The sequence below is a fragment of the Ruegeria sp. CG1 genome (genome assembly GCF_056537265.1).
Genome location: NZ_JBQFRF010000006.1, coordinates 112,274 through 169,338 on the forward strand (window position 1 = coordinate 112,274; position 57,065 = coordinate 169,338).

Annotated in this window: 53 protein-coding genes and 1 tRNA gene (2 of these 54 running past the window's edge); 29 read left to right on the forward strand and 25 right to left on the reverse strand. The window is 58.8% G+C overall.

Annotated elements, in window-relative coordinates:
* Positions 1 to 464: the 5' portion of a Crp/Fnr family transcriptional regulator gene (locus tag ACR0AU_RS17580; protein ID WP_170566658.1), read on the reverse strand. The gene continues 238 nt to the left of window position 1, outside the view; the window shows 464 of its 702 coding nt (coding positions 1–464); it begins with the start codon at positions 462 to 464; its stop codon lies beyond the left edge, outside the window.
* A 185-nt stretch (positions 465 to 649) separates the two neighbouring features.
* On the opposite strand from ACR0AU_RS17580, the gene hemA reads away from it, so the two are divergent.
* Entirely contained in the window at positions 650 to 1,873 is a 1,224-nt protein-coding gene (gene hemA / locus ACR0AU_RS17585; protein ID WP_480796020.1) for a 5-aminolevulinate synthase, read from the forward strand.
* Between the two features lie 59 nt (positions 1,874 to 1,932).
* On the opposite strand, the gene ACR0AU_RS17590 is transcribed toward hemA, so the two are convergent.
* From ACR0AU_RS17590 to ACR0AU_RS17615, 6 genes are read right to left on the reverse strand one after another with little or no spacing between them, the layout of a single operon-like run.
* Complete coding sequence (locus ACR0AU_RS17590; protein WP_480761970.1) at positions 1,933 to 2,220, reverse strand: cytochrome C oxidase subunit IV family protein; 288 nt, start codon at positions 2,218 to 2,220, stop codon at positions 1,933 to 1,935.
* Positions 2,221 to 2,225: 5 nt separating this feature from the next.
* Complete coding sequence (locus tag ACR0AU_RS17595) at positions 2,226 to 2,774, reverse strand: cytochrome c oxidase subunit 3 (RefSeq protein WP_480761972.1); 549 nt, start codon at positions 2,772 to 2,774, stop codon at positions 2,226 to 2,228.
* Entirely contained in the window at positions 2,771 to 4,693 is a 1,923-nt protein-coding gene (locus ACR0AU_RS17600) for a nitric oxide reductase activation protein NorD (RefSeq protein WP_480796021.1), read from the reverse strand. The genes ACR0AU_RS17595 and ACR0AU_RS17600 overlap by 4 nt, the downstream gene beginning before the upstream one ends.
* A 9-nt stretch (positions 4,694 to 4,702) precedes the next feature.
* Positions 4,703 to 5,512 carry a CbbQ/NirQ/NorQ/GpvN family protein gene (locus ACR0AU_RS17605; protein WP_170398158.1) on the reverse strand — a complete coding sequence of 270 codons (810 nt, stop codon included), beginning with the start codon at positions 5,510 to 5,512 and terminating at the stop codon, positions 4,703 to 4,705.
* 5 nt (positions 5,513 to 5,517) lie between these two features.
* Positions 5,518 to 6,885 (reverse strand): cbb3-type cytochrome c oxidase subunit I, encoded by a 1,368-nt coding sequence (locus ACR0AU_RS17610; protein WP_170398155.1) that lies wholly within the window; start codon positions 6,883 to 6,885, stop codon positions 5,518 to 5,520.
* Positions 6,886 to 6,901: 16 nt separating this feature from the next.
* Positions 6,902 to 7,351, reverse strand: a complete 450-nt coding sequence (locus ACR0AU_RS17615) for a c-type cytochrome (protein WP_480796022.1) — start codon at positions 7,349 to 7,351, stop codon at positions 6,902 to 6,904.
* 272 nt (positions 7,352 to 7,623) lie between these two features.
* Here ACR0AU_RS17615 and ACR0AU_RS17620 point away from each other — a divergent pair, with 272 nt between their 5' ends.
* On the forward strand, positions 7,624 to 8,736 hold the full coding sequence (locus tag ACR0AU_RS17620) for a Hint domain-containing protein (RefSeq protein ID WP_480707446.1): 1,113 nt from the start codon (positions 7,624 to 7,626) through the stop codon (positions 8,734 to 8,736).
* A 15-nt stretch (positions 8,737 to 8,751) separates the two neighbouring features.
* On the opposite strand, the gene ACR0AU_RS17625 is transcribed toward ACR0AU_RS17620, so the two are convergent.
* Complete coding sequence (locus ACR0AU_RS17625; RefSeq protein WP_480796023.1) at positions 8,752 to 9,942, reverse strand: NnrS family protein; 1,191 nt, start codon at positions 9,940 to 9,942, stop codon at positions 8,752 to 8,754.
* A gap of 242 nt (positions 9,943 to 10,184) precedes the next feature.
* On the opposite strand from ACR0AU_RS17625, the gene ACR0AU_RS17630 reads away from it, so the two are divergent.
* The 20 genes from ACR0AU_RS17630 (at position 10,185) to ACR0AU_RS17725 (ending at position 30,589) form a co-directional block, all read left to right on the forward strand.
* On the forward strand, positions 10,185 to 11,861 hold the full coding sequence (locus tag ACR0AU_RS17630; protein WP_170398146.1) for a cytochrome D1 domain-containing protein: 1,677 nt from the start codon (positions 10,185 to 10,187) through the stop codon (positions 11,859 to 11,861).
* Positions 11,862 to 11,986: 125 nt separating this feature from the next.
* Positions 11,987 to 13,771 (forward strand): NapC/NirT family cytochrome c, encoded by a 1,785-nt coding sequence (locus ACR0AU_RS17635; protein ID WP_170398143.1) that lies wholly within the window; start codon positions 11,987 to 11,989, stop codon positions 13,769 to 13,771.
* Positions 13,772 to 13,825: 54 nt separating this feature from the next.
* Positions 13,826 to 14,227 carry a plastocyanin/azurin family copper-binding protein gene (locus tag ACR0AU_RS17640; protein ID WP_170733819.1) on the forward strand — a complete coding sequence of 134 codons (402 nt, stop codon included), beginning with the start codon at positions 13,826 to 13,828 and terminating at the stop codon, positions 14,225 to 14,227.
* A 189-nt stretch (positions 14,228 to 14,416) separates the two neighbouring features.
* Complete coding sequence (gene cobA / locus ACR0AU_RS17645) at positions 14,417 to 15,178, forward strand: uroporphyrinogen-III C-methyltransferase (RefSeq protein WP_170408092.1); 762 nt, start codon at positions 14,417 to 14,419, stop codon at positions 15,176 to 15,178.
* Positions 15,171 to 15,542 carry a c-type cytochrome gene (locus tag ACR0AU_RS17650; protein ID WP_480796024.1) on the forward strand — a complete coding sequence of 124 codons (372 nt, stop codon included), beginning with the start codon at positions 15,171 to 15,173 and terminating at the stop codon, positions 15,540 to 15,542. Before cobA ends, ACR0AU_RS17650 begins: the two co-directional genes overlap by 8 nt.
* Positions 15,539 to 16,684 (forward strand): cytochrome D1 domain-containing protein, encoded by a 1,146-nt coding sequence (locus ACR0AU_RS17655; RefSeq protein ID WP_170625394.1) that lies wholly within the window; start codon positions 15,539 to 15,541, stop codon positions 16,682 to 16,684. The genes ACR0AU_RS17650 and ACR0AU_RS17655 overlap by 4 nt, the downstream gene beginning before the upstream one ends.
* Position 16,685: 1 nt before the next feature.
* The gene (gene ahbB, locus ACR0AU_RS17660; RefSeq protein ID WP_480707451.1) at positions 16,686 to 17,675 is read left to right on the forward strand and encodes a siroheme decarboxylase subunit beta; all 990 of its coding nucleotides are present in this window, start codon (positions 16,686 to 16,688) and stop codon (positions 17,673 to 17,675) included.
* Positions 17,672 to 18,121, forward strand: coding sequence for an AsnC family transcriptional regulator (locus ACR0AU_RS17665; RefSeq protein WP_170625392.1), 450 nt, complete (start codon positions 17,672 to 17,674; stop codon positions 18,119 to 18,121). Before ahbB (ACR0AU_RS17660) ends, ACR0AU_RS17665 begins: the two co-directional genes overlap by 4 nt.
* Positions 18,118 to 18,600 (forward strand): siroheme decarboxylase subunit beta, encoded by a 483-nt coding sequence (gene ahbB, locus ACR0AU_RS17670; protein ID WP_170613120.1) that lies wholly within the window; start codon positions 18,118 to 18,120, stop codon positions 18,598 to 18,600. Before ACR0AU_RS17665 ends, ahbB (ACR0AU_RS17670) begins: the two co-directional genes overlap by 4 nt.
* Positions 18,601 to 18,603: 3 nt before the next feature.
* On the forward strand, positions 18,604 to 19,818 hold the full coding sequence (nirJ, locus tag ACR0AU_RS17675; protein WP_223117358.1) for a heme d1 biosynthesis radical SAM protein NirJ: 1,215 nt from the start codon (positions 18,604 to 18,606) through the stop codon (positions 19,816 to 19,818).
* The gene (locus ACR0AU_RS17680; RefSeq protein WP_480796025.1) at positions 19,793 to 21,346 is read left to right on the forward strand and encodes a cytochrome D1 domain-containing protein; all 1,554 of its coding nucleotides are present in this window, start codon (positions 19,793 to 19,795) and stop codon (positions 21,344 to 21,346) included. The genes nirJ and ACR0AU_RS17680 overlap by 26 nt, the downstream gene beginning before the upstream one ends.
* Positions 21,303 to 21,566 (forward strand): hypothetical protein, encoded by a 264-nt coding sequence (locus tag ACR0AU_RS17685; protein WP_170398115.1) that lies wholly within the window; start codon positions 21,303 to 21,305, stop codon positions 21,564 to 21,566. Before ACR0AU_RS17680 ends, ACR0AU_RS17685 begins: the two co-directional genes overlap by 44 nt.
* 102 nt (positions 21,567 to 21,668) lie before the next feature.
* Complete coding sequence (locus ACR0AU_RS17690) at positions 21,669 to 22,133, forward strand: DUF2946 family protein (RefSeq protein WP_170566636.1); 465 nt, start codon at positions 21,669 to 21,671, stop codon at positions 22,131 to 22,133.
* 44 nt (positions 22,134 to 22,177) lie between these two features.
* Entirely contained in the window at positions 22,178 to 24,301 is a 2,124-nt protein-coding gene (locus ACR0AU_RS17695) for a 4Fe-4S binding protein (protein ID WP_480796037.1), read from the forward strand.
* Positions 24,302 to 24,316: 15 nt separating this feature from the next.
* Positions 24,317 to 26,224, forward strand: coding sequence for a TAT-dependent nitrous-oxide reductase (gene nosZ, locus ACR0AU_RS17700; protein ID WP_170466506.1), 1,908 nt, complete (start codon positions 24,317 to 24,319; stop codon positions 26,222 to 26,224).
* Positions 26,225 to 26,226: 2 nt separating this feature from the next.
* On the forward strand, positions 26,227 to 27,483 hold the full coding sequence (locus ACR0AU_RS17705) for a nitrous oxide reductase family maturation protein NosD (RefSeq protein WP_170733812.1): 1,257 nt from the start codon (positions 26,227 to 26,229) through the stop codon (positions 27,481 to 27,483).
* Positions 27,473 to 28,366: an ABC transporter ATP-binding protein gene (locus ACR0AU_RS17710; RefSeq protein ID WP_170408068.1), complete on the forward strand. Its 894-nt coding sequence runs from the start codon at positions 27,473 to 27,475 to the stop codon at positions 28,364 to 28,366. The genes ACR0AU_RS17705 and ACR0AU_RS17710 overlap by 11 nt, the downstream gene beginning before the upstream one ends.
* Entirely contained in the window at positions 28,363 to 29,184 is an 822-nt protein-coding gene (locus tag ACR0AU_RS17715) for an ABC transporter permease (RefSeq protein WP_480796026.1), read from the forward strand. Before ACR0AU_RS17710 ends, ACR0AU_RS17715 begins: the two co-directional genes overlap by 4 nt.
* Positions 29,181 to 29,696 (forward strand): nitrous oxide reductase accessory protein NosL, encoded by a 516-nt coding sequence (locus ACR0AU_RS17720; protein WP_170733810.1) that lies wholly within the window; start codon positions 29,181 to 29,183, stop codon positions 29,694 to 29,696. The genes ACR0AU_RS17715 and ACR0AU_RS17720 overlap by 4 nt, the downstream gene beginning before the upstream one ends.
* On the forward strand, positions 29,693 to 30,589 hold the full coding sequence (locus ACR0AU_RS17725) for an FAD:protein FMN transferase (RefSeq protein ID WP_480796027.1): 897 nt from the start codon (positions 29,693 to 29,695) through the stop codon (positions 30,587 to 30,589). The genes ACR0AU_RS17720 and ACR0AU_RS17725 overlap by 4 nt, the downstream gene beginning before the upstream one ends.
* Positions 30,590 to 30,616: 27 nt before the next feature.
* On the opposite strand, the gene ACR0AU_RS17730 is transcribed toward ACR0AU_RS17725, so the two are convergent.
* A tRNA-Thr gene (locus tag ACR0AU_RS17730) sits at positions 30,617 to 30,692 on the reverse strand.
* A gap of 127 nt (positions 30,693 to 30,819) precedes the next feature.
* Here ACR0AU_RS17730 and ACR0AU_RS17735 point away from each other — a divergent pair.
* The 4 genes from ACR0AU_RS17735 (at position 30,820) to ACR0AU_RS17750 (ending at position 35,761) form a co-directional block, all read left to right on the forward strand.
* Positions 30,820 to 32,046, forward strand: coding sequence for a YcaO-like family protein (locus ACR0AU_RS17735; RefSeq protein ID WP_480796028.1), 1,227 nt, complete (start codon positions 30,820 to 30,822; stop codon positions 32,044 to 32,046).
* On the forward strand, positions 32,043 to 33,380 hold the full coding sequence (locus ACR0AU_RS17740; RefSeq protein ID WP_480796029.1) for a TfuA-like protein: 1,338 nt from the start codon (positions 32,043 to 32,045) through the stop codon (positions 33,378 to 33,380). The genes ACR0AU_RS17735 and ACR0AU_RS17740 overlap by 4 nt, the downstream gene beginning before the upstream one ends.
* 12 nt (positions 33,381 to 33,392) lie before the next feature.
* Positions 33,393 to 34,703 carry a gluzincin family metallopeptidase gene (locus tag ACR0AU_RS17745; protein WP_170397993.1) on the forward strand — a complete coding sequence of 437 codons (1,311 nt, stop codon included), beginning with the start codon at positions 33,393 to 33,395 and terminating at the stop codon, positions 34,701 to 34,703.
* A gap of 137 nt (positions 34,704 to 34,840) precedes the next feature.
* Entirely contained in the window at positions 34,841 to 35,761 is a 921-nt protein-coding gene (locus ACR0AU_RS17750) for a pentapeptide repeat-containing protein (RefSeq protein WP_170397991.1), read from the forward strand.
* A 101-nt stretch (positions 35,762 to 35,862) separates the two neighbouring features.
* On the opposite strand, the gene ACR0AU_RS17755 is transcribed toward ACR0AU_RS17750, so the two are convergent.
* Positions 35,863 to 36,627: a nuclear transport factor 2 family protein gene (locus ACR0AU_RS17755; RefSeq protein ID WP_480796030.1), complete on the reverse strand. Its 765-nt coding sequence runs from the start codon at positions 36,625 to 36,627 to the stop codon at positions 35,863 to 35,865.
* 181 nt (positions 36,628 to 36,808) lie between these two features.
* Between ACR0AU_RS17755 and ACR0AU_RS17760 the strand changes: the two genes are divergently transcribed.
* A complete protein-coding gene (locus ACR0AU_RS17760; protein ID WP_170397987.1) occupies positions 36,809 to 37,186 on the forward strand; it encodes a winged helix-turn-helix transcriptional regulator in 378 nt (125 codons plus the stop codon).
* A gap of 27 nt (positions 37,187 to 37,213) precedes the next feature.
* On the opposite strand, the gene ACR0AU_RS17765 is transcribed toward ACR0AU_RS17760, so the two are convergent.
* The 12 genes from ACR0AU_RS17765 to ACR0AU_RS17820 form a co-directional block, all read right to left on the reverse strand.
* The gene (locus tag ACR0AU_RS17765) at positions 37,214 to 38,983 is read right to left on the reverse strand and encodes an adenylate/guanylate cyclase domain-containing protein (RefSeq protein ID WP_170407986.1); all 1,770 of its coding nucleotides are present in this window, start codon (positions 38,981 to 38,983) and stop codon (positions 37,214 to 37,216) included.
* Between the two features lie 78 nt (positions 38,984 to 39,061).
* A complete protein-coding gene (locus ACR0AU_RS17770; RefSeq protein ID WP_170648222.1) occupies positions 39,062 to 39,697 on the reverse strand; it encodes a GNAT family N-acetyltransferase in 636 nt (211 codons plus the stop codon).
* Positions 39,698 to 39,872: 175 nt separating this feature from the next.
* Positions 39,873 to 40,172 carry a lipid-A-disaccharide synthase N-terminal domain-containing protein gene (locus tag ACR0AU_RS17775; RefSeq protein WP_039542759.1) on the reverse strand — a complete coding sequence of 100 codons (300 nt, stop codon included), beginning with the start codon at positions 40,170 to 40,172 and terminating at the stop codon, positions 39,873 to 39,875.
* Complete coding sequence (locus ACR0AU_RS17780) at positions 40,169 to 40,930, reverse strand: glycosyltransferase family 2 protein (protein ID WP_170733792.1); 762 nt, start codon at positions 40,928 to 40,930, stop codon at positions 40,169 to 40,171. The genes ACR0AU_RS17775 and ACR0AU_RS17780 overlap by 4 nt, the downstream gene beginning before the upstream one ends.
* Before the next feature lie 141 nt (positions 40,931 to 41,071).
* On the reverse strand, positions 41,072 to 42,556 hold the full coding sequence (locus tag ACR0AU_RS17785) for a glycosyltransferase family 39 protein (protein WP_170733791.1): 1,485 nt from the start codon (positions 42,554 to 42,556) through the stop codon (positions 41,072 to 41,074).
* 138 nt (positions 42,557 to 42,694) lie between these two features.
* Complete coding sequence (locus tag ACR0AU_RS17790; RefSeq protein WP_170733790.1) at positions 42,695 to 43,684, reverse strand: C45 family autoproteolytic acyltransferase/hydrolase; 990 nt, start codon at positions 43,682 to 43,684, stop codon at positions 42,695 to 42,697.
* Between the two features lie 8 nt (positions 43,685 to 43,692).
* A complete protein-coding gene (locus ACR0AU_RS17795; protein WP_170407976.1) occupies positions 43,693 to 45,141 on the reverse strand; it encodes a biotin carboxylase in 1,449 nt (482 codons plus the stop codon).
* Between the two features lie 22 nt (positions 45,142 to 45,163).
* Complete coding sequence (locus ACR0AU_RS17800; RefSeq protein WP_480796031.1) at positions 45,164 to 47,896, reverse strand: aminotransferase class I/II-fold pyridoxal phosphate-dependent enzyme; 2,733 nt, start codon at positions 47,894 to 47,896, stop codon at positions 45,164 to 45,166.
* Positions 47,897 to 47,938: 42 nt separating this feature from the next.
* Complete coding sequence (locus ACR0AU_RS17805; protein ID WP_480796032.1) at positions 47,939 to 48,907, reverse strand: carbon-nitrogen hydrolase family protein; 969 nt, start codon at positions 48,905 to 48,907, stop codon at positions 47,939 to 47,941.
* Between the two features lie 130 nt (positions 48,908 to 49,037).
* Complete coding sequence (locus ACR0AU_RS17810) at positions 49,038 to 49,388, reverse strand: hypothetical protein (protein ID WP_170733788.1); 351 nt, start codon at positions 49,386 to 49,388, stop codon at positions 49,038 to 49,040.
* Positions 49,385 to 49,858 (reverse strand): VOC family protein, encoded by a 474-nt coding sequence (locus tag ACR0AU_RS17815; RefSeq protein ID WP_170733787.1) that lies wholly within the window; start codon positions 49,856 to 49,858, stop codon positions 49,385 to 49,387. The genes ACR0AU_RS17810 and ACR0AU_RS17815 overlap by 4 nt, the downstream gene beginning before the upstream one ends.
* 137 nt (positions 49,859 to 49,995) lie before the next feature.
* Positions 49,996 to 50,562 (reverse strand): cupin domain-containing protein, encoded by a 567-nt coding sequence (locus ACR0AU_RS17820; protein ID WP_170425413.1) that lies wholly within the window; start codon positions 50,560 to 50,562, stop codon positions 49,996 to 49,998.
* 149 nt (positions 50,563 to 50,711) lie between these two features.
* Here ACR0AU_RS17820 and ACR0AU_RS17825 point away from each other — a divergent pair, with 149 nt between their 5' ends.
* On the forward strand, positions 50,712 to 51,989 hold the full coding sequence (locus ACR0AU_RS17825; protein WP_170397954.1) for a 4-aminobutyrate--2-oxoglutarate transaminase: 1,278 nt from the start codon (positions 50,712 to 50,714) through the stop codon (positions 51,987 to 51,989).
* 2 nt (positions 51,990 to 51,991) lie between these two features.
* Entirely contained in the window at positions 51,992 to 53,467 is a 1,476-nt protein-coding gene (locus tag ACR0AU_RS17830; RefSeq protein WP_170609187.1) for an NAD-dependent succinate-semialdehyde dehydrogenase, read from the forward strand.
* A 59-nt stretch (positions 53,468 to 53,526) separates the two neighbouring features.
* Here ACR0AU_RS17830 and ACR0AU_RS17835 read toward each other — a convergent pair whose 3' ends face one another.
* The 3 genes from ACR0AU_RS17835 to ACR0AU_RS17845 all read right to left on the reverse strand — a co-directional run.
* Positions 53,527 to 54,732: an MFS transporter gene (locus ACR0AU_RS17835; protein WP_170819076.1), complete on the reverse strand. Its 1,206-nt coding sequence runs from the start codon at positions 54,730 to 54,732 to the stop codon at positions 53,527 to 53,529.
* 86 nt (positions 54,733 to 54,818) lie between these two features.
* Positions 54,819 to 56,570 (reverse strand): gamma-glutamyltransferase, encoded by a 1,752-nt coding sequence (ggt, locus tag ACR0AU_RS17840; protein WP_480796033.1) that lies wholly within the window; start codon positions 56,568 to 56,570, stop codon positions 54,819 to 54,821.
* 84 nt (positions 56,571 to 56,654) lie between these two features.
* On the reverse strand, positions 56,655 to 57,065 hold the 3' portion of the coding sequence (locus tag ACR0AU_RS17845) for a universal stress protein (protein ID WP_170733783.1). The gene runs 21 nt beyond the window's last position; only the last 411 of its 432 coding nucleotides appear in the window; the start codon falls outside the window, past its right edge; its stop codon occupies positions 56,655 to 56,657.

Genomic DNA, 57,065 nt, shown 5'->3' on the forward strand with positions numbered 1-57,065 from the left:
ACCCGCTGCGCACCGGTCTGCGCCTTGAGCTGTTCCAGCTGCGCCACCAGCGAGTGCAGATGCGTAAAGGTCGCGGCCAGAATTGAAATCCCGATCTCCGGATTTTCCTTCATCAACGAGATAAGGATCGGGCTGGGGATGTGCATCACTTCGCAGGCCGATACGGCCTCAGCTGAAACGGGGTAAGGCACGTTACGCAGCGCCACGGCCTCGCCAAAACTGTCACCACGTTTGAAGACGCTCACGACGGCTTCGGCCCCGGTGGGGGTCATGCGGAACAGCTTGACCCAACCCTCAAGCACGACGTGGATGGCCTGCGCTTTTTCCTCCTGCAGGAATATTGTCTCACCACGGTCATACTGACGCCAGATCGCGTGGCTCAGCAGTGTTTCCACATGCTGTTCCGGTAAACTGCGCAGCAGCAGCGACTGACGTGCGATCGCTTTTTGTGCTTCGTGAGACAAGAGAATACCCCTGTTATTTCCTGCCGGCGCATGGGCGCGGTCGGTCCATCCCTGTTCCACGCTATGCCAGAGCCGGCAGTTGTGCACCATAGTTTTATGTTGTCTAAACTTGACTATTGTCATGTTGCGGCTTGGTTCGCTGCCCTATTCTCGGCTCAAAGCCAGTATTCCGGGGAGCACGTAACATGGACTACGAGCGTTATTTCAGTCAAAGCCTCAGTGACCTTCGGGATGAAGGGAACTATCGTGTTTTCATAGACTTGCAACGTCGCTGTGGTTCTTTCCCGAACGCACGTCAGACGGATGGATCTGTCCAGCGAAATGTGCGGATCTGGTGTTCGAATGACTATCTTGGCATGGGTCAGCACCCATCAGTTATCGATGCAATGCATGACGCATTGGATCGCTGTGGCGCGGGGGCCGGGGGCACGCGAAACATATCAGGCACCACTCACGACCACGTGCTGCTTGAGGCCGAACTGGCCGATCTGCATGGAAAGGAAGCCGCGCTTCTGTTTACTTCCGGGTATGTTTCGAATTGGGCAGCCCTTGGCACTCTCGCCGCGAAAATCCCCGGCCTGCTCGTATTCTCTGATGCACTGAACCATGCCTCGATGATCGAAGGCATCCGCCACTCGCGGGCGCAGAAGGTGATCTGGAAACACAACGATTTGGATGACCTTGAAGCCAAACTGGCCGCAGCTGATCCCGATGCGCCGAAGATGATCGCGTTCGAGTCGGTCTATTCGATGGATGGTGACATCGCCCCCATCAAAGAGATTTGCGATCTCGCCGACAAATACGGCGCGATGACCTATCTGGATGAGGTTCATGCCGTTGGCCTCTATGGGCCACGCGGCGGTGGTATCGCTGAACGAGAAGGCCTCATGGATCGCCTGACGGTGATTGAAGGCACGCTTGGTAAAGCGTTCGGTGTGGTGGGCGGGTATATTGCTGCCTCGGCTGCGCTGTGCGATTTCGTGCGCAGCTTCGCCAGCGGGTTTATTTTTACCACCGCCCTGCCACCATCGATCGCGGCCGGGGCCGCGGCCTCGATCCGGCATTTGAAACAATCGAATGCTGAACGCGACCTGCAGAAAGCCCGTGTATCGCAGGTTCGGGCTCGTTTGGATGCGGAAGGTATTCCTCATATTCCTAACCCCAGCCACATCATCCCGGTGATGGTTGGCGATCCGGTGAAGTGCAAGTTTATCTCGGACACGCTGCTGGAAGAGTTCGGCATCTACATTCAGCCGATCAATTATCCCACCGTACCAAAAGGGACCGAGCGTCTGCGGATCACGCCGTCTCCGGTACATACGGATGAGGATATCGAGCATCTGGTTGGCGCGCTGTCCACCCTCTGGCAACGCTGTCAGATTGCGCGCATGCCGATGGCAGCCCAGTAACCAAGAAGCGCCCCCTAGCGTAATACTTCGCCGTCTCCCCGGAGGCGGCGTTTTTTGAGTCAGATCAGGTAGAGGGCGAAGACAATGATGGCAAAGCCCGTCAGCACCATGGTGAAACCTCGCAGCCAGGCCGGGCTGTTTACGAGATCAAGATAACAAGCCAGGATAACGCGACATTTCGCCAGTGCGAGGACCAGAATACACCCCGCCAGAACGGCTGGCGGGATGGGCAGCACAGTCAGCAGTGCTGATGCGACGCTGAGCACCAAAAGGGTCAGCCATGCAAGTGTGAGCGAATTATGGAGCGCCCTTCGCCAGTATTTGGGAAAAGATGGTGCTGCAGGCATCGGAATTATCCCAGCAGGTAGATCACGGGGAAAAGCAGGATCCAGACCAGATCGACCATGTGCCAGAATTGCGCACCTGCCTCAATGTTGCGTGGATCGTCACGCCAGGCGACCAGCAGCAGGATACCGACCCCTGCCAACACATGTGCGGCGTGAAACCCGGTCAGCAGATAATAGAACAGGAAAAACGGGTGGGTCTCATAGGTGATCCCCTGTGCAGCTTTGCCCGCGTATTCCGCACCTTTGATGATCAGGAACACGACACCCAGCGCGGCGGCAGTGATCAAGGCCATTCGAGCCACGCCCCGGCGCGCGATTTTTCGCCACTGCAGCGCCTGCGCCGCCAGATAGCCCGAGGTGACCAGCACCACCGTATTGAGCGCCGCCCCTGTCCGGTAAAGGTGCGATTGAGCCTCGGCAAATCCTGTCGGGTCGGTCAGGCGCACGCCCATAAAGGCAATCAGGCCCGCACCGAAAACCAGCAATTCCGAGATGATCAGAACCCACATCAGCAGCTCGCCCGGAAGCTCATCGATCAAAGAGGCGTCGCTCATGCTCCAACCAGTTGGCGGTAGATCTGAGGCAGGGCCATGATCAGCCGGTGCGGGTCGGGGATGACGGCGAAGCCGCCTTGACCGAACATGCGCGGGAACCAGCTTTTGCCGGTTTTGTCGATGGTAACGCCATAGACCGATTGCCCTGCCCTACGCGCCTCGCGCACGGCCATGCAGGTGTCTTCGATACCGTGGCGACCCTCGTAATGGTCCAGGTCGTTGGGTTTGCCGTCAGTGATGATCAATAGCAACCGGCGTTTGCGCGATTGGCTGGCCAGATCGGCGGAACAATGGCGGATTGCGGCGCCGAGGCGGGTATAGTGGCCGGGGCGCAGCGAGGCGATGCGCTGTTCCACCAAACCACCCATCGGCTCATCGAAGCGTTTACAGCGCTGCACATAAACCCGCTGGCGTTTCAGCGAGCTGAAGGCGTGGATGGCGAAATCGTCGCCGCAGGCGTTCAGACCCCAGGCGAGTGCCGCAAGAGCCTCGCGTTCAATGTCGATTACGGCGCGGCCTGTGACAGCGCTTTCGGTCGAGCGGCTGACATCCAGCAGGATAGACACCGCCAAATCGCGCGCCTCGGGGCGCGATTGCATCCAAATACGTTCGGTGCCTTCGCCATTGGCACAACGGTCTACCTGCGCCCGAACGGCTGCCTCGATATCCAATTGATCACCATCCAGATGACCGCGCGTCATCACGCGGCCCGGGCGCAGCGCCTCGAACTGGCGTTTCACGGCGCGGATGCGGCGGGCAGTGGCGGGGTCTTTGCCGAACTCGGCGGCATCTTCGCGAATCTCGGCATCCGAGGTCAGAACGTTGACATGATCGGGCAAGTATTGGCCGATGCGCACGTCCCATTCGGGATACAAAACCCGTCCCGACAGGCGTTCGCGGTTCACGTCCTCCGGAGCGAGGTCCAGATGAAGTTTCAGTTTGGTCGGCGGCGCCTTCGAGATCTGACCCAAGCCAATCTCTTCCTGATCATCGGCGGCTTTCTTGGCGTTATCAGGATCGTCATCGTCGATGCGCCGGTTGATGTTCAGGAACTCAGCCCAACTGAGGATCGCTTCGAACTTGTGCAGGATGAAACTGTCGCTGCGGTTGGCCTGATCCGATTTGCGGCGGCGGGCACGGTGGGTTTTTTCGCCGGATTCCTCGGGCGGTCCTTCGGTTTCGGGGTTCTCCACTTCGTTATGTTCGGAGAACCCGACCGGGCGCAACTCGGGCCACAGCGGGACAGGCCGGAAATGTTGATAGCCGCGCGGGGCGGTGAGGTCGTCATCCAACGCTAGAAGATGTTCAGCCTTTGGCGACAAAGGCGCGGGGTCGCCCAGCATGTGGCGGACCAGTTCTTCAACCGCTGCCTCGACGGGTGGCAGCCCGGAAATGTCGCGTTGATACAGCACGCCCTTGCACAGCTCGGTATAAAGCGGGCGCAGGCCGGGGGCGTTGTGCAACGCCGCCTCGACCATCTGTCGGGCGGCGACAAGCGCATGCAGGTCGGCGCGCAACGGGTCGTCTTCGTCGATACGAGTTCCGGCATGTGCAGCGGCGGCGGCCAGCCAGACATAAAGCGCACCGTTGGCTTCACGCGCGGGAAACACCGCCAGCCGATCCGGCAAACGCAGAACTTCGCCATCGAACGACGCACGCGGCATCATCTCGGCCTCGGTTGCCAGACGACGACGCCACCCCAGACGGTGGCGCGAAATCTCGGGCGAGACCGGGCGCAATTCTACGCCCGGACTACCCCCAAGTCCTCGAAAGAGGACTGCCAGCCGCCCTGCGACCTCTGAGAGGTCAACCGCGGCTCCATCATGCACTTCAGGTGCATCAAGGCGACTGGCAAGGGTGTGCCACAGTTTCCCGATCGTTTCTTCGGGTTCCCATGGCTCAAAATCGATCCTGACCATCGGCCGGCCTCACCCAAAGACAGCCGTGACAAGATCGAGGAGCCCGCGTTTGATATCCTCATCATCAGTCAGAGGTTCGATCATTGCGGCGAGGATGGCGCGGTCGGTGGACATGCCCTGTGCGATCAGCGTCGCGGCATAAACGACTAGCCGGGTGGACACGCCTTCCTCAAGGTCCTGACCCTTAAGCCCGCGCAACTTTCCTGCAAGGCGTACCAGCGGTTTACAGCGTTCAAGCGGCAGACCGCTTTCTTGCGCGACGACTTCGGCCTCCATCTCGGGCGAAGGAAAGTCGAATTCCAGCGAGATGAACCGCTGCCTGGTCGAGGGTTTCAGGGTTTTCAGGATATTCTGGTATCCGGGGTTGTACGAGGCCACCAGCATGAAGCCGGGCGCGGCCTCAAGCTCTTCGCCGGTGCGGTCGATCGGCAGGATGCGCCGGTCATCGGTCAGCGGGTGCAGCACAACGGTGACGTCCTTGCGGGCTTCGACCACCTCATCAAGGTAGCAGATCGCGCCTTCGCGCACCGCACGAGTCAGAGGGCCATCAACCCAGACGGTTTCGCCGCCCTTCAACAGGTAGCGACCGATCAGGTCGGCGGCGGCGAGGTCATCGTGGCAGGCCACGGTGTAAAGCGGGCGGCCAAGCTTGGCAGCCATATGGGCCACAAAGCGGGTCTTGCCGCAACCTGTTGGGCCTTTCAGCAAGACCGGCAGGTCGTTGTTGTAGGCGGCGGTGAACACATCGCATTCATCGCTTTGGGCGAGGTAGAAGGGGGCGTTCGCCGCCCCCTCATTCAGTTTCATGGAGCCATCCATATCCATTACTCCGCAGGGGTTTCAGAGGCACCGGGTTCAATCACCTCTTTCCGGGGCACCCAGATCGAGTAGATGAACAGCAGCGCACCAAGGACCACGACCACACCAGAGCCAAGACGCATCCAGTAGAAGATCGCAATCTGGTCCTGCACGTCCATAAAGTAGTCTCCGACCACCCGCTGCATGTGCGTCTGCACGGTGCCGCCGAAGGTCAGCACGAAGGTCATGAAGACCATGCCGCTGGTCATCAGCCAGAACGACCCCATGTTCAGCACCTGATTGTAGGGATCACGGTTCTTCAGGATCGGCATCGCATAGCTGAATATCGCCAGGTTGAGGCAGACATAAGCACCGTAGAAAGCCAGGTGACCGTGGGCTGCGGTGATCTGCGTGCCATGGGTATAGTAGTTCACCCCGTGCAGCGTGTGCAGGAAGCCCCAGACACCGGCACCGAAGAAGGCAAGCGTTGCACAGCCCAGTGACCACAGCAGAGCGGCCTTGTTAGGGTGGTCACGACGGCCCTTCCAGACCATGACGAAGGCAAAGGCCATCATCGCGAAGAACGGGATCACCTCGAGGCTTGAGAAGATCGAACCGATCCACTGCCAATAGCCGGGTGTACCGATCCAATAGTAGTGGTGACCTGTCCCAAGGATGCCCGAGAACAGCGCGGCGGCGACGATGACATAGAGCCATTTCTCGACCACCTCACGGTCAACGCCCGTAAGCTTCAGCATCAGGTAGGCCAGGATCGAGGCCATGATCAGCTCCCATACGCCTTCGACCCATAGGTGGACGACATACCACCAGTATTGCTTGTCCAAGGACAGGTTGCCCGGGTTGTAGAAAGCAAACAGGAACAGCAGCGCCAGACCCCAGAGGCCCAGAACAAGGATGCTCGAAATCGCCGTCTTCTTGCCCTTCAGAACGGTCAGTGACACGTTGTAAAGGAACATCAGCGCGGCCACGACGATGCCCGCCTTGACCCATTTGGGTTGTTCAAGGAACTCGCGCCCCTCTTTGCCCAGCAGCCAGTTGCCTTCGAACAGGTTGAAGACATAGGTCACGACCACGCCCAGCGTGCCAACCACAAGAATAATCAACTGCAGATAGGCCAGCTTGGTCGAATGGATCTCGCGCTCGGTCTCTTCGGGGATCAGGAAGTAGGCTGCACCGAAGAAGCCCAGCAGCAGCCAGACGATCAGAGAGTTGGTGTGCAGCATCCGTACGATATTGAACGGCAGAAGCTCACTCAGGAAGTTCGGGAATACATAGATGAAACCGGCCAGCAGGCCGCCGATTACCTGTACCGCGAACAGGGCCATCGCTACTGCGAAGTAGGCGTAGGCGATTTTTTGGGATTCGTATTTCATTGCTCCGTTCCCTTTCTCAGCCTGCCTCATTGGGCGGCCAGCCCTGCGCATCGATGTTGTCCGTCCAGATCAAGAAGTTGGTCAGATCGCGGATCTCTTCGTCGCTGAGGTTGAAATTGGGCATCTGCCGACGACCGGGAATGCCGGTCGGCTGCGCCTCCATCCAGCCCTTGAGCGCTTCAAAGGCCGAATCCGGGTCGTCCAGCACACCCCAGCGGGTCATCACATTCCCGACTTCCGGCGCGTAGTAGGCGCCCTCGCCCAGGATCGTGTGACAGTTGATGCAGGCATGTTTTTCCCAGACATGTTTGCCCCGAACCACACTGTCATCAAGCTTCGCCGAATTCTCGGAGTTGACGATGTACCAGTGCGAGTGGGCCGACAGGGCCAGGAAGATGAGGATGAAGAACAGTGACCCGCCATAGAATATGTTGCGAGCCATGCTCTTTGTCATGACTTCTCGCATTGCGCTCTCCTTTGCGCAGATTAGCTAGTCTGATGACAATGGCGGGTGGGTCGCAGGGCTGCCTTAACGAAAGTCAAGCATGCCAAAGTAAGCGCGGAATTGGACACCTGTGGTCATAATTGCGTCAGTATCACTAAAATGCCCTCAGATTGCCTTGAAAAATAGTACTTAGAACAGCATGTTTCCGGACGTTCGAAAAGTTGAAGCGAGCGTTCTCGATTTATTGGTGAATAGAGGTGCTTAGATGGCACCTGAAGCGTGGTGGTTAAAGAATGGCGAACTACTCATACATCGGATACGCACCCGGCGTCATTACGGTGAATACAATTGGGCCTGATACGATCACCCTGGACGCAAGCTATGACCCCGCGACGGACCGAAGGGTATTCAATGTTGAGGACGAGGCCGGTGGTTTCATTCGAAATGGGTTTGGCCCGCCAGTTCCCGATACCGGGGATGTTTTCAACGGCGACAGATTCAACAACGAAAATGGCGACGACGATACACAGACCGGAACAGTAACAAACCTTGATGGTTCGACAACGTTTCTGAGCGGCGACATCTATCTGGAAGAATCCTACATTCTGACGAATCCCAGTGGTGGTACGATCACTGTGTACCTTGTCGAGGTTGAAGGAACCAACGCTGGCTACATAACCTCTGAGCCCCTAGATCCCGGGGTGACGTATTCGATGAGCGTCGTCAACGTTACACCGAGCAACGCACCGGACACGACTGACCCCGATTCCATCGTTGATGTTCCTTGTTTCTCAGCCGGAACGCTTATTGCGACACCTGATGGTGATGTCGCGATAGAAACGCTTTCCGCTGGTGACAAGGTTGTCACCTTGGATCATGGACCACAACCAATTCGCTGGATCGGCGCGCGCGCTCTGGATAGGTCTGAATTTGCGCTCAATCCCAAGCTGCGCCCGATCCGAATCGCAGCGGGCAGCCTGGGAAGCAACCTGCCGCGACGTGATCTGTTGGTCTCGCCGCAGCATCGCATGTTGATCCGTTCGAGTATCGCCGTTCGCATGTTCGACAGCGAGGAGGTTCTGGTCCCAGCCCATAAGCTGGTCGGCATACCCGGCATAACCGTCGACGAGACAGCTCAGGGCGTGGTGTATTTCCATATTCTGTTCGACCGGCATGAGATCGTGCTGGCGGAAGGCGCGCCGTCAGAAAGCCTATTCACAGGCAAACAAGCCTTGAAAGGAATACAGCCCGAGGCGCTGGCCGAAATTGTTGCGCTCTTCCCAGAGTTAGCTTTGCCAGACCATCAACCAATCGCAGCCCGCCAGATTCCAAAACGCGGAAGACAAATCCATACTTTGCTGCAACGACATATTAAGAATGACAGGGCGTTGCTCCGACCTTCTTGATCTAAAAACCGTTGCTCAGGCCGCTAGACGTGGCCCGGTCAACGCGGACCACATCGCAACCAGATACAAGACGATGGCGCAGATCCACAGCCCATCTGAGGCCAGCATCGCAACCAGATATCCCTGGTCAAACGCCGACCCGATCCAGCGCAAAACTGCGGCTGCCGCCATCAAACCGTAAGCGATCGCCATGGGTGGCGGGGCCACGAGGGCACGGCCACTATGGCCAAGGGCGGCCCGACTCATCACGGCAAGGGTCATGCCGCCGACGCAACCAATGCCCAGAACATGCAGCGCCCCGATCTCGCTGCCGAACCCCTGCACTGCCAGCCCCCACAGGATCAGGCCCAGCGCCAGCATGCCCAGCCCGAGATGCAACGCGATCAGAATCGGCTGCCGCAGTGCCCAGCGTGCGCGCCAACGTGCCATGCGCAGGATCTGAGCAACGCCAAGCATCAGCGCGGTAGCGCCTGATACAGGTCCGATTCCAAAGACGAGCACGCTCAGCGGCAGTGACAGTGCAAGCCCCATGGCGGCTTTATCAAACGCTCCTACCGAAATAGGCCAGTTGGATTCGGGCTCTCCCGCGCGTTTCATCGCATTTCGGGTGAAAGCCGGCGTAATGCGCCCGCCAAGTATCGCGATTAGGCTGCAAAGCGTCAGCAACCCCGCCCGCAATCCGATGTTCAGCGTATCGTTGGTCACACCGATCCACTCTAAATGGGTTAACAAGTTGGCAATCCAGATCGCACTGAGCAGCAAAAGGAATACCATGTTCTGCGGTTTGGGGCGTCGGATCAGCTGAGTAGCAATCTTTGCCGCCAGAATTGGAACAAAGACCAGATCGAACACAGCGACCAGAACCGGCGGCAGCGCACCGGAGAACCACATCGCTACCCGACCGGCAAGCCAGAGACCTGCAGCCAGCATGATGAACCGGGCGCGCGCCTCTGGGGTCCCGGTCCAGTTGGGAACAGCCGTCAGAAAGAACCCGCCCAGAGCTGCTGTGGCATAGCCAAAGATCATCTCATGCGCGTGCCACATTGGGGGACTCATGGAATAGGTTGGGTCTTCGTATCCGACCAACCCGGTCTGCGTCATCAACCAAAAACCCCACGCGCCTCCCGCGAACAGACCAAAAAGTCCGGCGGACAGGAAAAAGATGCGAAACCCCTCGCCCAATACGCGCGCGATCACTGCCGACATGCCTGTTCTCCTCGGCCTCAATGGCTGTTGGAACAGGTTTAGCAAGGCCGACCAGTGATGGACTTAACCGAAATCAAGCATCCGAAAAACATGTCCCTGAAACTCAGGTTTTCCCTTTGTTTTATGGCTCATTATAGCCCGTCAATTTCCAATTTGCGCGCGTTCCGTTGACTTTCGTCAAGGATGACAAACGCGTGATGTTTCACCCTAGGACCTGCCTCACCAGCAAATGGAGAGTGATCATGTCACTTGGAATCAGCTACAACAGAACTGGCCGCGCCTTAGGGGTCGGTTTGGCAATGTTGCTGGGCAGCGTCGCTGCGCCAGTCTTTGCCGAAGAGCCAACCCTGAGCAAGGAAGCCTTTGAATCATCAAAACAACTTTACTTTGAGCGCTGCGCCGGTTGTCACGGTGTGTTGCGCAAAGGGGCAACCGGCAAAAGCCTTGAGCCTCTGGTTGAAACGAAGAATGACGATGGTACCGTAACCGAGTCTGGCACCCTGAAACTGGGGCAGGAGCGACTGGAAAAAATCATCGCATGGGGCACCGAAGGCGGGATGAACAACTTCTCGGACGTGATGTCCGAAGAAGAAATCCGCGATATGGCGACCTACATCCAGATGGAGCCGCCCCAACCGCCGGAAATGTCGCTTGAACAGATGATGGCGACCCGCAAGGTCTATGTCGAACCCGAAGATTACCCGACCGAGCCGCTGCATGGCCGCAACTGGGAAAACTTCTTTGTCGTCATCGAACGTGACGTGGGCAAAGTGGCCGTGATCGACGGCGACACCAAAGAGGTGCTGGCGCATATCCCGACCGGTTACGCCGTGCACGTCCTGAAAGCGTCCGAGCACCATAAACTGGAAGAACCCGAAAATCCGGGCCGCTTCTGGTACACCATGGGCCGCGACGGGAAGATGACCAAGATCGACCTGTGGCAGAACCCCGAGAACATGCTGGTTGCCGAGGTTACCATTGGTTATGACGCGCGCGACGTGGCGGTATCGGGTGACGGTAAATACGTCATCGGTGGCGCCTACTGGCCCCCTCATTTCGCCATCGTCGACGCCGAAACCATGGAGCCGAAAAAGGTTGTCTCGACCCGGGGTTACAACGTGGACGGGGATTATGTGGAAGAGGCCCGCGTGGCCGCCATCTACACCACCCCGAACGAGCCCACATGGATCGTGGCCGTCAAGGAGCTCGGTCAGCTTTGGCAGGTGGACTACTCCGATCTGGACAACCTGCGTATCGACAAGATCGACAGCGCAAAGTTCCTGCATGACGGGTTCTTTGATCCGACCGGCCGTTATTTCCAGATCGCCGCAAACGCGTCGAACAAGATGGTCGTGGTCGATACCGAGACTCATAAGCTGGAAGCTATGATCGATACCGCGCCGCTGCCGCACCCCGGCCCGGGCGCCAACTGGGATGACCCGAATTGCGGTCCTGTTGCCGGTACGACCCACCTGGGCGAAGGCACGGTTACCGTTTGGGGCAACGACCCCGAAGGCCGCCCGGACGATGCCTGGAAAGTCTGCTACGAGGTGGAAACCGACGGACCCGGTCTGTTCATCCGGACCCATCCGAACTCGGACTACATCTGGGCCGACCAGACCAAGCACCCCGAGCCTGAGATCCAGCAATCGGTGCAGGTCATCGACAAGGCAACCGGTGAGATCGTGAAAACGATCCAGATCACAGAAGAAGAAGGCAACGTCGCCGTCCACTTCGAGTTCAACCAAGACGGATCCGAGGTCTGGGTGTCCAAGTGGAACCGCTCGACCTCGAAAGAGCCAAATGGTGAGATCGTGATCTTCGACGCCAAGACGCTGGAAGAGATCGGCCGCGTGAAAGGACTGTTTGCACCCACCGGCAAGTTCAACGTCTACAACCGTTCGAACCACGTCACCTGACGGGTTTTGTACTCAGCACCGGAAAGGGCGGGCCCCTCGCCCGCCCTTTCCTCGTTTGACTCATCAGCCAAATCCACAGGCCTGACATCCAGGGCCAGAAAAAGAAGCCAAAACGGAGACCGGATATGACCTCCGAACCGGAAAAGAAAAAACCAATCTGGCGCCGGTATTTCCTGTGGGGAATGCCCGTGGCCGGGATCGCTGCGGCCTTTGCCGCCGGCATCATCTTCTGGGGCGGGTTCAACACCGCTATGGAAGCTACCAACACCAAGGAATTCTGCGTCTCGTGCCACGAGATGCGAGATTTCGTTTACGAAGAATACACCGGCACAATCCACGACGTGAACCGTTCGGGCGTAGGCGCGGTCTGTTCCGACTGTCACGTGCCCAAGGATTGGACTCACAAGATCATCCGCAAGATCAAGGCGTCCAAAGAGCTGTATGGCAAGGTGGTCGGCACCATAAACACGCGCGAGAAATTCGAAGCCAAGCGCGTGCATCTGGCTATGAATGAATGGGAGCGGATGAAATCCACGGACTCGCGCGAGTGCCGCAACTGCCATGACTTCGAGTCGATGATGCCCGAGTTCCAGAAACCCCGCGCCCGTCAGCAGCACCTAAACGCGATGACCGTCGGTCAGACCTGTATTGACTGCCACAAGGGGATTGCGCACTCGGACGCCCGCGACCGGGCCGACGAAGAGTATCTGGAAAAGCTTGAAGCGCCGAACCCAGATTTCATTCGCGAAATCCCGGCCGAATACCTGGCAAGTCTCGAACGCATCGAAGCCAAGGAAGCTGCCGATGCCGAGGCTGAGAAAGCCGCGCGTGTAGCCCAGCAAGAGGCCGTACAGGCCCAGATCGCAGCAGCGGTTGACGCAGCCGTCGCGGAAGAGCGTGCCAAAGCTTCTGGCGAAGATGCCGCAGCCCCGGCAGGTGGCGGCAGCGATGTTGGCACAAATATCGATTGGGCCGCTGTCCCCGGTGCAGATATGAAACTGTTCTATCCTGGTCAGGCCTCGTTTGAATGGGTTCAGAACGGCAGATCCCACGGCGGAGCACGTCCTTTGACCAAGGGCGGAGACAAGTGCACCACCTGTCACGCTGCCGAACTGGACGCGATCGGCAACAAGATCGTGGCCGGTGGGGATCTGGAACCAACCCCGATCCCGGGCAAACGCGGCGTGATAGACGCCACCGTTCAAGCCGCGCATGATGATGAGACCCTCTATATCCGTCTGCAATGGCCGGATGCGGGCCACAACCCCGCCCCCTTTGTCGATGGCGGCAAGATGGACCCGGACAACCAGATCAAGGTGGCCATGATGATCACCGGCACTGGGATTGAGCTGGGCGATCAGGTCGGCTGCTGGGCCTCGTGCCATGCAGACAACAGCTACATGCCCTTTGACCCGGGTGCCGAGGCGATTGCCGCAAATGGCGATGTCTCGGGTCGGCTGAGCACGCAGGACACTGTGACCAAATACATCAGCGAAAGCCGCACCGAGGTCGAGATCAAAGGCCGCCGCGGTAAGGCGCTGGGTGGCTGGGACAAGCTGCAGGCCGCCGATCAGATCGAGCAGTATTTGGCCGATGGCACCTATCTGGATCTGATGCGCGTCTACGCGGACGGCAGCGCCACCAACGGCTATCTGCTGGAACAGCGCGTGGTCAATGACGGTGAGATCGCCGCCTCGGCCAGCCTTGATGCAGGTATGTGGACCGTGGTCTTCACGCGCCCATTGAACTCGGGCGCAGCTGGTGACGTGCCGCTGGAGGCCGGTCAGACCTATACGGTGGGCTTTGCCATCCACGATGACTTTGCCGCCGCACGGTTCCACCACGTGACGCTGGATACCAGCCTAGCATTGGACGACGACAACGCCTTTATCAACGTCGTCAAACAATAAGGAAGAGGGGCCGGGCGATCCGGCCCCTTCCGCTTAAAAGAGGAGACTTGGACAATGAAACCCAAACACCTTCTCCCTGCGCTGCTGCTTCTGGCCGCGCCCGCATGGGCAGAGGACACCGCCGCGCTGTGTGCCGAAGCCGAAGAGCGCTATGTCGAGCTGTTCGACCAGCCCTCCTCCGCCGTTGAGGATGCCGATGTGGTGCTGATGTACAAATACACGTTCTGCCCAGCCGAGCTAACCGTGAAACCGGGCACAACCGTGCGCTGGGTGAATGTCGATAAGCGCACCAGTCACTCGGTCCTGCTGAAAGACGGCAGCGAGCCCGAAAGCGACCGTCTGTTTCCTGAGGAGACGGTTGACCTGACCTTCCTCACCCCGGGTCCGCAGGACTATCTGTGTGGCCCGCATTGGGAGACACAGAACATGATCGGCATGATCACCGTCGAACCCTGAGCCGAGGCAATCATACAGGCAAGCCGAAAGGAGCGCGGGGCAATTCCCGCGCTCCTTAACTTTAGTCAAGGAGGTTCCTTTCCGATTACGCCAGTCTGCCCGCATGACACGCCCGGCTCACCCAGCAACGTCCCCTGATCGCGCAGGAATTCCGGGCTCCGAATACATTCAGACCAAGCGAGTTTGCACATGAGCGGTAAGGTTTTTCTGATTGGCGCAGGCCCCGGTGACCCCGAACTGATGACCCTGCGCGCGCTGCGGATGCTGCAAGAGGCGGACGTGGTGGTCTATGACCGTCTGGTCTCGGCCGATATCCTCAATCTGCACGCTGATGGCGCACGGCTGATCCCGGTTGGGAAGGCCCCCAAGTGTCATACCGTGCCGCAGGATCGCATCAACGAAATCCTCGTCGAGGAAGCCAGCGCCGGTCACACCGTTGCTCGCCTCAAGGGGGGTGACCCGATGATCTTCGGACGCGGCTCGGAAGAGGCCGCGCACCTGATGGCAAACGGCATCCCAGTCGAATACGCGCCAGGCATTACCGCAGCGCAGGGGGCATCCTGTTCGACAGGCGTGCCGCTGACCCATCGCGGGTTGGCGACATCGGTGCAATATGTCACCGGGCACCGACAGGCCGACAAGGTGCTGGATCTGGATTGGAAACGTCTGGCCGACCCGGACTCGACCTTAGTCGTCTATATGGGCGTCGCCAATATCGGCCAGATCGCCATGGGACTGATGACCGAGAACCTGCCCGGCTCAACTCCGGTTTTGGCGGTAGGCAAAGCGACCACACCTGATGAGCGCCGGATGGTATCCCGGCTGGATCGGCTGGCCGCTGATGTGCGCAAGGCCGGGCTAAAGGCGCCCACGCTGTTCATCATCGGCAAGGTAGTTTCACTTTATGCAGAACGGCCTGTGGCCGACCTTTTGGAGCAGGCGCATGGCTAAGTTCGGTTCCGGAAGGCCGGCACTGCAACCGGCTGTGAGAGGACGCAAAGGATGGGCAGCACGTGCTGTTCTCACTTCCGCAGTGCTTGTTGCCACCACGGCCTTCGCTGCTGACACGCTTGACGCCAACGCACTGAAACGCCTTGTCCATCAGGATTGCGGCTCATGCCATGGGTTATCGCTGAAAGGCGGCCTCGGCCCCGATCTGCGGTCCAAAACACTGGAACACTACGATGCCGAGGTACTGACCGGCGTGATCCTCGACGGCATCCCCGACACCGCGATGCCCCCATGGCGGCCCTTGATCAGCGAAGAAGAGGCCGAATGGATCGCCCGTTACCTGCTGGCACAGGAGGCACAATGAAACAGCTCATCCTTACCCTCGCCGCCACCCTTATGATGACCACCGCCCAGGCTGAACCCACGGCGACCGGCGACCTAGGACTTGTGATCGAACGCGCCAAGGGCTCGGTTCTTCTGGTGGACCAATCCGACCGCGCAGCGCTGGCGCGGATCGAAGGTCTGGGCGATCTGTCCCATGCCTCGCTGGTCTATTCACCCGATGAACGCTTTGCCTATGTATTTGGACGAGACGGCGGCCTGACTAAGGTGGATATCGTCACCCGCCAGATCGTGAACCGGGTCGTGCAGGCGGGCAACGCCATTGGCGGTGCCATTTCGGATGACGGCGAGCTGGTCGCTGTATCGAATTATGAACCTGGCGGTGTGCGCGTCTTCGATGCGGACACGCTAGAGATGGTCGCGGACATTCCCACCGACAGCAAAACCATCGGATTGGTCGATGCACCCGGCCGCCGGTTCGTCTTCACCATGTGGGACACGGGCGAGACCTGGATTGCTGATTTCTCCAACGGCGCACCCGCGATCACCAAGATCCCCGAAATGGGCAAGAATCCTTACGACGCGCTGATCACCGCAAATGGCCGCACCTATATCACTGGCTTGTTTGGCGAGGATGGCCTGACCGCGCTGGACCTTTGGGCCGAGACGCCCGAACCCATCCGCGTGCTGCCCAACTATGGGCGCGGGCAAGAGGAGATGCCCGTCTACAAGATGCCCCACCTCGAAGGCTGGGCGCTGACCGGGCGCGAATTTGTGCTGCCCGCCGTCGGCCATCACGAGGTTCTGTGGATCGACGCCGACACTTTGACCGAAACCGGACGTACGCAGACCCATGGTCAGCCGGTCTTTGCCATGGCCCGTCCTGACGGGCGGCAGGTTTGGGTGAACTTTGCCCACCCTCTGAACGACACCATTCAGGTTATTGATTCTGTGACCAAGGAGATCATTCACGAATTCAAACCCGGCCCTGCCGTACTGCATATGGAGTTCACTCCGCGAGGGCATGAGGTCTGGATCAGCGTGCGCGACGCCAACAAGGTTATGGTCTACGACACGCAAACGTTTGAAAAGCTGCGCGAGATTGAGGCCGACAGCCCATCCGGCATTTTCTTCACCGCCCGTGCGCACAGAATGGGGCTTTGACATGCAACACATCACCGATCCCATCGACCGTCGTTTGCTGGACGAGTTTCAGCGCGACTTTCCGATAACAGAGCGTCCGTTTCAGGTGTTGGCGTCTTTGCTAGGGCTGGACGAAGCCGAGGTGATTGATCGCCTAACTCGCATGCAGGCCACCGGGCGGATTACACGCGTAGGTGCCACCATCGCTCCGGGCGCGGTTTCGGCCAGCACCTTGGCCGCTGTTGCGGCCCCCGAACATCGGTTGGAAGAGATTGCAGCCCTGATCGACGCCGAACCGGGCGTGAACCACAACTACCAGCGGGAGGATGACTGGAACCTCTGGTTCGTCGCAACCGGCCCGGATCGCACCCATGTCGATGACACCCTTGCACGGATATCGCAGCGTTCCGGACTGCGGGTTCTGGACCTGCGCCTCGTACGTCCATTCAACGTCGATTTGGGCTTTCGTATGTCGGGAAAAACACGCAATGTTCCTGGCCTTCGTAAGGTGGATCGCTCAGCCATGCAGCCCGGAGATCGCGAGTTGCTGCAGGCGCTCAGCTCGGGCCTGACCCTGACAGAGATTCCTTATGCCGCATTGGCACAAACGCTGGGCAGAGATGATTCCAACGTAATGGGACGTATCGAAGCGCTGCAAACAGCAGGCATAATCTCTCGTCTCGGGGTTATCGTGCGCCACCGGGCGCTCGGCTGGTCAGCCAATGCGATGGTTGTTTGGGACATGCCGCCCGAACAGGTGGACACGGCTGGACCGGCGCTGGCGGCCTATCCCGGCGTGACGCTGTGCTATGAGCGCAACCCGGTCAAGGATGTCTGGCCCTATCGCCTCTATTCCATGATCCATGCACGCTCGCGCCCCGAAGCGATGGAGGTTCTGGCCGCAGCCGCCGCTCTGCCCGAACTGGCAGGCGCACGGAACAAAGTGCTGTTCTCGACCCGTTGTTTCAAACAGACCGGCGCGTTGATCCAACCGAAAGAGGCAGCAGCATGACTATGGACGCAACCGACCGCGTAATCCTGAACCGGATGCAGGATGACCTGCCGCTGACCGCGCATCCCTTTGCCAGTGTAGCCCAGGAACTTGGGATTCCCGAAGACGAACTCCTAACCCGTCTCGCACGAATGAAAGAGCAGCGGATCATCACACGTTTCGGCCCGTTTTTCGACGCCGCTGCAATGGGTGGAGCGTTCTGCCTGTGCGCCATGGCCGTGCCAGAGGATGCATTCGAAACCGTCCTGACCAAAGTCAATGCGCACGCCGAGGTTGCCCATAATTATGAGCGTACGCACCGGCTGAACATGTGGTTCGTGCTGGCCACCGAAACGCCTGAGGGGATCGAGGCCGCCGCTGATGCGATCGAACGGGAAACGGGGATCGAAGTTCTCCGTTTCCCCAAACTACAGGAATTTTTCATCGGCTTCCGGGTGGCAGCATGATCGACGTTCAGGACAGAGAGATTATCGAAGCGCTGCAAAGCGGCCTGCCGCTTGTGCCTGCGCCTTATGCAGCCGTTGCCGAAACACTTGGGTTGGACGAGGATGCCCTTTTGTATCGTCTGGCAGAGCTGAAATCCCATGGTGTTATCCGCCGCATCGCCGCCGCTCCGAACCACTACAAGCTGGGGATGACGGCAAACGGGATGACTGTTTGGGATGTAGACGACAGCCAGATTGCGGAATTGGGCACACAGATCGGGGCGCTGCCCTTTGTCACCCACTGTTACGAACGTCCCCGCGCCCTGCCCGATTGGCCCTATAACCTGTTCGCCATGGTCCACGGTTCTGACCGGGACGAGGTCGAGGAAAAACGCGCCGAGATCACCGCCATTCTGGGCGAGGCCTGCCGGGCCAAGGACATCCTCTATTCCACGCGTATCCTGAAAAAGACCGGGCTGCGCCTGAAAAAGAAAGGCTGAGACATGTTCCGCCTGACCGAATACATGCAGCAGCTCGTCAAACCGACACCGGTGCGCAGACGCCGTCCCGGCCCGGTGAAGCCGGTAGTGATCTGGAACCTGACGCGGCGCTGCAATCTGAAATGCCGCCACTGTTACACAGTTTCAGCAGATGTCGCGTTCCCCGGTGAGCTCAGTCACGAGCAAGCCATGGTAACCCTTGAGGATCTGGGCCAATTCCGCGTCCCGGCCCTGATCCTCTCGGGTGGGGAACCGCTGGACCGGTTCGATTTCTTCGACATCGCCAAACGCGCCCGCGATCTGGTGCCGATGCTGGCACTGTCGACCAACGGTACGCGGATTTACGACGAAACCGCCGACATGATCGCCGACGTGGGCTTCAACTATGTCGGCATTTCGCTGGACGGGATCGGGGCCACAAATGACTGGTTCCGGGGCGTCGAAGGCGCCTTTGCCGACGCCCTGCGCGGTGTTCGCGAATGTAAGAAACGCGGCATCAAAGTGGGTCTGCGTTTCTGCCTGACCGAGGGCACACAGCACCACCTGCCTGACCTGCTGCAACTGTGCGACGATGAGGGTGTCGACAAGTTCTACCTGTCTCACCTCGTCTATGCCGGGCGCGGTGACAAGAACCGAGGCGAGGATGCCGAGCATTTGCGCACCCGTAAGGGTTTGGATTTGTTGTTGGAACGTGCGTGGGAAGCCGTCTCGGGCGGCCGTCCGCTGGATATCGTGACTGGCAATAACGATGCCGATGCCGGGTATTTCCTGAACTGGGTTCGGTCGCATTTCGACCATGACAAAGCTGCCAATGTGCGGGAACATCTTGCGGCGTGGGGTGGCAACTCTAGCGGTTTGGGCGTGGCCAATATCGACAACCTCGGCCGCGTGCATCCCGATACCTATTGGTCCGATTACACTGTTGGCAATGTGAAGACCAAATCGTTTTCGGAACTCTGGACCAGCGATGACCCGATGCTCGCCATGCTGCGTACCCGTCCGCGTCCTTTGAAGGGGCGTTGCGGGGCCTGTCAATTAAAGGATGTCTGCGGTGGCAACACCCGCATCCGTGCTCTGCAACTGACCGGCGACCCGTGGGCCGAGGACCCGGCCTGCTATCTATCAAACGAAGAAATCGGTGTGCAGGGCGCAGGCGAGCGTCTGCAGGTCACGCCGTTCCGAGGGAAAAGCCATGATCCGGCGCATCAATTCTTTTGACACCTTGAAAATCGGCACATTCTGCTCGCTGCTGCTGACCGGCGCAGCTTGGGCTGATGCACCTTCGGATTATGCTGAATTCTGTGCCTCATGTCATGGCGAAAACCGTCTGGGTGGGGTCGGTCCGGCGCTGATCCCCGAGACGTTGAAACGGATGCGTGGGCCACGCGTGGCGGCGGTTATTGCCGAAGGGCGTACGGCCACCCAGATGCCTGCGTTTTCGCACGAGTTGGACGCGTTGCAGATCGAGGAACTGGCGGGATGGTTGAAATCTCCGCTGGAGACCGATCCCGAATGGGGTGAGGCCGATATCATGGCCAGCCGGACTCTGGATGATGAGTACGCATCGGTTGACGCGCCTGTCTGGGACAGCGACCCGATGAACATCACGCTGGTGGTGGAAACAGGCGATCATCATGTCAGTGTGCTGGACGGCGATACGTTCGAGGTTCTGGATCGGTTCGAAACCCCGTTCGCCGTGCATGGTGGGCCGAAGTTCAGCCCCGATGGCCGCTATGTCTTCATCATGTCGCGCGATGGCTGGGTGCAGAAATATGATATCTGGGCGCTGAAACAGGTGGGCCGCGTGCGCGCGGGGTTAAACAGCCGCAACATCGCAATGTCGGGTGACGGCAAATGGGTGGCGGTAGCGAACTATTTACCGAACTCGCTGACCCTGCTGTCGACAGAGGACTTGTCGGTCGCGAAAGTCATTGAAGTCAAGAGCAAAAAGGGCGTTCCCAGCCGTGTTTCTGCCGTTTATCAGGCACCACCGCGCGAAAGCTTTGTTCTGGCGCTGAAGGATGTCCCTGAGATTTGGGAGGTGTTCTACGGGGCCAACCCGCCGCAATCCGGTATTGGCCACGATTTCCGCATCGAGGGGCAGTTCAAGAACCCTGACCCGTTCCCCGTGCGCAAGATCACCACGCCTGATTATCTGGACGATTTCTTTTTCGATCAGAGTTATGAATACGTTATGGGCGCCTCGCGTGATGGCAAGGGCGGGCAGGTGATTGATCTGGTGATCGGTCATAAGATCGCGGATCTGGACCTGCCGGGGATGCCTCACTTAGGTTCGGGGATCACCTGGCAGCAGGGCGACACCACCGTGATGGCGACGCCGCATCTGACCGATGGCACGGTCTCGGTGATCGACATGGGAACATGGGAAACCGTCAAGCGGATCAAAACCGAAGGGCCAGGATTTTTCATGCGCAGCCATGAGAACTCGCCTTACGTCTGGGCCGATGTGTTCTTTGGCCCGAACAAGGATGCCATGCACGTGATCGACAAGCAAAGCCTTGAAATCGTGAGAACTTTGCGCCCCGCGCCGGGTAAGACCGTGGCGCATGTAGAATTCACCAAGGATGGCAGTCACGCGCTGGTTTCGATCTGGGAAGATGACGGCGCGGTGATCGTCTATGACGCGCAAACGCTGGAAGAGGTCCGGCGCCTGCCGATGCGTAAACCGTCTGGGAAGTACAATGTCTGGAACAAAATCACCTTCTCGGAAGGCACCAGCCACTGAAGGCAAATGGCCGGTCTGGAAGCTGGCCATCCTGCTTTATCCTGCCACGGCTCTGACCGTGGCCATCAACCTGTTTCTGGCTGGGCTGATCCTGCACAGCGCGGGGTTTGGTGCCATTGAACCAGTACCTGCGATCTTATGGTCCATCCCCTTGGGCGTGCCCGCCTCATGGCTGGCGGGGCGCTGGGTGCGTGGCCTGATGGATGAGGCAGACGATTGATTTGAAAAGAAAATCAGAAATTTGCTTCACCTAACCTAAGTCAAGTCGCGACTCGGTAGAATCCAATACCCCAAAGGCATAGCTTTCCGAGTCGGAGACTCCATGCCTGCCCTGATCCCTCTGCACAATCTCCCTGTACGCGCAACTCGCGCGGCATGTGGGTTGGCAGGCATATTCCTTCTGTTGTTGCAGGCCTTTGGACCGGTGCTGGCGAGTCCCGGTGAAAGTGTCTGGATGGAGATCTGCTCGGAAGGCGGCGCGGTCTGGGTTGAAGTTGATCTTGAGGAGGACACCGAAGACCCGACCGCGTACTGCCCAAAATGCGCCGATTGCGCGCTGTGCGCTGTCACCAGTGCAGCGCCCGCACCCGAGCTGGTGCAGGTACCGCAAATCGGAAACTTCCGTGTTGTACAGCTTCAGAACAGCAATTCTTCCATGTTGTACAAGTCGCATAAGCTGTGGCCCGAAACCCGGGGACCTCCGCGCCCGACCCAAGAAACTGCTGAACGCACCCTGCGCGCGTCCATGGCGTCCACCCTAAGTATCGGAGGTGCGCCGTGGTCGTAAGTCGCGCAATCCATTTCCTGCTGGCCCTTGCCCTGTCCTGCCTGATGGCGATCAGCGCCCATGCCGACAGCCTTGCCAGCTTCCTGCCCGAGATTGAACCCGCCGATCTGGCCCCCGGTGCTGATGCCTTTGGGCCGGTCCGTGATGACGTTCCGGTTGCCCCCGTTCTGAAGGGCGGCGAAACCGTTGCCTGGGCCTTCCTAACCTCTGACTTCGTTGGCACCACCGGCTATTCCGGCAAACCGATCCATGTGGTCGCCGCCATCGATGATCAAGCGGTGCTAACCGGTGTGCAACTGGTCAAACACTCGGAGCCCATCGTTCTGATTGGCATCCCCAACGCGCGCATGGTTGAGCTGACCGAAGGCTATGCCGGTCTGGACTTGAAGGTTGAGGCTGAAACCGGCGGTGAGGGGCATGACCTCGATATCATCTCGGGGGCCACCGTCACGATCATGGTGATTGATGACAGTCTTGTGCGCGGCGGCATCAAGGTGGCGCGGGCGCTGGGGTTGGGCGGTTTGTCTCCGCTGCAGGCCGATGGGCCGAAACGCGAAGTCGATCTGGCGCAGGATGCGGTATACGACTGGACCACCCTGTCCGGCGACGGCTCGGTCCGGCGACTGACGCTGGATATCGGGCAGGTCAACGCTGCGTTCGAAGCCACCGGAGATCAGCGCGCCATCAAACGCCCTGAACCCGGCGAACCAGATGACACCTATATTGATATGCATATGGCGTTGGTATCCGTGCCGTCGATCGGCAAGTCGCTGCTGGGTGAGGCCGAATATCAAAACATGGTCGACTGGCTGGACGAAGGCGAGCAGGCCATTCTGGTGCTGGGGCGTGGGGCCTACAGCTTCAAGGGCTCGGGCTATGTCCGGGGCGGGATTTTCGACCGGATTCAGTTGATCCAAGGCGACAATTCGGTGCGATTCTTCGACAAGCAGCAGCGCCGGTTAGGCAAGGTTGCGGCACCCGATGCCCCAAGCTTCACGGAATTGGACATCTTCAAGATCCCCGCTGAGGCCGAGTTTGATCCGGCCGAGCCCTTCCGCCTGCAACTGTTGGCGCAGCGGGCTGTGGGCGCGGTTGAGAAGACCTTTCTGACCTTCGATCTGGGCTACAAACTGCCCGAGCAGTATCTGCTGCCCGTTACGGCCCCTGTAGTCGTCGATGACGCCACCGGCGAGGCAGCAGCCAAGGCCGCGCTTTGGAAACGCATCTGGAAGGATCGCACGGTTGAGATCGGGGTGCTGGGCGTCATGCTTTTGGTGCTGACAGCGACATTCTTCTTCCAGTTCCACGCCACCATGAACGCCCGCGTCTTCTATTGGTTCCGCATCGGATACCTGACCATGACGCTGTTCTTCATCGGCTGGTACGCCAATGCGCAGCTGAGCGTGGTGAACCTGATGGCGCTGGCAGGCAGCTTGCGCACCGGCTTCTCTTGGGATGCCTTCTTGCTGGACCCGTTGGTCTTCATCCAATGGTTCGCTGTCGCTGCCGCGCTGCTGTTCTGGGGTCGGGGTGCTTATTGCGGCTGGCTGTGCCCGTTTGGCGCGCTGCAGGAACTGACCAACAAGATCGCGCGGGCCTTCAAGGTGCCGCAATGGACACTGCCCTGGGGCCTGAATGAGCGGCTCTGGCCCGCGAAATACATGATCTTCCTCGTGCTGTTCGGGATCAGTTTTGTCTCGATCCCGCTGGCTGAAACCTATGCCGAGGTCGAGCCGTTCAAGACCGCGATCATTCTGAAGTTCATGCGCGACTGGCCCTTCGTGGTCTTTGCGCTGACCCTGCTGGGGATCGGGCTGTTCATCGAACGGTTCTATTGCCGCTATCTCTGCCCCTTGGGTGGTGCGCTGGCGATCCCTGCCCGTATCCGCATGTTCGACTGGCTGCGCCGCTACAAGGATTGCGGCACCCCCTGTCAGACCTGCGCCAACGAATGCCCCGTTCAGGCGATCCACCCAACCGGTGAGATCAATCCGAACGAGTGCGTCACCTGCCTGCATTGTCAGGTGCTCTACCAGTCTGAGGACAAATGTCCCGTCGTTATCCGCCAGTTGAAACGGCGGGCCAAGACAGGGTCGGTTCAACCGAAAACCCCCCTCGGACAACCACCGGCGAACCATCCGAACGCCAAACCGCAAACCGTTTCCTAAAAAGGAGGAACGATCATGTCGGAACACGATAAGAAACTGAATGTCACACGCCGCGGACTGCTGGGTGCCTCTGCAACCGGCGCCGTGTTGGCCGGAACCGGTCTGGGCAGCACCCTGATGACCGCGAAAGAGGCCAGCGCCGCCGCCAATGCCGCGCTGGAGCCCGGCGAGTTGGACGAATATTACGGCTTCTGGTCCTCGGGTCAGACCGGCGAGGTGCGTATCCTCGGCGTGCCGTCGATGCGCGAGTTGATGCGCATTCCGGTATTCAACCGCTGCTCGGCCACCGGCTGGGGCCAGACCAACGAGTCGCTGAAGATCCTGACCGAAGGGCTGCTGCCAGAGACCAAGCAGTACCTGGCCGCCAATGGCAAAGTCACCTACGACAATGGCGACCTGCACCACCCGCACATGTCCTTCACCGATGGCACCTATGATGGCCGCTATTTGTTCATGAATGACAAGGCCAACACACGCGTCGCGCGCATCCGCTGCGACGTGATGAAATGCGACAAGATCATCGAAATCCCGAACGCGCATGACATCCACGGTCTGCGTCCGCAGAAATACCCGCGCACCGGCTATATCTTCGCCAATGGCGAACACGAGGCACCGCTGGTCAATGATGGCGAGATCCTCGATGATCCGTCGCAATACGTGAACATCTTCACCGCCATTGATGGTGATACGATGGAGATCGCATGGCAGGTGATGGTGTCGGGCAACCTCGACAACACTGACTGCGACTATCAGGGCAAATACGCATTCTCGACCTCGTATAACTCGGAAATGGGTATGAACCTGGCCGAGATGACCGAGAATGAGCTGGACCACGTGGTCGTGTTCAACCTGAAAGGCATCGAAGACGCGATTGCTGCTGGCAACTATCAGGAGCTGAACGGCGTCAAGGTCGTGGACGGGCGTAAAGAGGCGGGCGGCAACCTGACGCGGTATATTCCGATCCCGAATTCGCCGCATGGTGTGAACGCAGCGCCCGACAAGAAACACATCATGATCAACGGCAAGCTGTCCCCGACCGTATCCGTGATCGATGTGGAAAAGGTCGATGCGCTGTTTGCCGACAATGCCGATCCACGCTCGGCCATCGTGGCGGAACCGCAGCTGGGTCTTGGCCCGCTTCACACCGCGTTTGATGGCAAAGGCAACGCCTACACCACCCTGTTCCTGGACAGCCAGGTGGTGAAGTGGGACATCGCCAAGGCCATCGAAGCCTACGGTGGTGCGGATGTTGATCCGATCCTAGACAAAGTGGATGTGCATTATCAGCCGGGCCACAATTCGACCTCGATGGGCGAAACGGCTGAGGCTGATGGCAAGTGGCTGATTTCGATGAACAAGTTCTCGAAAGACCGCTTCCTGAACGTCGGGCCACTGAAGCCGGAAAACGAGCAGTTGATCGATATCTCGGGTGATAAGATGAAGGTGGTCCATGACGGCCCGACCTTCGCGGAACCGCATGACTCGATCCTCGTGCACCGGTCCAAGGTGAACCCGGTCAATGTCTGGGATCGCAACGACCCGATGTGGGAAGAAGCGCGCCAGCAGGCTGCCGCCGATGGTGTGGACCTTGAAGAGGGCGCCGAGGAGCCGATCCGCGATGGCAACAAGGTGCGGGTCTACATGACCTCGACCGCGCCGGTGTTCAGCCTTGAGAAGTTCACCGTCAAGCAGGGTGACGAGGTAACGTTGTATGTCACCAACCTGGATGACGTGGATGACGTGACCCACGGGTTGTGCCTGTCGAACTTCGGCATCGCGATGGAGGTTGCGCCGCAGGCCACCGCCTCGGTCACCTTCATTGCCGACCGTCCGGGCGTGCACTGGTTCTATTGCCAGTGGTTCTGCCACGCGCTGCACATGGAGATGCGCGGCCGGATGTTCGTTGAGCCGCGGAGCGCGTAACCATGCGTTGGTCCCTGCTTATACCGCTCCTGCTCGGCTCGCCCCTTTGGGCGGCGGATTGGGATGTGCCCAACCGGGCAGGGGCCATCAACGAGATACTGGCGCAGGCGGCGGATGGGGACACCCTCCGCCTGAGCCCCGGCGTTTACACAGAAACGCTGGTTCTGGACCGGCCCGTCACGATTGACGGGCTGGGACAGGCCACCATCGACGGACAAGGCGAAGGCAGCGTCATCACCGTGACCGGGCCGGGTGTGACCGTGCGCGGTCTGACGGTGATCGGATCGGGCTCGGACCATGACGGGATCGACAGCGGCATCCAGTTGACCAAGACGGCCCATGCGCCGGTGGTCGAAGACAATGTGCTGCTGGGCAATCTCTATGGCATCGACATCCATGGGGCCAAGGACAGTATCGTCCGGCGAAACCGGATTGAAGGGCGGCAAGACCAGCGCATGAACGAGCGTGGCAATGGCGTCTATGTCTGGAACGCGCCGGGTGCGGTGGTTGAGGACAACGATATCCGCTATGGCCGCGACGGAATCTTTGTAAACTCGTCGAAGAAGAACACCTTCACCGGCAACCTGTTTAGCGATCTGCGTTTTGCCGTGCATTACATGTATGCCGACAATTCGGTGGTCAGCGACAACGTCTCGATCGGCAATGATCTGGGCTACGCGGTGATGTTCACGACCAATGTGACCGTGGCCAATAACGTCTCGATCGGCGACCGCGAACATGGCGTCATGCTGAACTATGCCAACAAAAGCACCATCACCGGAAACGTTGTGAAAGGTGCGAAAGAGAAATGCAGCTTCCTCTATAACTCGAACAAGAACGAGTTCACCGATAACTGGTTTGAGGGATGCGGCATCGGCATCCACTTTACCGCTGGCAGCGAGCGCAACCGCATCGTTGGCAATTCATTCATCGGAAACCGGACGCAGGTGAAATATGTCTCGACCAAATGGGTCGAGTGGTCCGAAGACGGACGCGGCAACTACTGGTCCGATTTCGCCGCTTATGATGTGGATGGCAACGGCATTGCCGATGCCCCCTATCGCCCCAATGACAGTATGGACCATGTGCTGTGGACCCAACCCTCAGCCAAATTGTTGCTCGGCTCCCCTGCCGTGCAACTGGTGCGCTGGTCGCAATCGGCCTTCCCGGCGTTGTTGCCGGGGGGCGTGATGGACAGCAACCCATTGATGCAAGCCCCTGAACCCCCAGCTATGAAAAAGGTGCCTCATGACGGATAAGGCCCTGTCAATCGACCATGTTCTCAAGGACCGTGGAAAAAACCGCGTTCTTGACGATATCACCCTGTCTCTTGCCCCCGGTCAGCGCGTTGCGCTGTTGGGCCATAACGGTGCTGGCAAGTCGACGCTGATCAAATCTATCCTCGGCCTGACGCCGATCCATGGCGGAGCCATTCGGATCGGAGACGCCACCCCCGGTAGTGCTCAGGCGCGTCGCGAGACGGCCTATCTGCCCGAAGCGGTGTCATTTCATCCCGCCTTGACGGGGCGCGAGCAGTTGACCCTGTTTGCGCAGCTTTCAGGTGCAAAGGCCGACGTGCTTGGCCTGTTGGAGCGCGTTGGTCTCAGCGACGCATTGGACCGCCGGATCGGTACCTATTCCAAAGGCATGCGGCAACGTCTGGGTCTGGCGCAGGTGCTGTTGGGTCAACCGAAAGTGGCTTTGCTGGATGAGCCGACAAGCGGGCTGGACCCGATCTCGCGGCAGGACCTTTATGCCATCATCGACGAGCTGGCTGCCCAAGGCACAGCCGTTCTAATCGCCAGCCATGCGCTGACCGAGGTCGAGGCCCGTACTGATCGCATCGCCATCATGCGCAAGGGCCGGATGGTCGCTGACGATACGCTGAACAATCTGTCGGCTCTGGCCGGTCTGCCGATCCGCTTGAAAGTACGCGCCAGCGCCAATCCTGATGTGCTGGCCGCTGAACTGGGTGGCAACCGGATCAATGGGGCATCCGTTGAATTGCTCTGCGCACCCGAAGACAAGATGGAGGCGCTGCGCCGGATCGCCGGATTGGGCGACGCTGTGGCGGATGTGGAAATGACCCCGCCCAAGCTGGAAGACCTCTATCGCCACTACGCACAGGAGGATTTGCAATGACCCGCTTCCTCGCCATCACCCGCACAGAAATGCTGATCCTGCGCCGCAACCGCTGGCTGCTGGTCGCCACATTGATCATGGTGCTGTTCGCTTTGGCGCTGACCTTTGCGGGCAGCGCACCAACCGGCACGTTGGGAGTCGGCATGCTGACCGTCTCGGTGGCCTCGATGACCACGCTTTCGGTCTATCTTGCACCGCTCTTGGCGCTGATGATCGCCTTTGACGCCATCGCGGGCGACGTGGATCGCGGCAGCCTGTCACTGCTGCTGTCCTACCCGGCGGGGCGCGGAGAAATCCTGTTGGGCAAATTCACCGCCCATCTGGCCGCGCTGGCCTTTGCCATGACCATCGGTTTCGGCACCGCTGGCGCAGTGGCCGCCTTCTTTGGCGGCGCGGGTCCGGAAAGCCTGATGGCTCTGGTCCGCCTGATCCTCACATCTATCCTGCTGGGCGCTGTCTTTCTGGCGCTTGGATACTTGCTGTCCGCCCTGGCAAAGGGGGCCACGGCGGCGGCAGGTTTGTCGGCCGGGCTCTGGCTGGTTTTTGTCGTCCTCTATGATTTGGGCCTGTTGGGGGCCGTCGTCATGGACAAGGGCGGCGCTTTCACCCAATCCGTCTTTCCATGGGTGATGGTGGCCAACCCGGCCGACGCATTCCGTTTGTGGAACATCGCCGCAACCGAGGGCGTCGCGATAGCCTCGGGCATGACCGGGGCGGCGCAGGCCCTGCCGGTCTGGGCCGCGCCCGCCTCGCTGCTGATCTGGCCGGTGCTGGGCTTTGCCCTTGCGCGTCTCGCATTTCGGAGAGTTGAGCCATGAGATACCTAGCCCTGATCGCTCTGGTCGCGTTGACGGCCTGCAAAGAAGAGGTGGCCGAGGCTCCCGACCCGGTTGATCTCACCCCGGATGCGCTGAGTTATTTCTGCCAGATGAACATCGCGGAACACGGCGGGCCCAAAGGGCAGATCCATCTGGAAGGCTATCCCGCGCCTTTGTTTTTTGCGCAGGTGCGCGACATGCTGGCCTATCTGAAAAGCCCCGAACGTGACGCCAAGATCACCGCTGTCTATGTCAGTGACATGAGCGTCGCGCCCAGCTGGCGGCAACCGGGGATTTCCAACTGGATCGCCGCCGATGGTGCGACCTTTGTCGTCGGCGCCGATGTGGCCGGTGGCATGGGTGCGCGAGAAGTCGTGCCCTTTGGCGACCCCGCCGCGGCAGAGGCGTTCATTGCCAAATATGGCGGCGGCGCCCTGCCACTGTCTGATATTCCCGATGCCGAAGTGCTGGGCCCCGTCGATCTGGACCTCGCGCTGGAGACCCCCGCATGACCCTTCTGACCCGCCGCCGTTTCCTGGCCATCTCAGCCGCCTGCGCCGCCGTACCCGCCGCTGCTGGCAACGTCGCCCAATGGCGCGGTATCGCGCTGGGCGCACCCGCCAGCCTGTGGCTGGAAGGCTCGACGGACGCACAGGCCGCGCCGATCTTTGCTGCGGTCGAGGCAGAGCTGAATCGGCTGGAGAATATATTCAGCCTCTACCGGACGCACTCGCAGATCAGTCAGCTTAACCGGATCGGCCACCTGGTCACCCCGGCGCCTGAGCTGCTGGAGGTGCTGAGCCTTTGTTCCACGCTTCACGACGCTTCGGGCGGGGTGTTTGATCCGACGATCCAGCCCATGTGGCTAGCGCTCGCCAGTGGCGCGGCGGGGTCGCAAGTGGAACGTGCGCGCCAGACGATTGGTTGGGACAAGATTCACGTAAGCGCCGGTGAGATCCGCCTGCCGCATCCCGGACGCTCGGCGATTACCCTGAACGGGATTGCTCAAGGTGCGATCACTGACCGGATTTCCGCTTTGATGCGATCCTTCGATCTGCGCGATGTGCTGGTGGATATGGGCGAGGTCGCCGCCCTTGGCCAGCGGAGCAATGGCGAGCCGTGGCGCGTCGGGCTGGCCAAGCCCGACGGTGCTGTCGCCAAACGGATCACACTGCAGGACCGCGCCGTTGCAACCTCGGCCCCCGAAGGCACCATGCTACAGGGCGATCAGGGGCATATCCTGAACCCGAAAGGGTTGGGTGCGCCCTATCAGGCTGTATCAATCTCAGCCTCGCAGGCAGCATTGGCAGACGGGCTCTCAACCGCCCTATGCCTGACCCCACGTGCCAAAGCAAACGCGCTGATATCGCGTTTTCCGGGCGCGCGTATCGAGATGAGTATCTGAACGCGGGTAAAGCTTGTCGTAAGGGGATGGTGCCTCAAGAGGGACTCGAACCCCCGACCTTGTCCTTACGAAGGACCTGCTCTACCAGCTGAGCTATTGAGGCGATGCGGAAGCTCGTTTAACGGCAGCGCGCGGGTCATGCAAGCGTGGATTGCCGGGCCGGTGCGCGGTTGACCACTACGCATTCATCCCGCATCCTGACGCCGACATGATCCGCCCGGCGGGTTACGATGGTTTATCAGATATTTGGCAAGGTCATTTGGATGTCCGGGAATTCGCAGAAGTCTTATGTGCTAGACACCCACCGGCTGCGCGACCCGGAAGAGACCCTGGCCATCGTCAAACCATTCCTCAAGCAGATGGGCATAACCCGGATCGCCAACCTGACGGGACTGGACCGGGTTGGATTGCCGACAGTGATGGTGACGCGGCCAAACTCGCGCTCGGTCGCGGTGTCGCTGGGCAAGGGGCTGTCGCTGAGCGCAGCCCGGGCTTCGGGCGTGATGGAAGCGATTGAATCCTGGCACGCAGAGCGGATCGAACTGCCGCTACGGCTGTCCAGCTTTGCTGATCTGGCGGTGGAGTATGTGATCGATGCCGACCGTCTGCCCAGCGTCACCGGCGGGCAGTTCGACCCTCATCAGGCGATACTGTGGGTGCTGGGGCGCGATCTGCCCTCGGGCCAGCCCTGCTGGGTGCCGTATGAGATGGTGGACACCGATTATACCACCTCGCCCGTGGCTGGGCAGCGGGCGTTTCCGCGAACGACAAACGGGCTGGCGTCCGGTAACAACGTGACCGAAGCCAGTTGCCACGCGATCTGCGAGTTGATCGAGCGTGACGCCACAACGCTGTGGCACCACCGGGGCGCAACCCCGCGTGTTGATCCCCGTACAGTGGACGACCCGCGTTGCCTTCAGGCGATGGAACAGATTTCTGCGGCGGGGCTTGATTTGGGAATCTGGGACACGACCTCGGACATCGGCATCGCCAGCTTTCGCTGCGCGATATGTGAGGACGGAGGCACCACGGGCCATATCGGCATCGGCGACGGCTGCCACCCGGATCGCGCCATTGCCCTACTGCGGGCGCTGACCGAAGCGGCGCAAACACGGCTGACCTATATCTCAGGGGCGCGGGATGATCTGGACCCGGAAGAGTTCTCGGACACTGCCCGGAACTGGCGCAGCGGATACATCCGCGAACTGATCGATGGCTCGGCGCCCATCGGTGATTTCACCGAATGCCCAACCTACGTGACCGGATCTTTCACGGATGACCTGTCTTTGTTGCTGGCGCGCCTGTCCGAGGCAGGCATAGATCAGGTGGTCACTGTTGATCTGTCGCGACCCGAAATTGACATCGCAGTGGTGCGCGCGGTGATACCAGGCTTGGAAGCGCCCCATGACGATCCCGACTTTGTCGCAGGCCCCCGTGCGCGAGCGGTGACGTCATGAGCGTGGTTGTTTTTGTCGGGCCGACGCTACGGGCCGAAGCCGTGCGCGAACATCTGAACGCCACTATCCTACCCCCGGTTCAGCAGGGCGATGTGTATCGGGCAGTGCGGGAAAAGCCGCGTGCGATCGGGATTATAGACGGGTATTTCGACGGGGTGCCCTCGGTCTGGCACAAGGAAATCCTGTGGGCCTTGGAGCAAGGTATACCGGTCTTTGGCAGTGCCAGCATGGGTGCGCTGCGCGCGGCAGAGCTGGCGGATTTCGGGATGATCGGGATCGGCCAGATTTTTGAGGGTTACCTGAATGGTGCCATCGAAGATGATGACGAGGTGGCGGTGCTGCACGGCCCTGCCGAGCTTGGCTTTCCACCGCTGAGCGAGCCTATGGTCTCGATCCGCGCCACCATTGCGCAAGCCAAGACAGCGGGTGTGTTGTCGTCAGAGACGGGCGACGCGTTGCAGCAAAAGGCGAAAGACCTGCACTACCGTGACCGGGTTTGGGATCGCATCCTTGAGGGCGCTTCGGACCCGCAACCCTTTCAACGATGGTTGCCCGAGGGGCAGGTGGATGCGAAAGGGGATGACGCCCGCGCGATGCTGGCTGAGATGGCCCGCTTTCTGAATGCTGGAACGAATGTGTCAGACGCACATCGCACCGAACGGACGCTGGTCTGGCGTGACCTCCGCGCCCGTGTGGATGGGGAAGCCGCACAACAGGATAGCGAGGCGCGGGCGCTAGTGGATGAGCTGCGGCTTGATCCGGTTCTCTACGCGCATCTGCGTGATCGCGCGGCGTTAGGCTTGCTGTCCAAAGACGAAACCCGCCGGCAGGGTTTGGAGCCGGATAAAAACGCCGTGGTCAAGCAAATGACAGAGCATCGGCTGGAGGCCCGGCTGCCCCGCCACGTGGATTTACTCGAATGGCTGGAAGAAAATGACCTGACCCTTGCGCAGTACGAGGCGATGCTGGCTGACAAATCCCGTATCGAGATCGCAATCCAGACGCTGGCCGAGACAATGGATGCCGCTTTGCTAGCCGAGCTTCGACGCTCGGGCGACTACAGCGCGTTGCGTGACCGGGCGCAGCGCAAATCGGCGCTGTTGCCGGATCAAAGCAACGCTGCAACCCGGACGCGCGCCTTGATCTGGTATTTTGAAACACGTCTTGACCAGAGGGTGCCGGATGATCTTGACTCCTACGCGATCGGGCTTGGCCTTGAGGGGCGCGATGCCTTGGTTGATTTGATTGCCGCCGAGTTCATGTTTTGCCAAGCTGGTGGCGATCCGGTTGACCAAGAGCCCGGATTGGCAGCCGGTCTGCACGCCGGCGGATAACGGGAGGGAAAATTGGCAATCTGGCCCGACTATTCAGAGAATGACCCCCCCGGCACGCGGTTCTTACTATATCCGCAATCGCCCTTTTTAGAGCCAAATTCCAAGCCCGAACTGGTCGAAATATCGGCCCCGCAAGGGACCATAGGCCCAGGCCCATCGGGCCCCCGCATGTATGCGATGTACCCGGTCGACAAAACGACCCCCTATGGCGCGATGATCGAGGGTGAAGACGGCCCCGAGATGTATCTGCCGGCATGGGACGGCTATATCCTGCCGCCGCCCGAGCCCGATGAGTTTGGCAATTTCATCCATATCGATCCCGAGGACCCGGCCTTTGAAGCCGCCCATCTGTTCGGAGCGGCCCATTTCACCATGGATGTGTGGGAGGGCTATTTTAATCGCCCGATCCCCTGGCATTTCGCGCGTGATTTCGAGCGGCTTGAGCTATCGTTGCTGCCAAGTCTAGATAACGCGCATATCGGTTGGGGATTTCTGGAAACCGGTGGCACTCGCGATATCGGTGACGAATACCGCCCCTACAGCCTGAACTTCGATGTGGTCGCGCATGAGATCGGCCATGCCATCATCTACAGCGTGGTCGGCATGCCATCCGAAGAGGACGCGACCGGCGAATATTACGGGTTCCATGAATCGGCGGCCGATATGGTGGCGCTGTTGGCGTCGCTGCATTTCGGCTCGGTCGTGGACGAATTGCTGAAAAACACGCGCGGCAACCTTTATACTTATAACCGGCTGAGCCGCTTTGCCGAGCTGTCGCAGAACTCACAAATCCGGATCGCCGCCAATGACCGGACGCTGTCCGAATTCTCGCATGGTTGGTCCAGCGAACACGCCCTGTCGGAACCACTGACCGGGGCGATGTTCGATATTCTGGTCGATATCTACCACGAACGACTGGTAGCACATGACGTGATCGACCCGGAGATGGAGGAGCTCTCGGACGAGTTGGAAGGGACCGACGAATACAATGCGATCATGCAGGACCTGTTCGACGAACATTACGCAGCCGACCCCGAAGGCTTTCGGGTTGCCCTGATCGAAGCGCGTGATTTGCTGGGGTCCTATCTTGCAGATGCGTGGGAGAAACTGGACCCCGATATGCTGAGCTACTTCGGCGTTGAACGCGCCTTGGTCATGGTCGATCACGAGGTCACCGGCGGCGCATTCCGGCAGATTATCGAAGGCAATTTCCGCATGCGCCACATCGGATTGACAGCGCCCGGCCCCCGTTTGACCAAGCCCGACGGCACGAGCCATGCCGCGTCGGTTCGTACGCTGTCACCCGAGGTAAATGAACCTTAAAGTCTTTGTTTTTCCCCCGCTATTGTGGCAGGTTACGCGCACGGGGTGATAATAGTGACATTCAACGCGCACTGAATGCGCAAACCGGGACAGGCGAGGCAATCGGCAGCGTCGACCCCCGATAGGGAGAAAGTGATATGTCTGAGTCCTTACTCAGTTTTTCCGAGGTATTACTGTTTGGGCGAGAGTTAAGTGATTTAAAACTGAAACAACGCTCGGTCCGGTTGGCCGAAGAGGTTGAGGAAGACTACGACTTCAGTAAGAAATTCACCAAAATCGACGGCGTACATGTCCGGGAAGACGATCGCGTTCTGGTCCAGGTCGGGGATGCGGCAAACGAAAAGTCCGGCATCTACAAGGTCATCAAGGACGGCGACAAGTTCAAGTTCGACAAGCGGAAGAAGGTTCCGCACGACTCGTTTGTCTATATACGCCGCGGACGTCAGTTCAAGCATACCCACTGGCAGCAGATCGCGAACCGGCACTCGGAACAGCTGTTCATCGAACAGGATGGCCGCCGGAGGGGTCGTGGCGTCAATAATTTCATCGGGGACCAGTTCGGAGGCGATGCACGGCTGGCCCGGATTTACGGCTTCGCCTATGACGGCACCTATTACGAGATGCCGGAACCCACGATCTTTCTGGTGCATGGCGAAGGCGAGAGCGCGACGGGTGGCAACCTGCCCCATGGCTTCAAGCTGCAGACCAGCAATGACGCTAACGCGCCGGACACCACGCAACAGGCCGCACGCGCGCCGATGAACCCCTCGGTTTCGGGCGTCGCGGCAGCGGATTACCAGATGGCCAATGACATCCGCGTCTGGAACTACGATCAGGCCGATTACACCATCCGCATGGATATCGCAGCCGGTCAGATCGAAGACGTGCTGCTGGACGTCTATTTTGAATATGACGCACCGATGATGTCCGGAGCCAAGGTCTCGGGCGCCAAGGTGAGCGGGGCCAAGGTCTCGGGCGCGAAGGTCAGCGGGGCCAAGGTGTCCGGTGCTAAGGTGTCAGGTGCCAAAGTCAGCGGCGCAAAGGCACGTGGTGAATAGGAAGGCTGAAATGATCCTGACCGATTGACGTTTGGTTTTATTCCAACGTCTGCTTTGGGTTGGCGGGCCATTTATGCCTGACCCGCCATCCCTTTCGAAGATCAGAACTTGCCGTTTTCGTGCGCCATTTCGGCTGGCGTAGGCGAAACGACGTCCCAATGTTCAACGATCTTTCCATCTTCGACGCGCCATAGGTCGAAGAAGGCCCAAGGGTTCCCGCTGACGGTGGCATCTGAGGCGACAAAGACAAAGTTGCCTTCGGCCACCACAATCTGCGGCTCGAATTTGGTGATCACATTCCCCTGCTCTGCCCAGGCTTTGGTGCCCTCGATCAGGCCATCGATCCCATCGGCAAGCATTGGATTGTGCTGCATATAGACCTCGGAATACATCGGAGCTTTCTCGGGCGCGGCACCGCCCAGAACGTCACGCACAAACCCCAGAACCAGCGCCTTGTTTTCTTCTGTTTTCTCAAGATCGGTGATCTCGGTCGGCCCATCTGTCATGCCACGGCCCGACACTGTTGTTTCGGGAACGGGCTGCAAATTGTCCCAATGTTCAGCAACTTTGCCATTCTCGACGCGGAATATGTCAAAGGCGGCGAGGGTCGGTGCACCAAAAGCGTCCGCGTTGTCGAACGTGCTGTGCAATACAACCATATCGCCTTCGGTGATGACCCGGTGGGTAGTTGCAGTCATCCCGGATTGTTCGACCAAAGGGATCAGGCCGGCCAGGCCTTCGGCTCCGGTCGGGACTTGCGGGTTGTGCTGAATATAGTCCGGGGTAACGAGCTGTAGCGCAGCTTGCGGGTCATGTTCAGCAAAGGCAGCCGCAAAAAGTGCGATTACAAGTTCTTTGGGGGACATGTTGAATTCCTGTGATTCGTATCTACTGGATACGTGGTAGCAAATCCATACTACATTTCAATTACGTACTTTAAAATGACCTGGTATGCTTGAGGCTACTGCCTGAATTTTCAGGGAGTTGTACCGAAGCTAAGGTGACGCTATTGTGCGATTAAGTTTCGAAACAATACCAGAGACTGAGATGCTACCAATTGGTGTTGCCAACAAGGCAGAAGCTTCCAACTGCTCAATCCGTTCCGTACTGTCCAATGTGACGGGCAAATGGCGGATGATCATCATCCTTGCGCTGGAGGATGAGCCGAAACGCTTTGGCGATCTCAAGCGCTGTATCGGAGACATCACACAAAGTGTGTTGACCGAAAACCTGCGCGGGTTGCAACGTGATGGTTATTTGACCCGCACCGTCGATCCCGGACCGCCAGTGGCAGTGTCCTATGAATTGACGCCTTTGGGCAGAAGCTTGCTTGAAATGCTGAAACCGCTCGTCTTCTGGTCGCACGAACAAATGGATGAAGTCAGGCGACTACGCATGCAGTTCGACCGCGAACAGGCGAGTTGATTTTTATAGGCGAGATCGGGCAGCAGCTCAGAACCCGGCCTTTTTGAGCCCCTCGACAAAATGCTGCGTGTCGTCGGACAGGCGGTCTGGCTGAACCTTGGCCCAGCGCGACAATGAGAAATTGGGATGCGCTGCGCGGTGTTTGTCGGCGATCTGGCGGGCCATTTCCAGCTCGCCCTTATGGGCATAGCTGGCGGCCAGCACGCGCTGCCCCTCGGTCGGGTTGTTCATCTTGTTCACGCATGAGATCACGTCGTCATAGCGTTTGAGATTGTAATAGGCCCCGCCCAGATGCCACAGGTACTGATCGGGGAAATAGGGGTTCAGGCGCATCGCCTGCTGCAGATGTTTGATGGCGGTTTCGTTGTCGCCCCAATGGGCCAGCGCATCGGCGTAGTCCGAATGCATGTCCGCATCGTTGGGGTTAAGCTGTAGGGCGCGTTTGTAGGATTCGATCGCCGAGTCATGCTCTTTACGATAAAGCTGCACATAGCCCAGCTCTCCAAACCCGCGCGCGTCTGTGGGGTCAAGCTCCACCGCACGCTGAGCCAGCGACAGCGCCTTGTCCAGCGCGCTGTTTGGGTCTTCGGTCCATGAATAGCGCCAATCGATGTTGAGCGTGCGTGACAGGGCTGCTGCAGCCCGAGCATAGCCGCCGTCGCGCTCAAGCGCGGATTCGTAGCAATGCTGCGCCTTGCGGTTGTCGTTGCGGGTGTATTTGAAAATATGGTGCTGCCCCTGCAGAACCGAACCATAAGCCCGCAGGTCTGACGGGATTGCCTGCACCATGCGCAGCTTTTCATGCGACTCGATCATGACTGCAGTGGCGGCAACGATGCACTCGGTCACCTCATCCAGGATGTCGAAGATATCATCGAGCTTACGGTCGAACCGTTCACCCCAGATGGTGCGTTCGGTGTTGGCGTCGATTAGCTCGGCCGTGATCCGGATACGACTGGACGAGCGGCGCACACTGCCGCGCGCGATATAGCGCACGTTCAGACGCCGAGCGGCCTCTTGCGGCGACATCGACTGGGTCTTGAAGAAGAACGAGGAATTCCGGGCAATGATGAACAGGTTTCGGAACTTGGACAGGTTCATGATGATGTCGTCGGTCAGCCCTTCGGCGACCCAGCTGTCATCTTCATCCCCGCCTTGGCTAGTAAAGGGCAGCACCGCAACCGACGGGTTATCGGGCCTTTCAAGCACTTCCAGCTGCATCTCAGGACGTAGGGTTGCGGCCATTGTTGCACCCTCGACCTCGGTTCGGACACAGTAGGTCGCGACCGGAGACATGATGTTCTTGAGCTGCTTGGGACCGAGGAATTCATAGCCATAGCGCAGGCGGTTACGGATCTGTTCATAGACGGCTGCGCTGACATAAACCCGTTCTGGCTCGGCAATCTCCTGCAGGCGGGCAGCGATATTGACGTTGTCACCGTGGATGCCGCGTTCGTCCATCAGAACTTCGCCCATGTGAACGCCAGCGCGAAATTTGATGTTGTGCTCGTCATCCCGCGCCTGATTATGTTCCGCAGCGATCCGATGCAGTTCGATGCTGAACTCTACTGCACTGGTCGCCGTGTCGAATAAAGCAAGGATGCCGTCACCGCGCACTTCGATGATTTTGCCCTGATACTTTGAGCAAGCCGATTCAAGCTGCGAAAGCAAAGACTTCAACGCGTTATACGTATCCATCTCGTTCTCGCTCATCAGGCGGGAATAGCCGACAACGTCGGCAAAAAGCACCGCGCCTAGTTTCTGTTTTATTGATGCGTCCGAACCGGTCGTGTTCACTGGCAATACTCAATTGTGTTGTCATGTCGAATCCGACAGGACTGTTTTAGCAAAAAATGACTCAGAATACGTAACATTTTAGGTATCTGCACCGGAATCGGGGGGCCAAGACCACCCAGAGGCATCAAAACTGACCACTGTTTGGGCGCCTAACTCCTGCGCGAGCACCTCTCGACGCGCGAGCCAGTCCTGCTGCAACATCCCCACGACAACCATGTCATGGAACTGCCCATCCGCGAACCAGGCCTGACGCATCGTGCCCTCGATCTCGCAGCCGATTCGCTGGATCAGATCGCGGCTGCTGTGATTGTCGGCCCGGTAATACGAGGTGATACGGTTCAGCCCCAATTGCCGGAATGCGAAATCCAGCATCAGCGCAACCGAACGCACCGCCACGCCATGTCGACGGATGGATTTGTCGACAAATACCGGAACCACCGCATCCCTGTTGACGCTGGAAATTGCTTCAAGCCCGGTCATCCCCACCAGATCACCACTGTCAGATTCGATAGCGAACCAGCATTTGCAGCAGTCCTTTGAGGCGTTTATCGCGTCTTCCCAATATTGCTCGGTCTGTACCAGGTTCTGCGGTATGCGCGACGTACGGTCGAACAGGGCCAGGTCATGGATATCCTGAAACCAGCGCGCAACTGTTCCCAGATCCGCCTTTTCCAAAGGGCGCAATCTGAACAACCGGGGTGAGCTATCGGGCAAGAGAAAATATCCTCCGAGTACAATTCTGAAAATCTATTCGCGGGATACTAGCACGAAAATTTCAGAAACAATAAGAGGTTGTTCACACAACGCAGCCGTAGGCCGCTACCCGCTGAACGGGTGCAACCGACAAACTTGTAATGGGTGGCAGGTCGTAAAGAAGCGTTACGATCAATCAGCGGTTTTCAGCGCGAATGAGGAAGATGTTGCGCAGGTAGATGGACAGGCCCATCGACTGACCCAGAATAAAGACCGGGTCACGGCGATAGATCGCATAGCTCAGCAGGATAAGCCCGCCGCCGATCGAAAGGTACCAGAACGCCATCGGGATGACGGATTTCTTGGCGCGCTCTGACGTGATCCATTGCACGATAAACCGGGCGCTGAACATCAGCTGACCGGCCAGACCGATAAAGACCCAGAGCGCCTCGGTCGGGCTGTCGACGTGCAGGATTTCCAGAATGGTTTCTTTCATGACCGGGACGCCTCGGTTGCGGAAACGGATTTGGCGCGGCGGGTCAGCCAGACGACGCCGAACAGATCCCAGATGCCGACCATGGCCCGCCCGAAATTGGTGTATTTGGATTCGCCCGACAAACGCTGCTGATGCGCCACATCCACCAGCGCGATATTCCAGCCATAGGCCTTAAACAGGGCGGGCAGATAACGGTGCATATGATTGAAAAAGGGCAGATCGAGGAAAGCCTGCCGTCGGAACGCCTTGAAACCGCAGCCGGTGTCGCGGGTGCCGTCTTTCAGCATCCAGCCCCGCAGTGCATTGGCAAAGCGCGAGGCAAGCTTCTTTGACGCAGTGTCTTGTCGGCCAACCCGTTGCCCCGCCACCAGGCCAATCGAGGCATCACCACCCGACACCAGCGGCGCCCAAATCTTTGGCAGCTCTTCCGGCGGGTTCTGTCCGTCGCCATCCAGCGTACAGCAGATATCCGCGCGTGCCTCCTTGACGCCGGAATGCACGGCAGCACTTTGGCCACCGGCCGTTTTGTGCTGCAGGATGCGCAGTTGCGGACAGTCTTTCTGCATCTGTTGCAGCGCCGCAAAAGTGCCATCGGTCGATCCGTCATCAACCGCGACAATCTCGAACGCGGGCAATTCGGCCGCAGCAGTGCAGATGCCCTGGATAAGACCAGGAACAGCCCCCTGTTCGTTATGCATGGGAATCACGATCGACACGGTGGGTCGATTGTCAGCGTTGGCATCATGATCAGCATGCATGGTGGGTAGCTTTACTTGTTTCAGTCTCAGGGCTTTTGCGGGATCAACGGCGAAAATTCAAGTGGCCACCGCATCGCAGGCCAACATCTGCGCAACTTGTTGGGGCATTGTTCAGCGATGGGGCGGATTGCACCGTGTCTCCTATTCAGGGGCGGGCGTGACGCCGGTTGCTGACCAATAGACCAAACCCTCAACCGCAGTTGTCTGCGTCTCAAGCCCGATCAGGTCAGGTGCCAGCTCAGACAACTCACCCTCCGAACAGAGCCCTCGCAGAGGGCCGGTGGTATAGCCGAACCTGTCGAGGTATTTGTGCAGCTCCAGCCGTCTGAGATAGACAAAGCGCCTACCGTTGGAAGCAAAGACCGATGCAGCCCCGGGCGGTACGCGCAACTTGCGGTCATAGGCGCAGAGCAGCAGGGTTTCATCCGGCTGCAGCATTGCACCCAAAGGGGTCAGAATCTCGGCCTCGGGCACGCCCAAGCGCACGCGGCCCTTGCCCAGATCGGTGGCATCGCGGTCATAGAACAGGCCGCCTGCAACAAAGACCAGACCCAGCGCGGCCACCATCCCGGCCCAGCGCAGGCGCTTGACCGAAAACAACAAACCGGTTGCCGCGACCATCAGCATCGGCAGGATCAGCAGGGTGTAGCGTGCATAAACCTTGCCGGCTGCGGCCCACATCATGATAACGAAGAACGCTGCTATCCCTGTTGCAGCAAGGAGTCTGGGCCGCTTTTGCAGAAATGGCAGAGCGCAGATGCCGACAAAACCCAGCAGCCGCAACCACGGCTCGCCCGCGATGATCAGATCATAGAGCTTCCCGAAGCCGCGATCGCTGAGCGATGGGCGAAAACGATCCAGCATCTCGCCTTTGATGTTGCCATCCAGCGAGTCGCCAAAGAGGAACCGAAGCTCTTGCAGGATCGGCCAGGCGAAGGCCAGCGGGATCGCAATCTTGAGCGTCCGGCGAAACGTTCTGTTCTGCCAGATCTCGCTGAACGGTTCCGTCTGCCATCTGTTGGTCAACTTCAGCGTCAGTAGTGCCAGCGCTAGAAAGGCCAGCGGGGTTGGGCTTTTCTGCAAGGCGGCCAACACCAGAGTTGCGCCGAAATAAGGCCAGTATTTCGGCTTTTCCAACGCTGCCAACAGGGCTGCAATTCCAAGGGTCGAAAAGAAAACCGCACCGGTATCAAGCATCGCGGATGTGGCGTGTTGCCAGAACTGAAGCGACGTGGCCACCAGCAGGACCGAAGGCAGCATGGCCCAGGGGCTGTCCGGGATCATCACCCGCGCCAGTACGGCCGTTGCCATCAGCGCGCCCAGCGCAAAGATCATCGACGGCAGGCGCAAGGCCAGAATATCAGATACGCCAAACTCCATCAGCAGCGCAGACATCCAATACTGCATGGGCGGTTTTTTCAGGCTGGGTTCGTTGTTGGAATAAACCGCCAGCCAGTCCCCATTGCGCGCAAAGCCTGTACTGCGGTCATAAGTGTAGAATTCATCGTAGTGATAGATGTTCCCAACACCCAGATCAGTCAGATACCAGGACCAGACCATGACCATCACCAATGCGGTGACGAAGTAAGGAAGCAATCTTAGCCAATTTGGGGAGGTACCGGTCATGCTTTCCGTGGTCCTATCGCGTCATAGAAATATGTGGTGTTGATCCCGCCGGGCCTTGTTTGAAACTGCCGCGCGTCGCGCTCCCATTATTGCGTCGCCCGTCCAAGAGCAAGAAGTTTAGAAGGGCGACCGCGCTTGTCAGACTGTAGGCTCGGCCTCGTCGGGCAACATCAGGCTCAGCTCACCCTCTTTGAAGCCATCGAAGGACAAGTCCCAGCTGGCACCGGGCCAAAGCAGTTGCAACTGCTTCTTCGCAGGCCGATAGACCGCAGTATAGAGCGTGCCGAAACCTGATCTGAAAGCCGTTGAATAAAGCGGCGGACGCAGGAACGCATCGATAAACCGCTTCTCGCTTTCCGGGTGCTGATTGAGACGGTTGAGCAAGAATCTTTCGCGTTCCACGGTGGCCGTAAAGCGCGCATGCGTGGACCATTCGACATGGCCCTGATGGTTGGTCGCGACCGGCTGGTCCGAGATTTGCGGGTGCCGGTCTGGGGCTAGATAAACCGTGCTGTGGTTATACTTGGCATCCAGAACGGTGACGTTATAGCTCATGTGGCAGGGGATGCGGCACAGGCAGTCGACCGCCTCGGCCGTTGTCTCGCAGGTTTGAAGGACATAGCGCAGGATCAGCGGCACGCCAAAGCCGTCGCCGACCTCGCGCCGCCCGCCAAAGGTGAGCGAGACCGTCAGACCGGCATCGTTGATGCCATCAAGCAGACCCAGAACGCCGTCGCTCATCCCGATGATCCCGCGCCCGTCCCAGCGGGTTTTCAGCAGAGCGGCGTCAAAGGTTTTTGGATGGTAGTCGTAATTGCGCACCAGAAACGGTGTCTTGCCACGCCAAATCGCCTGGCTGCAGCCCGAAAGATATTTCGGCGGGCAGTAAAAGCTGAGAAACCGCGCCTGGCTGTCGCTGCCGCCGACCAATTCGACGATCTCTTCATAAAGCGGCAGGATCTCGGGCATGTGCTTTTGCAAGGCGCGGAGGCATTCGCGATAGGTGGGGCGGGCCGAATACCCCTCTTGTGCCCACCATTTGCGGTAGGCGGGCCAGTATTCGGCAAACAGCCCGGCCAGCTTGGGACCGGGCTGCGCTTCGTCAATTGAGCGAAAAACAAGCGCCATGGGGCTTTCTACATGATTTTGAAGGCGGGGTCTTCCATCGGTTGTGCGGCGGGCAGCGGTTCAGCCGTATAAGCCGAAGTGATCCCATGAATCCACTTCTTCGATTTGTCTGTCAGTTTGAAGCCCTTGGTCATCGACCGCCCGCGAGTCACGAGGATACCCAGATCAGCGCCCTCATAGCGGTAATCACCGACATTCGAGATACGCAGGAAGAACGCTTCGTTCTCGCCCACCGCGCGGCGGTGATAGTCGAAGCGGTCGAACACGACGCGGCCATCTTCCAGCATCTTGTAGATGCCCGACTGTGGGGCCTGCGTGATCCGGTCGACACTGTCATCGGTGTGTTTGATTACCATTTGCGACCAGCTGTCGATCATGTCCGGATCCGCCCAGCGGGCATTCAGTTCCTCGACATCCAGCTCGAAGGGCTTCTTTGAAAACTCAAGTAGATGGAACAGAAACAGTGGCGCATCAGCGTGCGCAAAGGCCGCGTGGTTGGTCATCGAGCTGGCGCCAGTGATACGGGGGTTCAATTCGCCCAACCACAGTTCGTCGGTTTTCTTATCGATCAGGAAGTCGAGTTCGAAATAGCCGCGATAGCCGGATTTCCGCAGTTCTTCACCGAACTGGAACGTCAGCTGCCGGGCCTGTTCGCGGGCCTTAGGTGGGAAAGCGGTCGAGAAAATCTCATTCCCGCACCAGCCGCCGCGATAGGGGGTAAGTTCCTTGAAGCCCACAAGCTCAGTCATCAGCGGGCCAACAATCGTGCCTTCTGAGGTCGCACAGGCCTCGATCGCCGCCCCGCGGCAATCGATCCGCTTCATGATCTTGATCTCGCCTTCGCCGATGATCTCGTCTTTGTGCTTGTTGAAATCGGCCTCGGACTTGATGAAAAACGTCGTATGGCCACTGTCGCCGAAGGCGGATTGTAGCACCAGATCATTCCCCAATCCGGCCTTTTCGCAGATCTTTTTCAGGTGATCATAGCTTTTGACAACGCTCAGCGTGTTGGGCACCGAAGGCACACCCGCCTTATTGCCGATACGGACAGTTTCGATCTTGTTGTCACATTTGGTGCGCAGCTTGGCTTTGGGGAACCACAGCTGACCGCCCAGCTCCTTGACCAGCTTCTCGGTCGTCTCGTCGAACATCAGGAAGACAAACTTGGGCTTGCCGCCGCGCCGCTTGACCAGGTCGATGACCTCTTTGTGCTGCAGCAGATAATTGTTGATGTCTTCGATGGACTGAAACTCATCATGCGGCATTTCCGAAGGCACAAACACGTTCGGATGTCGCCCGTCAAAGCAATCCATGTAGCAGATATAGGTGAAGTTCATCACCCATTCATCCAGCCCCAACAGGTTGAAATTGGTTGCCGATACGAAATAGATCGGGTCCTTGTTGGTATGGAAATACCGGCGGATTTCCGAGATGTTTTTCAGCACCTTCTTTGGCATGATTGTTGTCCTCCCTGACCCCTTAGGGGTTCTTTACTGACTTCAAAGCGTCTTCGGTAAAAATGCGCAGGCCCAGATCGGCGCGGAAACCGTGGATTTCCGACACGTCCAGTTCTTGCATGAATTTCAGAATTTCGGGGCTGATCACCTGCCCCGGCACCAGAATGGGAAAGCCCGGCGGATAGGGGATCACGAAGGTGGCCGAGACCATTTCCTCGCCCGCTTCCAGCCGGTCCAGCATGTCCTTGTCGGGTTCGACATAGTCGCAATTGTCTTCGTCATAGGACAGGAAAAACGCCGTACGGATGTCACCGGCTTCGGTACCTGCTTCACAGCGGAACGCATCGTGGAACCGACTAAAATCGGGCAGAGGTGGGACGTGTTCGCTCAGATTCCTGACGCGCTTTTCAAAGGCCCGTTTTTCCATCTTCGAGGCATCGTCCATCAGATCGTCCAACTCCTTGGCGATCTCGACCAGCACCTCGATAAGATAGGCGACCGAGCTGCGCGTGGTGCCGATATTGGTCATGAACAACACGGTATTGCGCGAAGTCTTGTTGATCTGGATGCCGTATTTATCCATCAGGATCTTGGTCTTGAACGTATCCCCATCCCAGCCGGTCGCGCCCACATGCAGGGTGATACGCGTGGCATCCAGAACAAACTCGTCTTTGGCCCAGCAATCCCAAACATCGGCCCAGCCCTGATCGGGATCGAAATAGCTGGTCATGCCGCTTTCGCGATATTGCTCGGGGATCATGTCGCCCGCCGTGACCAGCTTGAAATACTTTCTAAGCAGCGGATGGGTCGTCACGGCCCGGCGGATTGCCATCGCGCTTTCGACCTGCCGCTGGACGAACTCGTACCCTTCGATCTCGACCTGTCTGCGGCCTACATCCAATGAGGCGATGATCTGGTAATTGGGAGAGGTCGAGGTGTGGGTCATATAGGCCTCGTGAAACGCCTCTTCGACCGCACCTTTGAACTGCTGGTCATTGACGTGGATCATCGAACCCTGCCGCAGCGCAGTCAGCGTTTTATGCGTTGATTGTGTGGCATAGACCCTAACGCGTGCATCGGGCGGAGCGATCAGGCGGGTGTTCAGAAGGGTTTCATCATCCGCGCCCTTCAGTTCCTCCTGCTGGTTGGCATAAGCCTCGGCATGTTCTGGGGTGCGGAATTGTTCGCGCAGGATATTGGCTGATCGCATCGCAGTACGTACGCGCGAATTTGGGGCAAAGCGCGCGTAACCGAACCACGCCTCATCCCACAGGAACACAAGGTCCTTTTTGATCGCCAGGCATTCCTGCATCACCCGCTGCACGTTGTAGACGATGCCATCGAATGTGCAGTTGGTCAGCAGCACCATACGAACCTGATCCAGCTTGCCTTCGGCCTTCAGGGTCAAAAGCTTGTGCTTGATCTCTCGGATCGGTACCGCGCCATACATCGAGTAATCATGCAGCGGATAGCTGTCCATATAGACGACGCTCGCCCCCGCCAGCACCATGCCGTAGTGGTGCGATTTGTGGCAATCGCGGTCGATCAGCACGATGTCACCAGGCCTGACCAGTGCTTGCACCACGATCTTGTTGCAGGTCGAGGTGCCGTTGGTCGCAAAATACGTCTGTTTAGAGCCGAATGCGCGCGCGGCAGCCTCCTGCGCCTCTTTTATTGGACCTTTGGGTTCCAGCAGAGAATCCAGCCCGCCCGAGGTGGCCGAAGTTTCCGCCATGAAGATATTTGACCCGTAGAACGCCCCCATGTCCTGAATCCAGTGGCTTCGACTGATCGATTTACCCCGGCTGATCGGCATTGCGTGGAACACGCCCGTGGGCTGTTTTGAGTATTCCTTGAGCGCCGTGAAGAACGGCGTCTTATAGCGCCGCTGCACCCCGCGCAGGATGTTCAGGTGCAGTTCCAGAAAGTCTTCCTGATTGTAGAATACCCGCCGGCACAGGCCCAGATCGAGCCCCGCGATATCCTCGGCAGAGCGATCGGTAATTAAATAGGCGTCCAGCTCGGGGCGCAGCATGCCGATCCGGCGGCAGGTTTCAGGACCGTATTCCGAGGGTGACAGCGCATCTAGATCGGCGCCCTCGCCATAGAGACTGATATAGCGGCCCAAAACATTAGTTTCGTTCTTGGACTTCAGGCTAAGGCCCGGGCGAACAATGACCGCCTGTACATTCTGGTTGAACAGAACCCCGATCAGCGCATCCTCGACGCTGGGGACCACAACGGTTTCATAGATGAACGGATCTTCACTGCGGCGCATCCGCTGCAGACTGGATTGCAGGAACCGTTCCTGATGCTCGTTGACATTGTCGACGATCATCACTTCGAAATAAGGTCGGCCCAGCGCGCGGGCTTCATGGCTTTGGGTGGACTCGTCCTCGAACTCATCAACCTCGGTCTCATCCGCGATCAACGGGATCGAGCGGCGACGATAGGCCCCTGAGGTCAGCGCCCGCGACACCCGGCGCACGGCGGTTGAGAAATCGCCAAAGTTTCCATGGTCCAGCAACCGCCGCAGATAGTCGAAGGCTGATCCGCCCGGAAAAGCGAAATACATCTCGATCGGGGCCAGCGCCTGAAGCAACTGCCGTGCCCGGTCCCGATCTTTTTCGTTACCGCCCTGATCCAGGGACTCGGCCGTTTCCCGCAACGCGCTCCACCGGTCTGCCCTCAGTTGCGAGGCGCTGTAGTAGTCCGAGATGGTGTGGAGCTTTTCGCTATCGGAAATGCCGTGCATGAAATTTTTCCTTTCTGCCGATACCGAAAAGCTGGGCCGGTATCAGTCTGTGCCAGAGCGCCCTTTGTAGAGATACAGATTGTCGGGCTTGGTCGCGGCGTCTTCAGTATATCCCAGCGCCGTTCTGGGGTCGGATGCAGCGACGCCCGCAACGTCGCCTTTCTGCGGAATGCGCAGCGGGCCGAGCGTGTGCAGATAGGCATCCGCCCCGCTGGAACGGTCATAGACCGGGAAATCCGCCTCGCGGTCGCGGAAGCTTTTGAGAACCTGCCCCAGACCTTTCAGTCCGACCTCGCGTTGGCGGCGAACTTGATCCAGATCGATCTCGATAGGGAAGATATCCTCTTGCCCTGCTGACTGGTGCAGCACAGTGGCCGACGGGTCGACGACCAGCGAGCGGCCCACGCCCCCGGCGGCCAGCCCGTTTACGTCGAACACGTAGCATTGGAACTGCGCAGCGGTCGCCTTGGCGATCGACAGCTCGGCCTCGCGGTCGGTGGTGCCGGTCAGAACCGGGTGCAGCAGAACCTCGACCCCTTGGCTGGTCAGGTGGCGGGTGGTTTCGGGAAACCAGATGTCATAGCAGATCGATAGACCAAACCGGCCCACATCCGGCACATCAAAGATGCAGAACTCGGTACCCGATGCGATGTTCTGTTCATAAGGTTTGAACGGGAACATCTTGGAGTATTTTGAGACGATCTCACCTTCGGGATTGATCACCACCGAGGTGTTGAAAATCCGTCCATCTTCGTGCTTTTCGAACATCGAACCGGGGATCAGCCAGATCCCATAACGCCGAGCGGCATCCTGAAAGCGCGACAGGTCGTCATTGGGAAAGGGCTGGGCAAACCGGTCGAGCGGACCATAAGGCGCCAGTTCGCTGAACAGGGCCATCTGGGTCCAAGGGAACCGCGCCATCATAATGTCGATCCGGTGCAGCATCGCGTCGACATTCGACTGCAACGCACCGACATGCATCTGGATTCCGGTTATCGCAAAAGGGGTCATTTTTCGTTTCTTCTCATTTTCTTGCCGATTGCGACCGCCGATTTGATCCGGCGTTCTTCATCGGAACATAAAACCGTGTGGTCACGCAAGCCTGCTGTCCTCAGGCTATGGTTTTCCGAGGCGACTGCCCTCATACTGCGGCTTCCTCGGCGGTATCTTCTGCCTGCGGTTCCACAAAATCGATGTCGTTGCGAACCCAGAAGAACCGGAATCCGCAACTGCGCAGCCATTTCTCAAGCCGATCAAGGCTGGACCACTCCCGCCGCAGCCCGCGCGTGGATTCGACCAGCGCCCATTGGCCATCGACCAGAAAGTATACAGTCCAGGTATTGGGATGCGTCGAGTGGTTGGCAAAGCCGCCGCTGATCACCTCACGCGCCGTGCGAACGGCGACCGGATAGTCGCCGATGCGACCCTCAGCCGCGAGAATGGCCAGATCGTTTTGACGGATCGTGAATGTGGGAAGGGGGGCGTCGTTCATGCAGCCTCGATCTGCGCCGCGTCCAGCAGCGCTTTGCGCCGTTCACTGATATCCGCTGGCTTCAGGTTTTCGACGCGGGTCGCCAACGTCCAGACATGACCAAACGGATCGGCAATCGTGGCGCAGCGTTCGCCCCAATAGGTGTCCGCCGCCTCAGCGATCAGGCTGGCACCGCTTTCCAACGCGACTGCAAGGGCAGTGTCCACATCTTCGACATACATATGATGCCCAATCGGAGTAACTGTGCCCGGAATGGCGGGGCCGTGCGCACCCCATCCGGCGGTGACAAACAGCATCGAGTTGCCGATCTTGATCGAGGCAAAGCCGGGGGTCTCATCCGCGTCATAGGCCTGTATCTTCGCATCAAAGGCGCTTTCGTAGAAAGTTAGCGCGGCATCGACGTCGGCGACGGCAAGCGATGCGGTGCAGGTGCGATAGCCACGTGGCAGAGTGGCAGGTTTCTTTTTCATTCCGGTACTCTCTGAATTGGGCGGCGGACACCCTGGATTATCTGCAGGAATTTCCCGCACTATGCATCATACTGTGGATCAAACCAGGAGATACTGCAACACTATGATGCATAGTGCTGAAATTTCTGCCGTGATGCTTAGAATGTAGGCGGAGTACAGGCGCTGATGACCCGGCAAACTTCGGGGCCGACCTGCCTGAACCGGTGCGGGGTGCGACTGTCGAAATAATAAGCATCGCCTGGTCCCAGTACCTTGCGCTTATCGCCCACGGTCACCTCCACCCGACCCGAGATGACAATACCGCCCTCTTCCGCCTCATGCCCGTACATCACGCGACCGGTGTCAGCCCCTAACTCGTAAGTTTCCTGCAAGATCATCATCGCGCGACCATGCAGGTTTGATCCTACCTGCCGCAGAGACAGCCCACCCTTTCCGATCTCAGTAAGTTCTTCCGAGGCGTAAAACACTGTCTGCTCAGGTTCGATTTCGAAGGAAAAGAAATCGGACATGCCAATCGGTATGCCTTGCAGAATACGCCGTAACGCACCAACCGATGGATTCATCTTGCCCGACTCGATCAGTGAGATGGTTGAGTTCGGCACATCCGACTTCTTGGCCAGCGCCCGCTGAGATAAGCCTGCACGCTCTCGCAAGGTTCGCAGGCGCAGTCCGAGGGTCAAATCCTCTTGGCTGGTGTTCTTCATGTTCAGTATCCGCAACACTTGATCCTGCCGCGACGGTAAATCAATGGCTTATGAATCACAAGAAACAGGCTTTCGCTTGCAGGCCCAGATACTACAGTCGCGCAGTCAAACATACGGGCACAGCGCCCGGAAACGGGAAAGGACGCAAGATGCTGAACGCTCAGATTGCTGAACGCCGGAATACCTCGATCGCGCAGGGCGTGGGGATGCAAACGCAAGTCTATGTGGACCGTGCCGTGAATTCCGAAGTCTGGGATGTCGAAGGCAAACGCTATATCGATTTCGCCGCAGGCATCGCCGTTGTGAACACCGGGCATTGCCACCCCAAGGTGATGGAGGCTGTTCAGAAACAGGCCGCAAACTTCACCCATACCTGCCATCAGGTTCTGCCTTATGAGAATTACATCCGTCTGGCCGAGCGCCTGAACGAGAAGGTGCCCGGCGACTTCACTAAGAAAACCGTCTTTGTCACTACAGGTGCCGAGGCGGTCGAGAATGCCGTCAAGATCGCGCGTGCTGCCACTGGCCGCCCGGCTGTAGTGGCCTTTGGCGGCGCTTTTCACGGCCGTACGTTCATGGGCATGTCACTGACCGGCAAGGTTCAGCCATATAAAGCGGGCTTCGGCGCGATGATGCCCGATACCTATCACGTCCCGTTCCCGATCGATCTGCATGGCACCTCGACCGAAGATTCGCTGGGTGCTTTGACTAAACTGTTCAAGGCCGACCTTGATCCGGGCCGGGTGGCCGCGATCATCATCGAACCGGTTCAGGGCGAAGGTGGCTTCTACCCCGCTCCGGCTGAGTTGATGCGTGGTCTGCGCGCGCTTTGCGACGAACATGGCATCGTTCTGATTGCCGATGAGGTACAGACCGGCTTTGCCCGCACCGGCAACCTGTTCGCGATGGACGCTTATGACGTCTCTGCTGATATCACCACCATGGCCAAAGGTCTGGCCGGTGGTCTGCCGCTGGCCGCCGTCACCGGTCGTGCCGAGCTGATGGACGCCGCGCACCCGGGTGGTTTGGGCGGAACCTATGGCGGCAACCCGCTGGGGATCGCCGCCGCCCATGCTGTGATGGATGTGATCGAGGAAGAAGACCTGTGCACGCGCGCCAATGAGCTGGGCTCGCGCTTGAAACAGCGTCTGGAATCGATCCGTTCCCGCACGCCCGAGATCGTAGATATTCGTGGTCCGGGCCTTATGGTTGCGGCCGAGTTCAACACGACCGACGGCAGCGCCCCGAATCCCGATATGGCAAACGCCATACGGGTCGAGGCATTGAAGCGTGGATTGATCCTGCTGACATGTGGCGTATATGGGAACGTAATTCGTTTCCTCGCGCCGTTGACGGTGCAGGACGAAATCTTCGCCGAGGCCATGGATATCCTCGAAGCCTCGATCGACGCTGCCAAAGGAGCCTGAACATGCTGGATACCAAAGTGACCAAGCTGGAGCTGAAAGATCCCAGCCTTCTGGAACCCCGCGCCTATATCAACGGTGAATGGGTCGAAGGTGAGGCAACGTTCCCTGTCTACAACCCCGCGACTGGTGATCTGATCGCCAATGTGACAGATGTCAGCATCGAAGGCACAACACAGACCATCGATGCAGCTTACGCTGCGAAGAAGGAATGGGCTGCTCAGACTGGCAAGGAACGCGCCGCCATTCTGCGCAAATGGTTCGACCTGATGGTCGAAAACGCAGACGATCTGGCAACCATCCTGACCGCCGAGATGGGTAAACCCTGGCCCGAGGCGCGCGGTGAAATCCTATATGGCGCGTCCTTTATCGAGTGGTTCTCGGAAGAGGCCAAGCGTGTATACGGCGACGTCATCCCCGGCCACCAGCGCGACAAGCGCATCGTGGTGCTGAAGCAGCCCGTGGGCGTAGTGGGATCAATCACGCCTTGGAATTTCCCCAACGCGATGATCGCGCGCAAAGTTGGCCCGGCGCTGGCCGTGGGCTGTACTTTTGTGGCGCGCCCAGCGACGTTGACGCCGCTGTCGGCGACGGCGATGGCGGTTTTGGGTGAACGTGCGGGTATACCAGCGGGCGTGTTCAACGTGATCCCGGGCACAGACAGCTCGGGCGTTGGTAATGAGCTTTGCACCAATGACAAGGTCGCCAAGATCACCTTCACCGGCTCGACCCGTGTAGGACAGATCCTGATGCGTCAGGCGGCGGGCACCATCAAGAAGATGTCGCTGGAACTGGGCGGTAACGCACCATTCATCGTCTTTGACGATGCCGACGTGGATGCCGCCGTGGATGGCGCGATGATCGCGAAGTTCCGCAACAATGGCCAGACCTGCGTCTGTGCCAACCGCATCTATGTGCAGGCGGGCGTCTATGACGAGTTTGCTGCCAAGCTGGCCGAGAAGACAAAATCTTTGAATGTCGGCGACGGCTTTGGCGACGGCATCACCACAGGTCCCCTGATCAATCAGGCGGCGGTCGACAAAGTTGAAGAACATATCTCGGACGCGGTTTCCAAAGGGGCGACTGTAACGCTGGGTGGCAAACGCTCGGATCTGGGTGGAACATTCTTTGAACCCACCGTTCTGACTGGCGTAACCCGCGACATGGTTGTGGCAAAGGACGAAACCTTCGGCCCCGTCGCTCCGCTGTTCAAATTCGAGGAAGAAGACGACGTCGTCAGCATGGCCAATGACAGCGAGTTCGGCCTGGCCTCGTATTTCTACAGCCGCGATCTGGCGCGCGTCTGGCGTGTGGCCGAGGCGCTGGAATCGGGCATGGTGGGCATCAACACTGGCCTGATCTCGACCGAAGTCGCCCCGTTCGGCGGTGTCAAACAATCCGGTCTGGGCCGTGAGGGTTCGAAATACGGGATCGAGGATTTCCTTGAGATGAAGTATCTCTGCATGGGTGAAATTCAGTAAGCGCCTCGTGCCTTGAAAATTCAACGCACTCGCAGTCCGCTGCGGGTGCGTTTTTCGTTTCAGACCGATGCGTGCCCGCGCAGACGGAACACCAACGGCATCATCACCAAGACCAGAGCCGCCGAGAAAAAGAACGGTGCGCCGGGCAGATAAGTGCCTTCGCCATCGACCGACGCCTGAAAGATGCCGGTCATCACCAAAGGCGACAGAACCGCAGCGACAGAAGACAGTGACGCGATGACTCCCTGCACCACGCCCTGCCGGTCTTCGTCCGCCTGGTTCGAGGCCATAGCCGTGATCAAGGCAGGCACGAGGTCGGACAGCGCGGCAAGCAGAATAAAGATGACAAGGGCCGTAACCGTTACGGTAAACCCAAAGCCGATCATTCCGACCAATGCCGATACCATCCCCAGCAGCAGGGTTCGGTAATCGCCGATCCAGCGAATGAAGACCGGCATCAGTCCGGCTTGGACGAAGGCCAACAGCACGCCGTATGCGGCCAGCGACAGGCCGATATACAGCGTGGACCAGCCAAACACCTCTCGTATCCAGAAGGCCCAGAGGGTGGGGTAGACCATGTTGGCAAATTCAAAGATGAAAATGCACAGCAGTGGCACTGCCAGCCCCGGAAAGCGGAAGGAGTCAAAGATCGATTTGAACGGGTTCAGGTCGCGCTTGCCAAAGGGGCGGCGTTTTTCTGGTTTCAGGCTCTCGGGCAGGACGAAGACTCCGAACAGGGCGTTGGCGGCGGACAAGACCGCAGCAATCCAGAACGGCGCAGTAATGCTGATCCCGGCAGCGATGCCGCCGATGGCCGGGCCAAGCACAAACCCAATCCCGAAGGCCGCCCCGATCAGACCGAAATTCGCCGCCTTCTCGGTCGGTGATGATATGTCAGCAATGTAAGCCGTTGCGGTGATATAGGTCGCCCCCGCAAGCCCCGCGAGCGTTCGCCCCAGAAGAAGCAGCCAGAATGTTTCGGCCAGCGCCATGATCACATAATCCAGCGCCAACATGGTCAGCGCTGCGATCAGGATCGGCCTGCGGCCAACCGCATCCGAAATGCTGCCGACAATGGGTCCGCACAGGAACAGCGCCCCGGCATAGGCGGCCATCAGCAGCCCACCCCAAAAAGCTCCTTGTCCGGTGTTGCCCGCACCGACGCGATCCATCAGGTCGGGCATGATCGGGAACACGATGCCGATACCGATGGCATCAATCATCAGTGTGATCAGAATGAAGGTTATTGCGCGGCTTTTGAACATACCGCCCTATCGGACGAGTACGCTGTTAAAGCAAGAGAAAAGGGCTGTGTGGTACAATTGTCCAGCAGCCCTTTTCCAGTTCATGTTTATTGGCCCAATGCCACGCCTTCGCGACGAGGATCAGCAGCGCCGATCAACTGCCCGTCCTTGATCAGGATGGCATGCAACCCGCTGTTGAGATCGACTTCTTTCACCTCATGCCCCTTGGCTGTCAGAGCATCAGCGAATTCAGCAGCGGATGTTCCCTGCTCCAGATCCATCGCAGACCCGTTGCGATGCACGAAATGCCCGGTTTCGATGGCATCCTGCGGGTCCATTTCCCAATCCAGGATCGCAATGATCGTTTTGGCCACATAGTTGATGATGCGGCTACCACCGGGTGAGCCGATCAGCAGATAGGGCTCACCATCCTTCATCACGATGGTTGGTGACATCGAGCTGCGCGGGCGTTTGCCACCCTCAACGCGGTTGGCCACTAGACGGTCGCCATCCTTTGGTGCGCGGTCGAAATCGGTGAGTTCGTTGTTCAGCAGGAAACCCCGCACAAAAACCCGACTGCCAAAGGCGGTCTCAATAGTGGTCGTCATCGACAGCGCGTTGCCGTACTGATCTCGGATCACGATATGGCTGGTGCCCGGACGATCCGGGTTTTGCGAGGGCGCAAACAGGGCGGTGTGATCACGTGGCGGCTCACCTGCCTGACGCTTCTCGCTGGCTGCAGCAGGGTCGATCATCTCCGAGCGCAGCTTTAGATAGTCCGCGTCCAGCAGACCCTTGACCGGTACATCGATAAAATCGCCGTCGGCCATGTAAAGCGCGCGGTCGGCATAGGCCAGCTTGGCGGCCTCGGCATAGAGATGCGCCATCTCGGCGTTCCAACCGGTGCCTTCGAGGTCGAAGTTGCTGAGGATCCCCAGAATCTGGCCCACGGTCAGGCCGCCGGAGGTTGGCGGACCCATTCCGCAGACATCGTAGCCGCGATAATCGGCGCAGACGGCGGGGCGGATTTTGACGCGGTAGTCGGCCAGATCTTCAAGCGTGATGTTGTTTTCCACCTTGGATGTGGCATCCACTGCCGCCACGATATCTTCGGCGATGGGGCCGCTATAGAAGGCGCCTGCACCCTGATCGGCCAGAATGCGCAGGGTTTCGGCAAACTCGGGGTTCCGTAGTAAGGTTCCAGCCTGCAGCGGCGTGTCATCTTCGTTGAAGAAATACGCTTTGCCCGCCGGGAACACACCGACTGAGCGCTCACGTTCAATCGTGCTTTGGATCGAGTTTGCCATGCGGGGCGAAACCTCAAACCCCTGCTCGGCCTGATCGATGGTAGACTGGAACAGCGAGGCCCAGTCTTTCTTGCCATAGAGGTTATGGGTCACTTCCATCAGGCGCAGAATGCCCGGAACGCCAACAGATTGTCCGCCTACAACAGCTTCGGGCCACGGCATCTTTTCACCGTCCGGTAACAGAAACCGTTCAGGCGTGGCTTTCGCAGGGGCTTTTTCACGCGCATCAAAGGTGGTCAGAGTTTTAGCCGACGCATCCCAATACAGCATGAACGCACCACCGCCGATGCCCGATGATTGCGGTTCAACCAGATTGAGCATCAGCTGCACGGCAATCATCGCATCTGCGGCTGTGCCACCTGCGGCCAGCACATCATATCCGGCTTTGGCAGCAATGGGATTGGCGGCCGAGACCATGAACTCGGTGCCAGTCACCGAGTTTTTGTCCTCCCAACCATAGCCATATTCCGGCGCAGGGTCCTGCGCATTGGCCGCGCAAGCGACAACACCCAACGCCAGAACGGCGCCGGTTTTCGTGAATGTCTTCATCATAGAAATCTCCCGGTAAGGATCTGCGAGATTGGCTACTGAGTAACAAGCTTCAAATGGCAGATTCTCAGCTTAAATCCGATCGATTTACCGCACAACATATACTGACGTGTGCGAATGCCTCACGACGCGCGCCGCATTCGGACCAAGCAAATAGTCTTTCAAGTCAGGCTTATGCGCGCCGATCACGATCAAATCCGAGCCCGCGCCTTCCGCGGTTTTGAGGATCTCCTGATAGGCGCTGCCAGTTGCCACCACATGACGGACCTTGGCGTTGCGCTCTTCCCCCAGCGTGGCGGCGCAGAGGGCGACCAGCTTTTCATGAGCCTCTTCAATCACCTTTTCGTGGTGGTGGGGCTCGAAGAAACTGCTGACGAAACCTTCGCCATAGTCGGGTGTCACGGTCACGACATCCAGCCGCGCGCCATCCATTTCGGCCAGCGCTGCGGCGCGTTCAAGGACAGAAACATCAAGATCGCCATTGCTGATATCCACGGC

Coding starts and splice junctions, on each gene's coding strand:
- nirJ (WP_223117358.1), top strand. CDS start 18,604: ATGTTCCGCCTGACCGAATACATGCAGCAGCTCGTCAAACCGACACCG.
- ACR0AU_RS17720 (WP_170733810.1), top strand. CDS start 29,181: ATGAGATACCTAGCCCTGATCGCTCTGGTCGCGTTGACGGCCTGCAAA.
- ACR0AU_RS17735 (WP_480796028.1), top strand. CDS start 30,820: ATGGTTTATCAGATATTTGGCAAGGTCATTTGGATGTCCGGGAATTCG.
- ACR0AU_RS17620 (WP_480707446.1), top strand. CDS start 7,624: ATGGCGAACTACTCATACATCGGATACGCACCCGGCGTCATTACGGTG.
- ACR0AU_RS17830 (WP_170609187.1), top strand. CDS start 51,992: ATGCTGGATACCAAAGTGACCAAGCTGGAGCTGAAAGATCCCAGCCTT.
- ACR0AU_RS17755 (WP_480796030.1), bottom strand. CDS start 36,627: ATGTCCCCCAAAGAACTTGTAATCGCACTTTTTGCGGCTGCCTTTGCT.
- ACR0AU_RS17650 (WP_480796024.1), top strand. CDS start 15,171: ATGGCTAAGTTCGGTTCCGGAAGGCCGGCACTGCAACCGGCTGTGAGA.
- ACR0AU_RS17710 (WP_170408068.1), top strand. CDS start 27,473: ATGACGGATAAGGCCCTGTCAATCGACCATGTTCTCAAGGACCGTGGA.
- nosZ (WP_170466506.1), top strand. CDS start 24,317: ATGTCGGAACACGATAAGAAACTGAATGTCACACGCCGCGGACTGCTG.
- ACR0AU_RS17680 (WP_480796025.1), top strand. CDS start 19,793: ATGATCCGGCGCATCAATTCTTTTGACACCTTGAAAATCGGCACATTC.
- ACR0AU_RS17790 (WP_170733790.1), bottom strand. CDS start 43,684: ATGGCGCTTGTTTTTCGCTCAATTGACGAAGCGCAGCCCGGTCCCAAG.
- ACR0AU_RS17715 (WP_480796026.1), top strand. CDS start 28,363: ATGACCCGCTTCCTCGCCATCACCCGCACAGAAATGCTGATCCTGCGC.
- ACR0AU_RS17595 (WP_480761972.1), bottom strand. CDS start 2,774: ATGAGCGACGCCTCTTTGATCGATGAGCTTCCGGGCGAGCTGCTGATG.
- ACR0AU_RS17655 (WP_170625394.1), top strand. CDS start 15,539: ATGAAACAGCTCATCCTTACCCTCGCCGCCACCCTTATGATGACCACC.
- ACR0AU_RS17725 (WP_480796027.1), top strand. CDS start 29,693: ATGACCCTTCTGACCCGCCGCCGTTTCCTGGCCATCTCAGCCGCCTGC.
- ACR0AU_RS17665 (WP_170625392.1), top strand. CDS start 17,672: ATGACTATGGACGCAACCGACCGCGTAATCCTGAACCGGATGCAGGAT.
- ACR0AU_RS17750 (WP_170397991.1), top strand. CDS start 34,841: ATGTCTGAGTCCTTACTCAGTTTTTCCGAGGTATTACTGTTTGGGCGA.
- ACR0AU_RS17810 (WP_170733788.1), bottom strand. CDS start 49,388: ATGAACGACGCCCCCCTTCCCACATTCACGATCCGTCAAAACGATCTG.
- ACR0AU_RS17690 (WP_170566636.1), top strand. CDS start 21,669: ATGCCTGCCCTGATCCCTCTGCACAATCTCCCTGTACGCGCAACTCGC.
- ACR0AU_RS17635 (WP_170398143.1), top strand. CDS start 11,987: ATGACCTCCGAACCGGAAAAGAAAAAACCAATCTGGCGCCGGTATTTC.
- ahbB (WP_480707451.1), top strand. CDS start 16,686: ATGCAACACATCACCGATCCCATCGACCGTCGTTTGCTGGACGAGTTT.
- ggt (WP_480796033.1), bottom strand. CDS start 56,570: ATGATGAAGACATTCACGAAAACCGGCGCCGTTCTGGCGTTGGGTGTT.
- cobA (WP_170408092.1), top strand. CDS start 14,417: ATGAGCGGTAAGGTTTTTCTGATTGGCGCAGGCCCCGGTGACCCCGAA.
- ACR0AU_RS17785 (WP_170733791.1), bottom strand. CDS start 42,556: ATGACCGGTACCTCCCCAAATTGGCTAAGATTGCTTCCTTACTTCGTC.
- ACR0AU_RS17590 (WP_480761970.1), bottom strand. CDS start 2,220: ATGCCTGCAGCACCATCTTTTCCCAAATACTGGCGAAGGGCGCTCCAT.
- ACR0AU_RS17695 (WP_480796037.1), top strand. CDS start 22,178: ATGGCGATCAGCGCCCATGCCGACAGCCTTGCCAGCTTCCTGCCCGAG.
- ACR0AU_RS17600 (WP_480796021.1), bottom strand. CDS start 4,693: ATGGTCAGGATCGATTTTGAGCCATGGGAACCCGAAGAAACGATCGGG.
- ahbB (WP_170613120.1), top strand. CDS start 18,118: ATGATCGACGTTCAGGACAGAGAGATTATCGAAGCGCTGCAAAGCGGC.
- ACR0AU_RS17760 (WP_170397987.1), top strand. CDS start 36,809: ATGCTACCAATTGGTGTTGCCAACAAGGCAGAAGCTTCCAACTGCTCA.
- ACR0AU_RS17825 (WP_170397954.1), top strand. CDS start 50,712: ATGCTGAACGCTCAGATTGCTGAACGCCGGAATACCTCGATCGCGCAG.
- ACR0AU_RS17615 (WP_480796022.1), bottom strand. CDS start 7,351: ATGCGAGAAGTCATGACAAAGAGCATGGCTCGCAACATATTCTATGGC.
- ACR0AU_RS17820 (WP_170425413.1), bottom strand. CDS start 50,562: ATGAAGAACACCAGCCAAGAGGATTTGACCCTCGGACTGCGCCTGCGA.
- ACR0AU_RS17835 (WP_170819076.1), bottom strand. CDS start 54,732: ATGTTCAAAAGCCGCGCAATAACCTTCATTCTGATCACACTGATGATT.
- ACR0AU_RS17640 (WP_170733819.1), top strand. CDS start 13,826: ATGAAACCCAAACACCTTCTCCCTGCGCTGCTGCTTCTGGCCGCGCCC.
- ACR0AU_RS17815 (WP_170733787.1), bottom strand. CDS start 49,858: ATGAAAAAGAAACCTGCCACTCTGCCACGTGGCTATCGCACCTGCACC.
- ACR0AU_RS17605 (WP_170398158.1), bottom strand. CDS start 5,512: ATGGATGGCTCCATGAAACTGAATGAGGGGGCGGCGAACGCCCCCTTC.
- ACR0AU_RS17630 (WP_170398146.1), top strand. CDS start 10,185: ATGTCACTTGGAATCAGCTACAACAGAACTGGCCGCGCCTTAGGGGTC.
- hemA (WP_480796020.1), top strand. CDS start 650: ATGGACTACGAGCGTTATTTCAGTCAAAGCCTCAGTGACCTTCGGGAT.
- ACR0AU_RS17780 (WP_170733792.1), bottom strand. CDS start 40,930: ATGCATGCTGATCATGATGCCAACGCTGACAATCGACCCACCGTGTCG.
- ACR0AU_RS17610 (WP_170398155.1), bottom strand. CDS start 6,885: ATGAAATACGAATCCCAAAAAATCGCCTACGCCTACTTCGCAGTAGCG.
- ACR0AU_RS17705 (WP_170733812.1), top strand. CDS start 26,227: ATGCGTTGGTCCCTGCTTATACCGCTCCTGCTCGGCTCGCCCCTTTGG.
- ACR0AU_RS17775 (WP_039542759.1), bottom strand. CDS start 40,172: ATGAAAGAAACCATTCTGGAAATCCTGCACGTCGACAGCCCGACCGAG.
- ACR0AU_RS17685 (WP_170398115.1), top strand. CDS start 21,303: ATGTCTGGAACAAAATCACCTTCTCGGAAGGCACCAGCCACTGAAGGC.
- ACR0AU_RS17800 (WP_480796031.1), bottom strand. CDS start 47,896: ATGCACGGCATTTCCGATAGCGAAAAGCTCCACACCATCTCGGACTAC.
- ACR0AU_RS17740 (WP_480796029.1), top strand. CDS start 32,043: ATGAGCGTGGTTGTTTTTGTCGGGCCGACGCTACGGGCCGAAGCCGTG.
- ACR0AU_RS17625 (WP_480796023.1), bottom strand. CDS start 9,942: ATGTCGGCAGTGATCGCGCGCGTATTGGGCGAGGGGTTTCGCATCTTT.
- ACR0AU_RS17805 (WP_480796032.1), bottom strand. CDS start 48,907: ATGACCCCTTTTGCGATAACCGGAATCCAGATGCATGTCGGTGCGTTG.
- ACR0AU_RS17795 (WP_170407976.1), bottom strand. CDS start 45,141: ATGCCAAAGAAGGTGCTGAAAAACATCTCGGAAATCCGCCGGTATTTC.